This window comes from Paludisphaera mucosa, assembly GCF_029589435.1.
GTDB lineage: Bacteria > Planctomycetota > Planctomycetia > Isosphaerales > Isosphaeraceae > Paludisphaera > Paludisphaera mucosa.
In genome coordinates this window covers 631,674-688,021 of sequence record NZ_JARRAG010000002.1, presented here as the reverse complement: position 1 = coordinate 688,021, position 56,348 = coordinate 631,674, and the positions used below count along the sequence as shown (strand labels likewise).

The 56,348-nt window shown below is 70.2% G+C and carries 48 protein-coding genes and 1 pseudogene (2 of these 49 cut by a window edge); 25 read left to right on the top strand and 24 right to left on the bottom strand.

Going from position 1 to position 56,348, the window contains the following annotated elements; translation table 11 throughout:
* Positions 1-311, top strand: partial view of an SRPBCC family protein gene (locus PZE19_RS12370; protein WP_277860928.1) — the end only. The gene continues 511 nt to the left of window position 1, outside the view; the window shows 311 of its 822 coding nt (coding positions 512-822); its start codon lies off the left edge, out of view; it ends in the stop codon at positions 309-311.
* A gap of 253 nt (positions 312-564) precedes the next feature.
* Here PZE19_RS12370 and PZE19_RS12365 read toward each other — a convergent pair whose 3' ends face one another.
* Complete coding sequence (locus PZE19_RS12365; RefSeq protein ID WP_438269971.1) at positions 565-1,248, bottom strand: hypothetical protein; 684 nt, start codon at positions 1,246-1,248, stop codon at positions 565-567.
* 747 nt (positions 1,249-1,995) lie between these two features.
* Between PZE19_RS12365 and PZE19_RS12360 the strand changes: the two genes are divergently transcribed.
* The 4 genes from PZE19_RS12360 (at position 1,996) to mgtE (ending at position 6,780) form a co-directional block, all read left to right on the top strand.
* Complete coding sequence (locus PZE19_RS12360) at positions 1,996-3,369, top strand: dipeptidase (RefSeq protein WP_277860926.1); 1,374 nt, start codon at positions 1,996-1,998, stop codon at positions 3,367-3,369.
* Between the two features lie 145 nt (positions 3,370-3,514).
* On the top strand, positions 3,515-4,801 hold the full coding sequence (gene serS / locus PZE19_RS12355; protein WP_277860925.1) for a serine--tRNA ligase: 1,287 nt from the start codon (positions 3,515-3,517) through the stop codon (positions 4,799-4,801).
* Positions 4,802-4,861: 60 nt separating this feature from the next.
* Positions 4,862-5,347 carry a hypothetical protein gene (locus PZE19_RS12350; protein WP_277860924.1) on the top strand — a complete coding sequence of 162 codons (486 nt, stop codon included), beginning with the start codon at positions 4,862-4,864 and terminating at the stop codon, positions 5,345-5,347.
* A gap of 59 nt (positions 5,348-5,406) precedes the next feature.
* Positions 5,407-6,780: a magnesium transporter gene (mgtE, locus tag PZE19_RS12345; protein ID WP_277860923.1), complete on the top strand. Its 1,374-nt coding sequence runs from the start codon at positions 5,407-5,409 to the stop codon at positions 6,778-6,780.
* A gap of 100 nt (positions 6,781-6,880) precedes the next feature.
* Here the strand turns inward: mgtE and PZE19_RS12340 are convergent.
* The 3 genes and pseudogenes from PZE19_RS12340 to PZE19_RS12330 all read right to left on the bottom strand — a co-directional run.
* Positions 6,881-7,093 (bottom strand): annotated as a pseudogene (locus PZE19_RS12340) (hypothetical protein); the annotation flags it as partial.
* Positions 7,094-7,328: 235 nt separating this feature from the next.
* Positions 7,329-7,850: a hypothetical protein gene (locus PZE19_RS12335; RefSeq protein WP_277860921.1), complete on the bottom strand. Its 522-nt coding sequence runs from the start codon at positions 7,848-7,850 to the stop codon at positions 7,329-7,331.
* Between the two features lie 99 nt (positions 7,851-7,949).
* Positions 7,950-8,525: a hypothetical protein gene (locus PZE19_RS12330; protein ID WP_277860920.1), complete on the bottom strand. Its 576-nt coding sequence runs from the start codon at positions 8,523-8,525 to the stop codon at positions 7,950-7,952.
* Between the two features lie 292 nt (positions 8,526-8,817).
* Here PZE19_RS12330 and PZE19_RS12325 point away from each other — a divergent pair, with 292 nt between their 5' ends.
* Positions 8,818-9,756: a helix-turn-helix domain-containing protein gene (locus tag PZE19_RS12325; RefSeq protein ID WP_277860919.1), complete on the top strand. Its 939-nt coding sequence runs from the start codon at positions 8,818-8,820 to the stop codon at positions 9,754-9,756.
* Positions 9,757-10,598: 842 nt separating this feature from the next.
* Here the strand turns inward: PZE19_RS12325 and PZE19_RS12320 are convergent.
* Positions 10,599-11,747: a cellulase family glycosylhydrolase gene (locus PZE19_RS12320; protein WP_277860918.1), complete on the bottom strand. Its 1,149-nt coding sequence runs from the start codon at positions 11,745-11,747 to the stop codon at positions 10,599-10,601.
* 359 nt (positions 11,748-12,106) lie between these two features.
* Positions 12,107-12,817 carry a PEP-CTERM sorting domain-containing protein gene (locus PZE19_RS12315; protein ID WP_277860917.1) on the bottom strand — a complete coding sequence of 237 codons (711 nt, stop codon included), beginning with the start codon at positions 12,815-12,817 and terminating at the stop codon, positions 12,107-12,109.
* A gap of 478 nt (positions 12,818-13,295) precedes the next feature.
* On the opposite strand from PZE19_RS12315, the gene PZE19_RS12310 reads away from it, so the two are divergent.
* A complete protein-coding gene (locus PZE19_RS12310) occupies positions 13,296-14,303 on the top strand; it encodes a D-2-hydroxyacid dehydrogenase (RefSeq protein WP_277860916.1) in 1,008 nt (335 codons plus the stop codon).
* A gap of 101 nt (positions 14,304-14,404) precedes the next feature.
* A complete protein-coding gene (locus PZE19_RS12305) occupies positions 14,405-15,292 on the top strand; it encodes a DUF1559 family PulG-like putative transporter (protein WP_277860915.1) in 888 nt (295 codons plus the stop codon).
* On the opposite strand, the gene PZE19_RS12300 is transcribed toward PZE19_RS12305, so the two are convergent.
* Both PZE19_RS12300 and PZE19_RS12295 read right to left on the bottom strand, forming a co-directional pair.
* Positions 15,286-15,834 (bottom strand): hypothetical protein, encoded by a 549-nt coding sequence (locus PZE19_RS12300; RefSeq protein WP_277860914.1) that lies wholly within the window; start codon positions 15,832-15,834, stop codon positions 15,286-15,288. The two genes, PZE19_RS12305 and PZE19_RS12300, sit on opposite strands and share 7 nt — an antisense overlap.
* A gap of 1,562 nt (positions 15,835-17,396) precedes the next feature.
* Complete coding sequence (locus PZE19_RS12295) at positions 17,397-17,915, bottom strand: hypothetical protein (protein WP_277860913.1); 519 nt, start codon at positions 17,913-17,915, stop codon at positions 17,397-17,399.
* A 329-nt stretch (positions 17,916-18,244) separates the two neighbouring features.
* On the opposite strand from PZE19_RS12295, the gene PZE19_RS12290 reads away from it, so the two are divergent.
* The 5 genes from PZE19_RS12290 (at position 18,245) to PZE19_RS12270 (ending at position 23,008) form a co-directional block, all read left to right on the top strand.
* Positions 18,245-18,646, top strand: coding sequence for a BlaI/MecI/CopY family transcriptional regulator (locus PZE19_RS12290; protein WP_277860912.1), 402 nt, complete (start codon positions 18,245-18,247; stop codon positions 18,644-18,646).
* 239 nt (positions 18,647-18,885) lie between these two features.
* Positions 18,886-19,818, top strand: coding sequence for a hypothetical protein (locus PZE19_RS12285; RefSeq protein ID WP_277860911.1), 933 nt, complete (start codon positions 18,886-18,888; stop codon positions 19,816-19,818).
* Positions 19,819-19,973: 155 nt separating this feature from the next.
* On the top strand, positions 19,974-20,453 hold the full coding sequence (locus PZE19_RS12280) for a ferritin (RefSeq protein WP_277860910.1): 480 nt from the start codon (positions 19,974-19,976) through the stop codon (positions 20,451-20,453).
* A 425-nt stretch (positions 20,454-20,878) separates the two neighbouring features.
* Entirely contained in the window at positions 20,879-21,550 is a 672-nt protein-coding gene (locus tag PZE19_RS12275; RefSeq protein WP_277860909.1) for a Uma2 family endonuclease, read from the top strand.
* Positions 21,551-21,658: 108 nt separating this feature from the next.
* On the top strand, positions 21,659-23,008 hold the full coding sequence (locus PZE19_RS12270) for a hypothetical protein (RefSeq protein ID WP_277860908.1): 1,350 nt from the start codon (positions 21,659-21,661) through the stop codon (positions 23,006-23,008).
* A gap of 142 nt (positions 23,009-23,150) precedes the next feature.
* Here PZE19_RS12270 and PZE19_RS12265 read toward each other — a convergent pair whose 3' ends face one another.
* The 4 genes from PZE19_RS12265 to PZE19_RS12250 all read right to left on the bottom strand — a co-directional run bounded on the left by PZE19_RS12265 (position 23,151) and on the right by PZE19_RS12250 (position 27,582).
* Positions 23,151-24,410 carry a M48 family metallopeptidase gene (locus PZE19_RS12265; protein ID WP_277860907.1) on the bottom strand — a complete coding sequence of 420 codons (1,260 nt, stop codon included), beginning with the start codon at positions 24,408-24,410 and terminating at the stop codon, positions 23,151-23,153.
* 445 nt (positions 24,411-24,855) lie between these two features.
* On the bottom strand, positions 24,856-26,061 hold the full coding sequence (locus tag PZE19_RS12260; protein ID WP_277860906.1) for a class I SAM-dependent rRNA methyltransferase: 1,206 nt from the start codon (positions 26,059-26,061) through the stop codon (positions 24,856-24,858).
* On the bottom strand, positions 26,058-26,522 hold the full coding sequence (locus PZE19_RS12255; RefSeq protein ID WP_277860905.1) for a response regulator: 465 nt from the start codon (positions 26,520-26,522) through the stop codon (positions 26,058-26,060). Before PZE19_RS12255 ends, PZE19_RS12260 begins: the two co-directional genes overlap by 4 nt.
* Positions 26,523-26,889: 367 nt before the next feature.
* Positions 26,890-27,582: a PEP-CTERM sorting domain-containing protein gene (locus tag PZE19_RS12250; protein ID WP_277860904.1), complete on the bottom strand. Its 693-nt coding sequence runs from the start codon at positions 27,580-27,582 to the stop codon at positions 26,890-26,892.
* Positions 27,583-28,807: 1,225 nt separating this feature from the next.
* Here PZE19_RS12250 and PZE19_RS12245 point away from each other — a divergent pair.
* Positions 28,808-29,386 (top strand): RNA polymerase sigma factor, encoded by a 579-nt coding sequence (locus tag PZE19_RS12245; RefSeq protein WP_277860903.1) that lies wholly within the window; start codon positions 28,808-28,810, stop codon positions 29,384-29,386.
* Positions 29,387-29,448: 62 nt separating this feature from the next.
* Here the strand turns inward: PZE19_RS12245 and PZE19_RS12240 are convergent, their stop codons facing one another.
* Together PZE19_RS12240 and PZE19_RS12235 are read right to left on the bottom strand one after the other, a co-directional pair.
* On the bottom strand, positions 29,449-30,387 hold the full coding sequence (locus PZE19_RS12240; protein WP_277860902.1) for an alpha/beta hydrolase: 939 nt from the start codon (positions 30,385-30,387) through the stop codon (positions 29,449-29,451).
* A gap of 103 nt (positions 30,388-30,490) precedes the next feature.
* Positions 30,491-31,747: a hemolysin family protein gene (locus PZE19_RS12235; protein ID WP_277860901.1), complete on the bottom strand. Its 1,257-nt coding sequence runs from the start codon at positions 31,745-31,747 to the stop codon at positions 30,491-30,493.
* Positions 31,748-31,972: 225 nt separating this feature from the next.
* Here PZE19_RS12235 and PZE19_RS12230 point away from each other — a divergent pair, with 225 nt between their 5' ends.
* On the top strand, positions 31,973-32,527 hold the full coding sequence (locus tag PZE19_RS12230) for a DUF4177 domain-containing protein (protein ID WP_277860900.1): 555 nt from the start codon (positions 31,973-31,975) through the stop codon (positions 32,525-32,527).
* Positions 32,528-32,598: 71 nt separating this feature from the next.
* Here the strand turns inward: PZE19_RS12230 and PZE19_RS12225 are convergent, their stop codons facing one another.
* Together PZE19_RS12225 and PZE19_RS12220 are read right to left on the bottom strand one after the other, a co-directional pair.
* On the bottom strand, positions 32,599-33,123 hold the full coding sequence (locus PZE19_RS12225) for a hypothetical protein (RefSeq protein ID WP_277860899.1): 525 nt from the start codon (positions 33,121-33,123) through the stop codon (positions 32,599-32,601).
* Positions 33,124-33,245: 122 nt separating this feature from the next.
* Complete coding sequence (locus PZE19_RS12220) at positions 33,246-33,638, bottom strand: phage holin family protein (RefSeq protein WP_277860898.1); 393 nt, start codon at positions 33,636-33,638, stop codon at positions 33,246-33,248.
* A gap of 341 nt (positions 33,639-33,979) precedes the next feature.
* Here PZE19_RS12220 and PZE19_RS12215 point away from each other — a divergent pair, with 341 nt between their 5' ends.
* The 5 genes from PZE19_RS12215 to PZE19_RS12195 all read left to right on the top strand — a co-directional run bounded on the left by PZE19_RS12215 (position 33,980) and on the right by PZE19_RS12195 (position 38,305).
* Positions 33,980-35,515: a YifB family Mg chelatase-like AAA ATPase gene (locus PZE19_RS12215; protein ID WP_277860897.1), complete on the top strand. Its 1,536-nt coding sequence runs from the start codon at positions 33,980-33,982 to the stop codon at positions 35,513-35,515.
* 117 nt (positions 35,516-35,632) lie between these two features.
* On the top strand, positions 35,633-35,977 hold the full coding sequence (locus PZE19_RS12210; RefSeq protein WP_277860896.1) for a hypothetical protein: 345 nt from the start codon (positions 35,633-35,635) through the stop codon (positions 35,975-35,977).
* A gap of 166 nt (positions 35,978-36,143) precedes the next feature.
* Positions 36,144-36,599: a hypothetical protein gene (locus PZE19_RS12205; protein ID WP_277860895.1), complete on the top strand. Its 456-nt coding sequence runs from the start codon at positions 36,144-36,146 to the stop codon at positions 36,597-36,599.
* Between the two features lie 77 nt (positions 36,600-36,676).
* The gene (locus PZE19_RS12200) at positions 36,677-37,312 is read left to right on the top strand and encodes a thermonuclease family protein (protein ID WP_277860894.1); all 636 of its coding nucleotides are present in this window, start codon (positions 36,677-36,679) and stop codon (positions 37,310-37,312) included.
* 9 nt (positions 37,313-37,321) lie between these two features.
* Complete coding sequence (locus tag PZE19_RS12195; RefSeq protein WP_277860893.1) at positions 37,322-38,305, top strand: HEAT repeat domain-containing protein; 984 nt, start codon at positions 37,322-37,324, stop codon at positions 38,303-38,305.
* A gap of 51 nt (positions 38,306-38,356) precedes the next feature.
* Here PZE19_RS12195 and PZE19_RS12190 read toward each other — a convergent pair whose 3' ends face one another.
* The gene (locus tag PZE19_RS12190) at positions 38,357-39,532 is read right to left on the bottom strand and encodes a DUF4419 domain-containing protein (RefSeq protein ID WP_277860892.1); all 1,176 of its coding nucleotides are present in this window, start codon (positions 39,530-39,532) and stop codon (positions 38,357-38,359) included.
* Between the two features lie 219 nt (positions 39,533-39,751).
* Positions 39,752-41,032 (bottom strand): beta-ketoacyl-[acyl-carrier-protein] synthase family protein, encoded by a 1,281-nt coding sequence (locus PZE19_RS12185; protein ID WP_303652580.1) that lies wholly within the window; start codon positions 41,030-41,032, stop codon positions 39,752-39,754.
* Between the two features lie 584 nt (positions 41,033-41,616).
* Between PZE19_RS12185 and PZE19_RS12180 the strand changes: the two genes are divergently transcribed.
* The 3 genes from PZE19_RS12180 to PZE19_RS12170 all read left to right on the top strand — a co-directional run bounded on the left by PZE19_RS12180 (position 41,617) and on the right by PZE19_RS12170 (position 45,716).
* Positions 41,617-42,810 (top strand): pyridoxal phosphate-dependent aminotransferase, encoded by a 1,194-nt coding sequence (locus tag PZE19_RS12180; RefSeq protein ID WP_277860890.1) that lies wholly within the window; start codon positions 41,617-41,619, stop codon positions 42,808-42,810.
* Between the two features lie 218 nt (positions 42,811-43,028).
* The gene (locus tag PZE19_RS12175) at positions 43,029-44,321 is read left to right on the top strand and encodes a hypothetical protein (protein WP_277860889.1); all 1,293 of its coding nucleotides are present in this window, start codon (positions 43,029-43,031) and stop codon (positions 44,319-44,321) included.
* 531 nt (positions 44,322-44,852) lie between these two features.
* Positions 44,853-45,716 (top strand): hypothetical protein, encoded by an 864-nt coding sequence (locus PZE19_RS12170; protein WP_277860888.1) that lies wholly within the window; start codon positions 44,853-44,855, stop codon positions 45,714-45,716.
* Positions 45,717-45,780: 64 nt separating this feature from the next.
* On the opposite strand, the gene PZE19_RS12165 is transcribed toward PZE19_RS12170, so the two are convergent.
* The 5 genes from PZE19_RS12165 to PZE19_RS12145 all read right to left on the bottom strand — a co-directional run bounded on the left by PZE19_RS12165 (position 45,781) and on the right by PZE19_RS12145 (position 51,648).
* Positions 45,781-46,323, bottom strand: coding sequence for a hypothetical protein (locus tag PZE19_RS12165; protein ID WP_277860887.1), 543 nt, complete (start codon positions 46,321-46,323; stop codon positions 45,781-45,783).
* A 189-nt stretch (positions 46,324-46,512) separates the two neighbouring features.
* Entirely contained in the window at positions 46,513-46,995 is a 483-nt protein-coding gene (locus tag PZE19_RS12160) for a hypothetical protein (protein ID WP_277860886.1), read from the bottom strand.
* Positions 46,992-48,536, bottom strand: a complete 1,545-nt coding sequence (locus PZE19_RS12155) for a TolC family protein (protein ID WP_277860885.1) — start codon at positions 48,534-48,536, stop codon at positions 46,992-46,994. The genes PZE19_RS12160 and PZE19_RS12155 overlap by 4 nt, the downstream gene beginning before the upstream one ends.
* Before the next feature lie 183 nt (positions 48,537-48,719).
* Positions 48,720-50,174 carry a hypothetical protein gene (locus PZE19_RS12150; protein ID WP_277860884.1) on the bottom strand — a complete coding sequence of 485 codons (1,455 nt, stop codon included), beginning with the start codon at positions 50,172-50,174 and terminating at the stop codon, positions 48,720-48,722.
* A gap of 154 nt (positions 50,175-50,328) precedes the next feature.
* Positions 50,329-51,648, bottom strand: coding sequence for a glucuronate isomerase (locus PZE19_RS12145; protein WP_277860883.1), 1,320 nt, complete (start codon positions 51,646-51,648; stop codon positions 50,329-50,331).
* Positions 51,649-51,780: 132 nt separating this feature from the next.
* Here PZE19_RS12145 and PZE19_RS12140 point away from each other — a divergent pair, with 132 nt between their 5' ends.
* Positions 51,781-52,521: a phosphopantothenoylcysteine decarboxylase domain-containing protein gene (locus tag PZE19_RS12140; protein ID WP_277860882.1), complete on the top strand. Its 741-nt coding sequence runs from the start codon at positions 51,781-51,783 to the stop codon at positions 52,519-52,521.
* Positions 52,522-52,670: 149 nt separating this feature from the next.
* Positions 52,671-55,265: a sensor domain-containing protein gene (locus PZE19_RS12135; RefSeq protein WP_277860881.1), complete on the top strand. Its 2,595-nt coding sequence runs from the start codon at positions 52,671-52,673 to the stop codon at positions 55,263-55,265.
* 10 nt (positions 55,266-55,275) lie between these two features.
* Here PZE19_RS12135 and PZE19_RS12130 read toward each other — a convergent pair whose 3' ends face one another.
* On the bottom strand, positions 55,276-56,348 hold the 3' portion of the coding sequence (locus PZE19_RS12130; RefSeq protein WP_277860880.1) for an amino acid permease. It continues 1,567 nt past the right edge of the window; only the last 1,073 of its 2,640 coding nucleotides appear in the window; the start codon falls outside the window, past its right edge; the stop codon is at positions 55,276-55,278.

Here is a 56,348-nt window from a genome sequence, read left to right as displayed (position 1 = left end):
TCTCGGCGGTGGGAGCGGAAGGCCTGAGCGTCGGGCGGCATTGGACGGCGCCCGCAGGCGTCCCGGCGCTCAGCGGCGTGGCGGAGTACCTCACCCAGAGTCCGTACGACGCCCTGCTGCGGCTCGACGAGCCGGGGCCGGGCGTGGCCGCCCTGGGGGCCTTCAACTTCGGCGGCCAGAGCATGGTCGCGCTGAACTTCTACCATTACGGCGACCAGGCGGCCGAGACCGTCGCCCGCGAAAGGCCGCTCTGGCAGGCGTGGATCCAGGAACGCTTCCCGACGCCCCCGGAGCCGAGCCAGAGCGAATGACCGCTCGCGTCCGCGGCGGGATCGCAGCGTAAAGGCGGCGACCCGTCGGCCCCATCCCCAGGGGCGCGTTCCGGGTCGCGGCGCCCTCACCGACTGAGAGGCCGTTCCTCAAGGCCGTCGTTCGAGGACACAGCCTCTGTCTTGGCTCCGAACTCCGAAGACCCTCATCCGCGTCGCCTTCGAAACGCGGACGGGGCGGCCGCAAGGTGCGGCCGCCCCGTGGCGGGGGATCCCGGTCCTGGCTCCGCGGCGATCAGTCGTCGATGCCGAGGCGGTAGAGCAGTTCGTCGAACTGGTCGCGGTGCTCGTCGTCGGTCGAGTGCAGGTGCTCGGCCTCGGAGATGAACTTGAGCGTGTCGTCGCGCCGCAGGCCGTAGCCCTGGAGGATCTCCTCGAAGGGGTCGAGGTCGTGGGCGTAGACGAACAGCAGCTTGTGCTCGTCGAACTGGACCTCCATCGGCCCGCCGGGGTTGAGGGCGGCCAGGCCGGTGCAGCCGTCGTTCATCAGGAGCGACTCGTAGTCGTAGAGCGTGCTCTTGAGGATGACGGTGTCCATGTGCTCGCGGTAGAGGTCCGAGTGGGAGCCGGGCTCGGAGTCGTGGCTCGACTCCATCACCACGTCGACGACCTCGCCGAGCGGGTCGAGCAGGTCCATGAACACGTCGAACAGGCGATCGGCCGAGATCGACGCGGCCAGGACCGGCATGGTGTTGCCGGACTCGGGGTCGCAGTAGACGTCGCGGCGATAGCCCTCGCGGGGGATCACGTCGAGGCCGATCGACGGCCGGACGGCCTCGGTCAGCGCGAAGTTCCCGTAGCGGCCGACGCGCAGGTGGGCGTCGAGTTGTTCCTGGCTCAGGTCGTCGAAGCTCGTGCGGGGCATGCGGGTGGGATTATTGCGAAGAACGCGTTCCAGAAAGCGTTGAATGAAACTCATAGGAAAGGACCCCCCTCCTAAACGGCCTTGTACAAAGGGATTGTTTCGCTGAACGTCTTCGGCTGCCGCGCCAAGCGGTCTCGGGACGCGTCCCGAGCCAAACCATCCCAGGAATCCGCTTGACACCGCGCCCAAAGGGAGCCGAAACCCACCCCGGGGACGGTCGCCTTTCCATTGGCAACGCTTCACTCGCCGCTCTTCTCCACTATACCATGCGTGTCGCCCGCCCATCCCATGTTGCCGATCCTGCTGAAGTGCTTCCAAGGTTGCGATCGAATCACGCCGTCGATGCGTCACTTCCTCCCCGAACGGAACCCGCAGATCCTGGATTCGTTCGGCGGATGACGCTTGTTGCATTTCGGATGCCGGATTTTCCCCCGTCGACTCGGAAACCCTTGTCCCGGCACCCTCTGGCGAAAACTTGAGTCGAGTTTTGGAAAATATGGACCCTGTCGCGGGCAAGTCAACCGTACAAGAAACCGCGGTCCATTTTGTAATCCTTGCCGCGGGCCCGACAAGCCCCCGGCCGAGAAAGCGACGCCCGGGGTTTCCCGGCAACGTCGGCCCCCTCGCCGGCCTTGCGCAGGCCGGATAAGACGCCGGACCGGCGGCGGCGTGACCCGGTTTCGCGACGCCCGACGCGTCATGGCGTGCGTCGGCCGGCACGTGATATACTCGGGCCGTCTCGGGGGCCCGGCCGGCCCCGGAAGGGCGCCGCGGCGCGGGGAGTTGGCAGGGGGATCGTCCATGAGCCTGGAACGGATCGATGCATATCTCGAATCGCACGCGAAGGACTTCGAAGAGCAGCTCAAGACGCTGATCCGGATCCCCAGCGTCAGCGCCCAGCCCGACCACGACCCCGACACCCGCCGCGCCGCCGAGTTCATCCGCGACGACCTCGCCGCCATGGGCCTCGACGCCCGGATCATCCCCACCAAGCGGCACCCGATCGTCTACGCCGAGAGCCTGGGCGCGGCGGGCAAGCCGACGGTCCTCGTCTACGGCCACTACGACGTCCAGCCCCCCGAGCCCCTGGAGCCCTGGCTCTCGCCCCCGTTCGAGCCCACCGTCCGCGACGGCAACCTCTACGCCCGCGGCGCGACCGACGACAAGGGGCAGATGTTCACCCACCTGAAGGCCGTCGAGGCCTGGCTCAAGACGACCGGCGGCCTGCCGGTGAACGTCAAGATCCTGATCGAGGGCGAGGAGGAGATCGGCGGCGTCAACCTGGAGACCTACGTCGCCGAGAACGCCGAGGCGCTCGCCTGCGACTACGCCGTCATCTCCGACACCAGCCAGTTCGCCCCCGGCAAGCCGGCGATCACCTACGGGCTGAAGGGCCTGGCCTACTTCGAGATCCACGTCCAGGGCGCGAATCGCGACCTCCATTCGGGCACGTACGGCGGCGCCGTGGCGAACCCGCTCAACGCCCTGGCCTCGATCCTCGCCGGCCTGAAGGGCCCCGACGGACGCATCCTCGTCGATGGATTCTACGACGCCGTCCGCCCCCTGGAGGACTGGGAGCGCGAGGCCTTCGCCGAACTCCCCTTCTCGGAGGAGGAGTTCCGGGCCGACCTGGGCGTCGGCGAGGTCTTCGGCGAGGCCGGCTATTCGACCCTCGAACGCAAGGGGGCCCGGCCGACCTGCGACGTCCACGGCCTCTGGGGGGGCTATGCGGGCCCCGGTCCCAAGACGGTCCTCCCCTGCAAGGCGGGCGCGAAGTTCAGCTTCCGCCTGGTGCCCGACCAGGACCCGGCCGAGGTCGAGAAGCTGGTGCGCAAGCACATCGAGGCGAACACCCCGCCGGGGGTGACGGTCGAGTTCATCAGCCACCAGGGCTCGCCCGCCGTGCTGGTGGACGTCGACAGCCCCGGCTTCCGCGCGGCGGTGAAGGCCGTCGAGGCCAGCTTCGGCGTCGCGCCCCTGTTCATCCGCGAAGGGGGCTCGATCCCGGTCGTCGGCCTGCTCAAGCGGCACCTGAAGGTCGACACCCTGCTGCTGGGCTGGGGCCAGAACGACGACAACCTGCACGGCCCCAACGAGAAGTTCTCCCTGGCCGACTTCCACCGCGGGATCCGGGCGAGCGCCCACCTGCTCGACGAGCTGTCGCGGGCGACCTGACCCGGCGGCGTCGCGGGGCGGAAGCGGAAGCGGCCGAAGCCAGCGAAGACCCGAAGACGACCCCGGCCCCGCGACGCCCCCGCGCGGCGGCCCGGTCGTCCCCCGGCCGGGCGTCTCCGCCCGGGGCGCGATCAAGGAACCCGTCATGCTCGACCTGAAATACGTCATCGCCAACATCGACGCCGTCCGGGCCAACTGCCGGAACCGCAACGTCCCCTCCGACGTCCTGGAGGACCTGGACCGGATCGCCGACCTGGAGGGCGACCGCAAGCAGGTGCTCTCGGCCGTCGAGGACGTCCGCCGCCGCCAGAACGAGGTCGCCCAGTCGACCGGGAAGGAGAAGGACCCCGCGCGCCGGGCCGAGCTGATCGAGGCCGGCAAGCGGCTCAAGTCCGACGTCTCCGACAACGAGGAGCAGCTCCGCCGCCTCGACGACGAGATCAAGCAGCGGCTGCGGCGAATCCCCAACCTCACCCACCCCGACGCCCCCGTCAGCCTCAGCGAGGACGACAGCAAGGAGCTGCGGAAGGTCGGGACGCCCCGCACGTTCGATTTCCCCGTCAAGGACCACGTCGAGCTGGGCAAGTCCCTCGACCTGATCGACTTCGAGACCGGCGGCAAGGTCGCCGGCTCGGGCTTCTACTTCCTCAAGAACGACGCCGTCCTGCTCGACCTGGCGCTCCAGCAGTTCGCGCTGCGGAAGCTGATCGGCCGCGGCTTCACCCCGGTCGCCACCCCCGACCTGGCCCGCAACAGCATCCTCGAAGGCGTCGGCTTCACCCCCCGCGGCGAGGAGACCCAGGTCTACTCGATCGAGGACACCGACCTCAGCCTGGTCGGCACCGCCGAGATCACCCTGGGCGGCATGCTCGCCGACGAGCTGCTCGACGAGGCCGCGCTGCCGATCCGGTACGTCGGCCTCTCGCACTGCTTCCGCACCGAGGCCGGGGCCGCCGGCCGGGCCAGCCGCGGCCTGTACCGCGTCCACCAGTTCACCAAGGTCGAGATGTTCGCCTTCTCGACCCCCGAGCAGTCGGGCGCGATCCACGCCGAGATGCTGGCGATCGAGGAGGAGATCTTCGGCGAGCTGGGCATCCCCTACCTCGTCCTCGACATCGCCACCGGCGACCTGGGCGGCCCCGCCTATCGCAAGTTCGACCTGGAAGCCTGGATGCCCGGCCGCGGCGCGAACGGCGAGTACGGCGAGGTCACCAGCACCTCCGACTGCACCGACTACCAGTCGCGCCGGCTCAACATCCGCTACCGCCCCGCCGGCCAGAAGGGGACCCGGTTCGTCCACACCCTGAACGGCACCGCCGTCGCCGTCAGCCGGGCGATCATCGCCGTCCTCGAGAATTACCAGCGAGCCGACGGCCGAATCGACGTCCCCGCAGCCCTCAAGCCGTACATTGGCAAGGATGTGATCGGCTGAGCCCGTACGTCCCTTCGGCGAGCCACCATGCCATGCTTCCGATTCCGGCTCACGACGCTGATGATCGCCGTCGCGGTTGCCGCCCTGTGCTGCCTCTTCGGCGTGCGGCGTTGGCGCGCCGGGGTGGCGTACGAGGAGATCTACGGCCCGGACGGCTATCTATCGCGTAAGGTCGAATACCAAGCGGCGATTCTCGAGGGGATGACGGCTTATTTCGAGGGACGATTCGAGGATTCGGAGCGACGCTATCGCGACGCCCGTGCGCTATCCTCCCGTGTCTATCGCGTCATGACCTCCTACGACCACGTCGGTTACGACTCCAATGTCTCCCTGGGCCTGGCGGAGGCGCTCGCCGCGATGGGACGCTTCCCCGAGGCCGACGCCCTCTTCGCGAAGGCGATCGAGGAGGGCTCAGTCGAGTTCGGCCCCGCCCACCCCTTCCTGATGGGGGACCTGCCGGTGCGTCGCGCCGAGGCGATCTGGAAGGGGATGCAGGCCACCGATAACGTCGGGGCTCGGCCCGCCCCGCCCCATTCTTCCCGCTGACGAACGTTCACCAGCCCGATCGAGACACGACCGTCCCCATCAACCCGGAGGAGGGCGATATGCGAAACCCGCTGCTTGTGCCCGACCTCCGCGAGTTCCTCCAGGGGGGCGAGGAGGACGCGCTCCGGGAGTTCCTGGGCGACCAGCACCCCGGGCGCGTGGCCGAGCTGATCGAGGACCTGCCCGACGGCGAGGGCGACGCCGTCTTCCGCATCCTCGAGTCCCGCGAGCGCGCGGGGGTACTCAGCTACTTCGAGAACGACGAGCAGAATCGGCTCGTCGAGGCGATGCCCCCCAAGGAGGCCGCCGAGCTGCTCCGCGTGATGTCGCACGACGAGCGCGCGGCGCTGGTGAACCGGCTCGACGAGGACTTCGTCGACGAGGTCCTCCCCAACCTCGCCCAGGCCGAGCGCGAGGACATCCGCCGCCTGACCAGCTACGAGCCCGGCACGGCCGGCGCGGCGATGACCACCGACTACGTCACGCTCCCCGCCCACATCACCGTCCGCGAGGCCCTCGAACGCCTCCGCCACGAGGCCCCCGACCGCGAGACGATCTACTACTGCTACGTCGTCGACCACAACCGCCGGCTCATCGGCTTCGTCTCGCTCAAGCGGCTGATCCTCGCCCGCCGCTCCTCGTTCATCGAGGAGATCATGCAGCGCGACGTGATCTTCGCCAAGGTCGACGACGACCAGGAGCCCGTCGCCCAGACGATCGACAAGTACGACCTGCTCGCCCTGCCCATCGTCGACGCCGACGCCCGGCTCGTGGGGATCGTCACCCACGACGACGCCATGGACATCCTCCGCCGCGAGCAGACCGAGGACATTTTGAAATTCGGCGGCGTCGCCCCCGACCCCGAGGCCGACACCGTCCCCTACTGGCAGAGCCACGTCTTCACCACCGTCCGCCGCCGGATCAAGTGGCTGATGCTCCTGTTCCTGGCCGAGAACCTCACCACGCCCGTGCAGCAGCACTTCCAGTGGACCTACGGCGACCAGAAGATCCCCGCGCTCGCCCTGTTCATCTCGCTCCTGACCGGCACCGGCGGCAACGCCGGCAGCCAGACCGTCGGCACGGTGATCCGCGGCATGGCCCTGGGCGAGATCAAGCTCTCGCACACCCTCTTCGTCGTCCTCCGCGAGTGGCTGACCGGCCTCTGCCTGGGCCTGATGCTGGGCGCCGTCGCCCTCTTCTACATCCACTTCTGGCGCGCCCAGCCCTGGGGCGTCTCGGGCGTCGTCGCCATCGCCCTCTTCGGCGTCTGCATGTGGGCCAACGTCATCGGCTCCCTCGTCCCCCTCGCCGCCCGCCGCGTCGGCATCGACCCCGCCGTCGTCTCCGCCCCCTTCATCAGCACCCTCGTCGACGCCACCGGCATGGTCATCTACTTCACCATCGCCATCACCCTGCTGGGGCTGGTGAAGTAAGGCGACGCTCCGTCATCAACTCACGGCCGGCGAAGGTGGATACGCTCGACGAGCCGGGGTCCATGAGAGCTATACCCCGCTAAGATAGGAATTGGACGCTTCACTGGGGCAGGTCAGTCTGCGAGGGGGGCGAGGGCGTCGTCTGGCTGCACGACCCGGCGAGCCCTAGCAGTTGCTCGGAGGCCGCGGCCGTGTTGCTCGAGCCGTCGGTCAGATCGGCCAGCGACATCGCCAGGCCCAGGGATAAACGCCCCGTCGGCCCCCGCGGCGTCGCCGACGCTGACGCGTCGAACTGGTGATTGCCCCAGCGACCGCGCCACGCCGTCGTCGATCATTAGGCGTTTCAGGCGCGGGCCAGGTGATTTCGTTTACGAAGCTCGCCCGCGGGCTTCGTGGAGTCTCACCGAACTTAAACGGTAGCTCAGGTCGGTCGGTCGACGCAAAACACGAGACGGCCAGGTCGCCCGCAACGGGGAGGCCTGGCCGTATCGCGTTTTGCGGACCTAGCCTGTCGCCCAGGGGCTAGGTTTAGGCGACGCTCGCGACGCTCAGACCTTGGGCAGGGCCGGTCCAGTCGAGGCGACCGGAGCCATGGCATTCGGCTTCCCATACAACTGCGGCCGCTTGTTCCCGGGCACCTGCACGAAGACGCGTCGGTTTCGAGCCTTCGGCAAGAACCAAATCAACTCGTCTCCGTCATCGCCGTCGCCGTAGGCCCACCAGTGCCCGGTCTCGTCCTCGCCCTTGAACTCCAGCGTGCCGTGCTTGATGACCGGGTGGGCCCGCGATCCGGGAGGTGTCTCCGAAACCCAGGTTGCAACGACCTGGTAGCCGCCCTGCATGACGAACGACCCGGTGTTGAACCGGTTGTTGACGAAGTAGCCGATGTCGTCGAGAGGGGGCGCGACGACGCGCCGGATCCCGCTGTACTTCGGTTCGTCGTTGAGCGTCGGCCCGTCCGTGGTGAGAGCGGCCTCCTTGGCGTCTTCCTGCGCCAGAACCTGCATCGAACCGAGGCCGAAAGCGATCGCGAAAGCCAGCAAGGTGCCCGACCGAAACCACGTAATCATGGTGCCTCCAATTTGATTCGAGCGAATGAGTCCTGGGAAAGGCCGGGCGGGGCGTGATCCCACCCGGCACGGCGGATGGGTTTGTCCGTCCGCGAGGCTTTACTCCGCGTGGTCGCCCTCTTTCATGGGGGCGGCGATCGTCAGATCGACGAGCGCGCTCTCGCTCTCGCGACCGTCCTTGGTCGTCGCCGATAGCCCGATCTGGGACTTGGTTGGCGACAGGGCGTGAATGAGGAAGGCGAGCTTGCCATCCATGGTGATGGGCTTGGCGACGAAGTCCGGGTTGATCACGGGGTGACGCACGACGTCCACGCTGGAAACGTCGAGCTTCGTATTGATGACGACCGTGTCGTTCGGCTTCAGGATCAGCGGCCCCTTGATGTCCTCCGGGCCGCTGATCGTCGTGTACAGGTCGAAATCCTTGGCCTTGGTGACCTCCATCGCCACCTTCACATTGCCGGCTTCGGGCTTGGAGCCCGCACCGTCCTGTGCGGCGGAAACGGCGGCGAGCGCGAGGAGGCCGAGGCAGGCCCCTCCCAGTAGGGTGAACCGCATGGCTGCAACTCCATGGAAGATCGATAGGCGGACGTAGGACGCAGGTGCCGCGAAGGCACGAATGAGGACGGTTGAACGTGTTCGCGGCGGGGAAGGGCGAGCGGGCCATGTCGCCGACATGCCCTAAGGCACCGCGAATGGTCCGCTATCCGATTCGAGCGATGGACAGCGGGAGGACGGCGATACAAAATTAGATGGCTTCGAGCACTGCGGCCGTCCATGATGCAAAAGTACCAAGGAAGATCTGCAATTGCAAGTTTTATTTCCGAGTTCGCAGGGTTCCCGAGTGGGTGGGATCGCGCCATTCGATTCTGCCACGCCACTCTCGCAAGTTTTTGATCGAGCGAAATTCGCGACGCATACTAATTTGCTTAACTATTAAGCGGCGGCGATCCCGGAGGGATAAGAGAAGATGAACGGCGAGGACATCAAGGCTAGTAGACGGAACCTAGGTCTGACGCAAACGAAATTCGCGGGCCTCTTGTCCATCTCGCCCCGCACTCTCCACGTGCTTGAGAACAGCAAGGACGACATCGACGAAAAGTATAAACGGCTGGTCGACGAGGCCTTGGGCCACATGCCCGAGGATCTTTCGATCGCAAAGGGGTCGCTCGTCTATTCGGAACATACGTGCTGGCCCGAAGCCGCGTTTCAAGCGTTAGCCGGGGAAGGTCGACGCGTCCGTCGCGTCGACTGCGAAGCCACGATAACCCCGAACGCGAAACAACCCGACAAGTACGCAGATATCCTCTACGAAGTGCATTATCGCGGGATCGAGCTGGCTCCCGGGAAGTCCATCGTCGTCGACCACCTTGGTAATCCACATGGTCCCGATGGAAGACAGCGAATGGTCCTCGCCGGGAAGCCGAAGGGAGATCGATTCAAGGAGATGGATCCGGAAGACTTGGAATCTGGGACGGTGGTGTCGGCTTATCGGATCGGGGAGGGCGAACAAAACGTAACAATAGATGATATGTTGATTACATTGAAGTGCGATGGGGGCATTAATTGCGATCGCAAGGACGGAATCGGTTACCCTGTGTATACAGAAGTACTAATTGATGTGATGACTATTTCCGTTACATTCAAAGGGTGTCGTCCGGAAGGGAAAACGGAGGCTGCCGCGTCTCTGCTTCGCCGTTCTACTCCTCGGTTCGGTACCAAAGCTGTGGTCTCCGAATTAGAATGCGATCCGCTTCTAGAAGCTCGACGTTATCGGTTTGGGTTCCTCCGCCCTCGTGGCGGCCTCTACTACGGACTGGAATTTGAGAGCGTCCGGCCAGACTCGTCCATGACGAACAAGCCCGCATCATCGAGTCGAAAGAGTTCTTCAAGCCGATCGCGGCGATAAACCTTCCACGAGAACACGACGGCCTTGCAGGAGGCGCGTCGCACGAAGACCCCGGACGCCCCGCCCGAATCGCCCGAGTCCTGAGGCAAGTGCACGCCGAGTTCGCGAAACCCCTCGCCTCCGAGGAGAGACTGATGGCTTACGACAGCTACAACGCGAACGCGGCCGCTAGGGCGGTCGGTTACTAGAGTCCCTCGCAATTCGGCCGAGAATTCAAGCGGCTCTTCGGCGTAACTCCCAGCGGAGAGGCCGAGCAGACCCGTTCGCGTCTCGCCGCCGGTTGAAGTCCGTCGGATAGGCCAATCCCCCGAGCCTCCAGGAACACCGCTCATCGAGCCGCAATCAGTGCGATGGCGGAAAGGATGAGGAGCATCTCGAGAGGCGGCCGAACCAACGCTCGGGTATCCGGGCGATGAGTCTCCTCCCGATCCTGGATCCGAGAACCAGCGAGCCGCCCAGCAGGAGCCCCGCAGGAAATCGCCGAGGCCGAGGGCCGAACAGCAACCGTAGGCGAGGCTCTTCGCGAGGTGCATCAGCACCACCGGCACCGCCCGGTCGCGACGAAGGCTTGGGGGGTGAAGACCAGGCCGAGGAAGACCGCTGCCCCGAGCGGCTCGGCACTCCCGACGACGGCCGAGACCATCCCGACTCCAATCCCGAAGAAGGCGAGGAGCGGCTCGGGCACTCTACGCTTGCCGACGCCAGCATGCCGCAGTGGCCTGCCCCCCTCAGGCGAGTCCATGCGATATGTCGGAATCCAGTCTTTTAGGCGTGAGTCACGCCGACAGATTGCTGAGGCCGACGAAGGGGCGGAACACGGCAACCGCCGTCCTTGACGAACCCTAACGGCCGACGACCGTCGACTTCTTCTTCGCCCAGAATTCGAGGAACTCGGCGACGGGGGGCTCGGTCGGCCTGGCGCCGGCGCGGTGTTCGGCGGCAGTGTGGCCGAAGTAGTGGGCGATCCAGCCGTCGACGCGGGGGGAGGCGGCGTCGACGAACTTGTCGAAGTCGGCCACGGTGCAGCCCAGGGGGAAGGTCTCCTCGACGACCAGGGGCTTGCCCAGGTCGTAGACGGCCAGGGCGGTCATCTCCTTCTCGATCCGCCCGGGGGCGGGGTAGAAGTGGACGCTGACGAAGTCGAGGTGCTTGAGCACCTGGGGCGCGTAGAAGACCGGCTTCGCGCCCGGCCAGACGAGGGCCCAGGGGATGACGCCGACGGTGATCGGGGTCTCCTGGTCGTGGCGGCGGATGGCGTCGACGAGCGTCTTGACCCAGGCCTCGGCGATGTCCTTGAAGTCGCGGCCGGCGATCTTGTTGCTGATCCGCTGGACGAAGTGGAAGCCCCCCAGCTCGCCGCCGACCCAGGGGTGGTCGTTCGGCCCGGGGTCGCCCATGACCGGCTCGTTCATGAGGTCGTAGCAGAAGACGACCGAGTCCCCCGCGCAGGCCCCGGCGACGGCCTCCCAGAAGCGGGCCTGGGCCTTCCAGCGGTCGGCCTCGGCCAGGTCGTCGTACCACTTCGGGATCCGCTTCAGGCGGAAGCAGTTCAGGCCGGTCAGGTCCAGGTAGAGCCCATTCGCGCGGGCGAGCTTCAACAGGTCCTTCAGGCGGCCGACCTGCGCGGCGTCGGGCGCGTCGGGGCCGTCCATGAAGGTCTCGAACTGCAGGTGCCAGCGGACGACGTTCGCCCCCAGCCGCTTCATCTCCCGGCAGTCGTCCTCGACCTTCCGCCAGCCCTCGGGCGTGTCCCAGTCGTCCTCGGCCAGATGCTCGAACTTGCCGAGATAGTTGAACCCCCAGGGGACGAACACCCGCCCCGAGTCCGCCGCCACGAACCGCTCGCCGTCGTCGGAGACCCGGATCCGCGGCATCGCCGCCGGCTCCGGAGGCGTGGCGAGGGCCGCCGTCGTAGCCAGCATCGCGACCGTGAGGGTGGCGAGGATCGACGGCGACAGAGGCCAGCCCCGCGTCTCGACCTGATCCCGCATCGCCCGGACCCTCCCATGGTGCGATGAGCCGGCCGCCCGCGGTCGGACGACCGCCTGAGCCCGCGCCGGCGAGGGCTCGATCGTAATCGCCCCGCCGGCCGCCCGCCACCGTCGGCGGCCCACGTCATCCCCGAGATCCTGCAATCACGAAGATCGTGATCCGCCCGCCGGTCGAGGCCGTCCGCCGCGTTGGGATCGAACTCGCCGGCGCCTCGGCCCAAACTCGGCGGGCGCAGGCCGGTGCGCCGACATAGGGACTGGCTCCCTCCTCGGGGCAGGTCGATCGGCTGGAACGGCGATGAAAAACCCAACCCTCGCGGGTCGGGGATGGTTGCGCGTCGATTCCGCCGTTCCCGATTTCAGGAGGCGACCTGAGCCCGGCGACGCATCGTGAGGAGTCCGACGGCGCCGAGGCCGAGTCCGGAGAGGACGATCGACGAAGGCTCGGGAACGGCGACGCCACCGTCCTTGACGGCGCCGCTCGGGCCGGTCACGCCGGGAATGCCCTGGATGTGCGCGCCGACATGCGCGTTCGCGCTCCCCGTGTTGGTGAACTCGAAATCCGCAAAGGTCAGGCCGGTCCGGGAAATGTCGTAGACGACGACGTCCGTCCCCTTGAAACGATTGGCGCCGCCGTTGTTGCCCGCAGTGGAGAACGCCAGGTTGATATCGAAGCCGGAGCCCGCAGATCCGCCGCCGGTCAGACCCTGGGCGCCCTGGGTCGTCGCCTGGACCGTGGCGGTCTTCCCGCTGACGTGATCGATCGACAGGGAGGACGGGACGATCGTGCTGAGGACGTTGAACGCCACGTCGCTGATGAATTCGTCATTGACGTTCAAGTCGGCCGTCAACGTCAGCCTGACGGTGTCGGCGCCGTTGTCCGCAAACGTCGCCGTCAGCCAGGGGGGCGTACTGGTGGGCGTGCCCCCGTTGAAGACGGTGCCGAGGGTATAGGTGATCGAACCGGCCTCGGCGGAGGGCGCGACGAACATCGGGGCCAGCGCCAGAGCGGCGAGGCCCAGGGTCGTTCGGCAAATCATTTGTAGCATCGTCGATCGGATCGGAATCATCTTGCGACACCCCTGGACTGCAAATGATCACATGGTCATTTGTAGAAAAGAATCTGTTCGAGGGACCAGCCACCCGAGGCAAAGCCAGTCTTGTGGTCGCTGCATAGGGAGTCAACGGCTGATGAATCGCTTCCTCCGGCCTCGGTGCGTCCGGCATCATTCTGGGGCTTTCGGGCGACATCCCGTCCTGCCTGCTCCCGTCCGCGATCGGGGCGTTTACTTACGGCAACCTCATGCCGGTCGGCGAGCTCGCCGGTCGCAGGTTGCTCCGAGCGCCCCTGCGTTCGGGTTCGGCGCTCGTTTCGGTCCGTCGAGGAAGGCCCGAGTCGGGCCGGCGCCACGGCAAACCATCCCGCTTCGCCGCAGCGCGCCGCCCCGATGATACGATGTGCGACGGGCGCACGATCCCGGCGATCGACGACCGACCGACGGCGCGATTTCGACGCCGGCGTCATTCCCGAATTCGAGACTTCGCACCATGAAGATCGTCATCCACCCCGCCGTCGAGGCCGACCGCATGCACGCCTTCCGGGGGGCCGTGCCGGGGGCGGATTTCGTCAACGCGCAGGGCTCCGCGGAGGCCGAGGCGGCCATGCCGGGGGCGGATGCGTTCCTGGGGAAGATCACGCCGGGGATGCTGGCGAGGGCCGATCGGCTGCGTTGGGTGCAGGCGTTCACGGCGAGCCTGGAGCATTACCTGTTCCCCGCGCTGGCCGACCATCCTTGCGTCCTGACGAACACGCGGGGGCTGTTCGGCGACGTGATCGCCGACCAGGTGATGGGGTACGTCCTGAGCTTCGCGCGCAACCTGCACGTCTACGCCCGCCGGCAGGTCGAACGCCGGTATGAGCCCGAGGGGGGCTCCGCGGCGCGCGTCGATTTCGCCTCCGGGCCGGGGGTCGTCAACGCGATGGATCGGGCCACGATCTACCTGCCGCGCGCCACGATGGGGATCGTCGGCATGGGGGGGATCGGTTTGGAGGTCGCGCGGCGGGCCTCGGCGTTCGGCATGACGGTCCGGGGCGTCGACCGCCACCCGCGGCGGATCGACGTCCCCGCGTTCGTCGACCGGATCGATGGCGTCGACCGCCTCGACGACTTGCTCGGCTGGGCCGACTTCGTCGTCGTCGCCGCCCCCCACACGCCCGAGACCGCCGGCCTGATCGACGCCGGTCGGCTGGCGAGGCTGCGGCCGTCGAGTTATTTGATCAACGTCGGCCGGGGGGCGATCGTCGTCCTCGACGACCTCGTCGCGGCCCTGCGCGAGGGCCGGCTCGCGGGCGCGGCGCTCGACGTCTACGAGGTGGAGCCGCTCCCCCCCGAGCATCCCCTGTGGGATTTCCCGAACGCGATCCTGACGCCCCACACCGCGGGGTACTCGCCGATCGTCGCCGAGCGGCACAAGGCGCTGCTCGTGGACAACGTCGGCCGCTTCGCGCGGGGCGAGCCGCTGCGGAACGTGGTCGACAAGACCCTCTGGTTCTGAGCTTCGGACGGGCGTACGATGAAGAGGGCGGGGTGGGATCAGGGGATCGACATTTTTCGATCATCGCGATCCCGCGGGCCTCGATGCGAGGGAGGGACGCCATGCGACGGCGACGACGGGCGTTCACGTTGATCGAGCTGCTGGTCGTGATCGCGATCATCGGGGTCCTGATCGCGCTCCTGATGCCGGCGGTGCAGGCGGCGCGCGAGGCGGCGCGGCGGGCCCAGTGCCAGAACAACCTGCGGCAGATCGGCCTGGCGGCCACCAGCTACCAGACCGCGCGCAACGTCTTCCCCATGAGCGCGACGGCGGGCGCGGGGAGGGGCGTGAACCACTCGTGGCTGACGATGGTCCTGCCCGAGCTTGAGCAGCGGCCGCTGTTCAACGCCTACAACTTCCAGTGGGAGAACTACGCGGCGACGAACCGCACGGCGGTCGCCACGCAGGTCTCGACCTACTTCTGCCCGTCGAGCCCGCTGGCGACCGCGCCGGTGGCCAGCGAGCAGGTCCGCAAGGCCGACGGCACGTTCTACCCGGCCGGCTCGGCCTTCGCCCGCAACCACTACGCGGCCAACTGGGGCGGGAGCCAGGCGTCGCTCGGCGCCGACTTCACCACGACCAAGACGAACTACCGGGGCATGATGCTGACGGTCCGCATCGTCAGCCCGCGGGGGCCCACCTTCTGCATCCGCCCCCAGGACGTCCGCGACGGGCTGTCCAACACGATCCTCGCCGGCGAGAAGCGCGACGGCCAGGGCTGGGCCGTCGGCGGCTATGCAGGAAGCGAGTTCGACGTCGCCCCCGCGCCGCTCACGCCCGACGCGCCCGACATCCGCACGATCGTCACCGGCTCGTACCACCCGGGCCAGGTCAACTTCGTCTTCGGCGACGGGTCCGTCCACGCCCTGCGCGAGACCGTCGCCCGCAAGGTCTGGTACGGCCTGCTCACCCGCGACGGCCACGAGGCCGTCGGCGGCGACGCCTACTGAGGCCGGCCGAAGAACGACCTCGCGCCGCCGCGCCCGGCCTTCGCCTCGGCCGGGCCGCGGCCGTCCCAGCGGCATAGCCGGACCGCGAGGCGGCCGATCAGGCCGAAGACGGCCGCGACGACGATCAAAAGGCCGCCGGTCACCAGGGTCGCGAGCAGGCCGCCGAACACGTCGTCGATGTGAGTATAGTCGGAGCGCATCGCCCGGCCCGTCTGCACGGCCGCGCCGACGCCGCAGAACCCCGCCGCCACCTGGAGCAGGGGGAAGATTTGCAGCACGGCCACGACCCACCCGCCGTACACCACCGTCAGCACCGCCTCGCGGGCGTGGCGGCAGGCGCGGCGGCCGAGCCAGAGCACCACGAGGACGCCGAGCACCATCCCCAGCCGTCCGCCCTCCCGCGTCAGCATCGTCCCGAAGAAGCCCGGCACGATCAGGTTGCCCGCGCAGACGAGCATCCAGGCCCGCACCGGCGGCCGCCCGGCGGACCGCTCGCCGAGTTTGTCGATGAAGTCGGCCGCGAAATCGGGATCGTATACCATGACTGGATCGCTCGCCAGAACCCTGGATTCGACGCATGCGACGCCCCGATCCTACGGGCGGCGGCCTTGGCTTTGCAATGCCAAGTCAGTTTGGCGAGCCGACATTCCGAACCCGTCCCAGGAGGGCGCCTGCGAATCGAACGACGGCCTTCCCCCCTCGCGGGCATCCCCGTCGACACAACTCGTGGAGTTGGTCGTCTCGGCGGATGGGATCGCCTTCGAAGGGATGGACCTTCGCCTGCGCCCGGGCGATGCGCCGGTTCCTGCACAACCCGGGCGTCGACCTCTTCGAGTGGGAGGACCGGACGTACCTCTTCTAAGCCACCGGCGACCAGTCCACCTGGAGCGCAGCCCGCGTCCCGCAGTTCGACGGGTCGATGAGGGAGTTCTTCGAGGGCTGCTTCCCGGAGGTCGTACCGACCGACGATCTAGCCGAGTGCACGCCGGTGAGGGGGGCGGGCGTCCCGGCGAGATGTTGGCCGCGACCCGAGGCGACCGAGCGTGTTAAGTTCTTACATCGTTTAAAATAGCCGTTTGGCTGGGGGGCCGAGATCCATGGACACACCGGACCAACTCTCGGTGGAGCAATGGGCCGAGATCGATGCTAGGATCCTGGCATGCGATCCTCTCGGGGCCTATTGGCGGATACGAGAGTTGGCCGGAGTGGGACCGGAGGCGGCGGATGTTCGGCGAGTTGAGTGTTTGAGTCAGGCGGCCGCGAGGCTGTGGCTGGTCTTGGAAATCCAGCCGCCATGTGATTCTTGGGTCGCGGTCCAGCGGTGCGGCTGTCGTGGGGTGAAATGGGACATCGCTTGGGGGCCGCTACGCCATGAAACCGACTCGGGCGCGGAGACGAGACACGGCGGTCGCCCTCGCCGCGGCCGGCCTGATCGCGGCGGCGGGCTTGCTCACGGGCGCCTGGTGGTTCTGGCCGCGAGTGTATGACACGATCACTCGTGCCGAGCGCATCACCATCTACGAGGGCCTCCCCCATCCGTTGTACGAGGAGGAGTCGTTCCGGGAAGAGTCGCAGGCCAAGCCCACGCGATCGTTCTCCGGCTTCCCCTTCTACCGCCAACCCCTCGCCTTGAAGGCCGAGGACGTCGCGACGCTCCGCGGCCTGCTGGCGGGAGGGGACATCTATCGGCCTTACAGCGGCGAGAAGAGGTGCGGCGGCTTCCATCCGGACTTCGCCGTCGAGTGGTCGTCCGGGGGGGACGTCCACCGCGTCCTCATCTGCTTCGGGTGCTCCGAGGCGAGGTTCGACGGCCCCCGGGGAGACGTCGTCCTGTACGACCTCGCCTCGGACGGGCTCGGCCGCGAGCGGGCCGTCAAGTTGCGAGACCTACTCAAGGGCTACCGCAAAAACCGTCCGCCGCACGAACGGTTCGGCACGGGCCCCCTGGCCCTGGCGGGGGGGCCTGAGGCCGAGACGCCGACGGCCCTGGCGGGCCGCGCGTTTTTCTTTCCATTTCCGATGGAAGGCCCGCGACGCGCCTCCCCGCCATGGGAAAGGGAGGCGCGTCGACCTGGGCCGGTTTCGGGTCGCGGCTCGATCGGGGTCAGGGCTTGGGGGTTTCCGCGGCCTTCTCCTCGACCTTCTCGGCGGCCTTCTCGACCTTCTCGGCACCTTCCTTGACGGCGTCGGCGGCCTTGTCCTTGACGTCGGCGGCGGCGTCCTTGGTCTTGCCGGTCAGCTCGTTGAACTTGTCGACGGTGGCGTCCTTGACGTCCTTGAGCTTGTCGACGGTGGCGTCCTTGGCGTCCTTGAGCTTCTCGCCGGCCTTGTCGACGGAGTCGCCGACCTTCTCGGCCTTGTCGCTGACCTTCTCGCCGAGCTTCTCGACGGCCGCGCCGGTCTTCTCGATCCCGCTGGCGACGGCGCCGCCGACCTTCTCGAGCTTGGTCCCCTCGGCGGCCTTCTCCAGCTTCTGGCCGCCGCGCTCGATGGCGGAGCCGGCGTTGGAGATGCCCTGGCCGGTCTTGTCGACCGCGTTCTCGGCCTGCTCGCCGCTGCAACCCGAGACGAGGACCGCCATCGACAGCCCGACCGACGAGGCCAACCACACATGCCGCTTCATCTTGCTGTTCTCCTGATCGCCGACCCGCCTTCCGTCCTCGCCGGGCACCCGCGCCCCGCGTCGAGACGCGGCTCCTGACCGGACCGTCCCGCCGGGGTATTCGTCCCCCGGGCGTCCAAATTATCATACGCCTAATCGGCCCCGGGCGTGAGGACCCGCCGGGGCGGATTTTTCCCGGGGACATTGACGTTCTGAGACAGTTGTCTTAGGATGGCCTTCGTGAACGTCCGCGGTTGAATTCCCGCCCGGCGCCGACGTCTCGACGGTCGGGCCGTCCTCCCGCGCGGCCGGGCTCGACGTCCACCGCCCCAGCCCCGAGACGACCTGCGATGGCCAAACGCCCCCCCACGATCCCCGATTCCGAACTCGACGTCCTGAAGGTGCTCTGGGAACGCGGCCAGGCGACCGTCCGCGAATCCCTGGAGACCCTCAAGGCGGCCGGACGCCAGTGGTCCTACGCCACCGTCGCCACCCTCCTCGACCGGCTCGAGACCAAGGGCCTCGTCGAGAGCGACCGCAAGGAGCTGGCGTTCGTCTACCGCCCCACCATCAGCTCCCAGGAAGTCCGCCAGCGCCGCGTCAGCAGCCTGGTCGACAAGCTCTACGAGGGGGAGCCCGGGCTCCTCGTCCTGCACCTCCTCAAGTCGCACCCGCTCGACCCCGGCCAGGCCCTGGAGGTCCGCGAGGTCCTCGACCAGATGTCCGCCGGCAAGGCCCGCAAGAAGAGCTGACCCGCCCCGATCGCAAGATCTCGGACCTGCCGTCTAGCTTTCGCCGCCGCATTTCCGAATAATTTCAGCGTCGACCGCGACCCGTCGCGTCGGACCCTCTCGGTCGGCGTCGGCCCCGGATTTGCGTTGGGATGCGCAACGACGGGGCCCCGGCCTTTCGTGCACGTCGGGCATTCGCTCGATCCTCGTCTCTGGCCGTCGCGGCCCGTCCCGCCGCGCCTTGCGGAGCTGAACCGGGTATGTCGCGACCGAAACGCTGGTATGACGCCGACGCGGGCGACGCGCTGCGGGTGGTGCGGCAGTCGAGCCTCGACGACGCCTACTCCCTGCAGCGATGGCGGCACGCGCGGACGACCCCGAGCCTGGGCGAGTGCCTGCTCTACCCGCTGACCGACGGGCCCGGCCTGGGGCTGATGTTCCTCTTCCCGCCCGTCCTCTGGGTCCTCTCGCTGCCGGTCTTCGACTTCATCGCCGTGCTCCAGCCCCTGACCAAGAGCGACTGGGCGCTCGGGCTGTTCGTGGTGCCGGTCTTCATCCCGATGCTGGTCAGCTTCGCGATGGTCGTCGGCTACCTCTTCCTCTTCCTGGGACACGTCCTGGTCGCCAGCGCGATGGGCGAGAACGACCACCCGCGCTGGCCCGAATGGACCCCGGACGACGTGGCCGAGGGGATCGGCCGCTGGATCTGGGCGTTGCTGATGGGCGCCGCCGTGGCCGGGCCGCCGGCCTTCGCCTACTGGAGCTGGTACGGCGGGGTCGACGCGACCACCGGGGTCGTCATGGCCGCGCTGGTGGTCCTGGGGACCGGCTTCACGCAGATGGCGCTGGCCGCCTCGCTGATGCACGACACGATCCTCGCCGCCAACCCGGTCACGGTCGTCGTCGCCGTCCGGCGGATCGGCTGGGCGTATCTCCTGCCCACGGTCGTCGCCAGCGTGGCGACCCTGGGGGTCGCCCTGGGGGTGTACGGGCTCCTCTACCATGTCTCGCGGATGTGGGTCGAGGCCGTCGCGCTCTGGGGCTTCTGGCTCTACGCCCTCTACAGCGGCATGGTCGTCCTGCGGATGGTGGGCCTCACGTACCACGCCCACGCGATGGAGCTGTTCTGGTTCCGCCGCCGCCCCAAGTGGGCCACCGGCACCCGCGCGGGGCGGATCTACGCCAACTCCTGAGCCGGTCGCATTCGACTCGACTCGCCCGTTCGGGACGGTTCGGATAAGATGGTCGGCCTTGGACCACGACCGCTCGGCGGCCGCGCCGGGAGCCCGTGCGCCCCGCGTCGCCGACGCCCAGGACGCCGACGACGCCCGATGGAGGGGCCGTCCTCATGTTGATCAGCGAGAAGATCGAAGCCGAGTTCAACCGCCAGGTCGGCCACGAGCTGGGCAATTCCCACCAGTACCTGGCCATCGCCGCCTACTTCGAGAAGGAGGCCCTCTTCGGCCTGGCCAAGATCTATTCCAAGCAGGCCGACGAGGAGCGCGAACACGCGATGAAGTTCGTGAAGTTCCTCCTCGACGCCGGGGCCAGCCCGAAGATCCCCGCGATCGCCGAGCCCCGCAACACCTTCGGCTCGGCCGTCGACGCCGCCCAGCTCGCCTACGACTCCGAGGTCAAGACCACCGAGCAGATCTACGCCCTGGTCGACCTCGCCCTCGCCGAGCGGAACCACATCGCCCACAACTTCCTGCAGTGGTTCGTCTCGGAACAGCTCGAAGAGGTCTCCAGCGCCGACACCCGCCTCAACGTCATCCGCCGCGCCGGCCCCAGCGTCCTCATGGTCGAGGCCTACCTCGCCCACGAGTGAGCCCACCCCGCGGGACGGCCTTCTCACGGGCCGTCCCGCGATCGGCTTCGCTTCCGGCGACGAAGCCGATTCCCGGGTCGACGAAGCCAATCCAAAAATCGCCTTAAGCCGTTATCCGAAAACGATTTTTGTTCAATTATCAGCCCCCGGAGATTGGGTTCGCTCGTCGAAATTCGTGCATTTTTTTCGGCCTTTCCATCCTCTTTCCTCGTCTCGCCGCGCGGTCGATCGCAGGGCCCCCTATTCTGGACGATACACCCGTTTGCGCAAGATGAAGCGACGGCGAGAAAATTCCGACCTTGCGAGGGAGGCCGAGACCCTCGTTCTTCCCGTCCAGCCGGTCCGCGCTCTTCGCGCGTCCGACCGGTGGTAGGATGAGCGGAATGGACGCGTGGGCCGGATCACGTTTCCCCAGGGGCGATTCCATGGCGACGGCGATGCGGGCGGAGGCGGCCGGGGCGGCTACGGGCGGCGAGACGCGGATCCGGACGGCGGGCGTTTCGTGGGATTTCTACGCGCGATTCGTCGACGGCCTCCCCGAGCGGTCCGGGGTCCGCGCGGCCTACGACGGCGAGGACATGGAAATCATGGTCAAGGGCCCCCTTCACGAGGACTTCCGCGCGCTCCTCGGGCGCTTCGTGGAAGAGGTGGCGACCGAATCGGGGGTGGCCTTCCTGGGGCTTGGCGAGACGACGTGGAAGCGCCGGGACGTCGAGCGCGGGCTCGAATCGGACCAGTGCTACATCCTCGACGCCGGGAAGCTCGCGGCGGCCCGGACGGCGTTGCGGCGTCGCGAGAACGACGTCGCCGCCTATCCGAACCCGGACCTCGCGATCGAGATCGATTTGTCGCCTTCGCTCGTCGACCGCTCGGGCATCTACGCGGCCCTGCGCGTCCCCGAAGTCTGGCGGTTCGACGGCTCGACCGTCCGGATCGAACGCCTCACCGACGCCGGGGCCTACGAGCCGGCGGCCCGCAGCGCCTGGCTCCCCGTCGCCGCCGACGAGGTCCTCGCCTGGATCACCGCCGACGACGCGCCCGATCGCGGCGCCTGGGCCAGGAGGCTTCGCGCCTGGGCGGGCGGACGGGCGAGATAGCCTGTCTCGCGCCGCAGCGAGACTGGCACGGCCGAGCCCACCTTGATAATGAGGAGACCCGACCGACCGCCTTTCCAGGGCCGAGACCTCAAAGCGAGACCGATGGATATGGCTCGGACCCAGGACATAGCCCGGGATGCAAACGCGAGCGACCCGCAGCCGCGTGCTTCGCGTCGGGCCCGGTTCCGTTTCTCGCTGGGGACGGGCCTCGTCCTGGTCGTCGTCGCGGCCCTGGACATGGGGGCGGTCCGGCGGCTCGGCGAGCCGGAGATGACCGGCCCGCTCGACGGGGGAAGCTACCGGATCCCGCATGCGTATCTCGGCGCCCTGCCGCTGGCGGACGTCGCCCTAGTCGGCGTCGCGCTCGCGGCGACCCGACGGCGTCGCGGCGCACCCGCCGCCTCGACGGCCCTGGGGTTCTTCAGCCTGCATCTCGCCCTGCTCGGGGGGCTCGCGCTCGCCTGTTCGCCGGAAGCGGATCGCTTCTACAAGGCGATGGCCGAGGTCGCCGTCGACCGCGCGGCCGAGGGCTGGGCCGCCGTCCTGGGGCCGCCCGACGGCTCGGCGGCCTGGTTCGTCCTGGCCTGCTCGATCCTCGGGGTCGTCCTGTCGGGTCCGCCGATCCTCGTCGCATGGCTCGGGTCGCGGCTCGCCGTCCGCTACGCGAGGGTCGCGCCCCCGGCGCGGTTCCGGGCGACGGCCGCTTTGACCTCGCTCGGCTTCGCCGCGGCGGGGCTGGCGATCGGCGTCGCCCCCCATCCTTTCGAGGCCGAGGAGATCGAGGCGACGCTGGACGTTAGGGTGATCGACGCCGCCACCGGCGCGCCGATCGCGGGAGCGTCCGTCGGCGTGGTCGAGGTCTTCCCGCGGGAAGAGGAGGCGCGGCTGACGACGGCGACCACGGACGGCCAGGGCCATGCGAGGCTGACCGGCCGCTTCCTCGCCTGCGGCGAGGCCAACGCATTCGCCTCGTTCGGCGACTTCTCGCCCGGAGGCCGATGGCTGGAAGTCGCGGCGGCGGGTCGTCGGCCCGCGCGCGTCGCGCTGCCCGAGGTGGTCGGCTTCGCGATCCCGCTGGGGCGGACGATGAGCGGCGCGGTGGCGCTCGCCCCGGGGAAGGAAGAGCCCGATCGCTTCGAGAGTTTGGCCGGAGCCTACCAAGATCGGGACTCGTGGGGTTTCGCCCGCTCCCTCCAGGTCGAACCGGACGGCCGATTCGCCTCGTACACCTCCCACTGCACGGATTCGAGCCGGGTGTACGGCCGATTGAAACGCGTCGGCGACGCGATCGAGATGGTTCCGATCGCGGGTCCCGGGTTGGAACTCGAAATCTTCGCCGCGCTCCGCTACCGCGAGGCCCGGGTCGGCGGCGACGCGATCCTGATCGAGAGCGTCGACCCGGCCTTCGAATTGGAGGGATGGGAGGATCCGACGACGTTCGCCCGGATCGCCCCATAACGGCCGTCGCCGAAGGGGACGGATCCTGAAGGTTCGAAAGCTGGCCGTTCCGACGCCTTCCCCTCGCGGGGCTTGCAGGGGGGGAGACGGGGAGCCACGGACGCTTCGGCGAACGTCCAAGTGAAGCCGGACGGGTCGGGATTTACGAGAAGGTCCGGTGGAAGACCGAGGGCTCGACGAGGGTGGTCGAGGCGAAGAGGCGGTTGTGGAGCATCTGTTCGAAGATCTCCATGTCGCCGAGGAACGTGTTGGCGGGCTGGGCGTCGCCGGGGCCGTGGACGTGGTCGGGGTACGATTGCAGGAGGATCAGGCGGTCGGCCAGGGGAGGGTGCGCCGGGTCGTGGGGGCCGTCGTCGGCGAGCAGGCGCATCCGCATGGCCGAGCGGATCTCGGTCGGCAGGCGGAACCAGAAGGCGCGGAAGAAGGCGTACAGGTTGGCGTCGGCCGCGGCGGGGTCGTAGTACTCCAGGACCTCGCGGAAGAGGGGCTGGATGATCGCCGTCTTGACCAGGGCCGAGGCCGCCGCGCCGCCGCCGGCGACCAGCGCCGCGAAGCGGTCGGCGCGGGCTTCCTGGCCCCAGGCGACCGGCTGGATCAGCCACGACGCCTCGCGCAGGCAGTACCGCGCCCAGGCCCCCAGGGGGCCGCGGAGCAGGCCCAGCTCCTCGCGACGCTCGACGGCCCGCTCAAGTCCCTCGACGAACCTCGCCCGCCGCGCGGCGCGGGTGGCGTCGCCCCGGGCGAGGTGGGCCAGCTCATGAGCCAGGATCGCCCGCATCTCGGCCCGGGTGAGGATCCGCAGGAGCGGCAGGCCGATCAAGAGGGCCCGGGAGCGGTTCCAGGCGACGACCCCGCAGCAGGGGAGGTACGAGAGCCGCACCTGGCCCGGGGGCTTCACCCCCAGCCGTCGCGAGACGACGTCGATCGCTTCGAACAGCAGGGGGGCGTCGACCCGGGAGAGGACCGGGCCGAGGTCGGCGTCGGGGTTGTTGGTCTCGACGCGGAACCAGGCGCCTCCGAGGGCCTCGACGACGTCGCCCCAGCCGGCGATCTCGTCGCGGACCCAACCGACGAGGATCTTGATCGCGCCGCCGCAGGCCAGCAGCGTCGCGGCCATCGCGATCGTCCCAGTCCAGTAGACCTTCTCCAGCACCCACAGCACCACGGCCCGCCACCAGAGCTTGACCGTGCCGGCGGGGGCGAAGCTCGGCGCGGGGGCCTCGACCTCGCGTGCGGCCGACGAGGCCGGCGCGGGCTCCACGCGCTCGACCCGGAAGACGCCCCGGCAGATGGGGCAGGCGTACCGCGTGGAGTCGGACCAGTCGCCGTCGACGGGCTCCAGCGTCCCCGAACAGTCGGGGCAGAGCGGCGCCAGCGAGTGCCTCGTTCGAGTGCGCCCCATCCGCTCACCCCCGCCCCAGATCCTCCGGCCCGACCCAGGCCGCGCCCCGCGATTCCAGTATCTCCGAGCAGCTTCGGAGTGCAAGCGAAATCGGCGACGACCGCTCCTCGCCGCCCGCTCGCGGACGGCTTCCCTCGCGACGGGGAAGACGTCCCCCGAGGAAAACCCGCAAAGGGTCTCGGTAATCGTCGCCTTTGTACCATTCTTTCGACAAGGGATGCTACGCGACGAGATGATCGAAGTTCCGGGGGCCGCGGCCGATGCGAGGCGAAACGATGATTCGAAAATCGACGAGCGAAGCCAAACTTCGGAGCGGCGAATTCGACCAAAACGGCCTATGCGGCAAGAGCTTACATCGAAATAGACGGTCGACGGCGGGCGCGAGCGAACCCGAAGCGAACCCAGACCGGACCCGATTCGAAGCCGAATTCCGGCTGGGCCCCGGTCAGCCGCCGACTCGGGCGATGAAGCACTTGAGGTAGTCGGTCTCGGGGCAGGGGGCCGCGACGGGGTGGTCGGCCCCCTGGCCGCGCTGTTCGAGGATCTGGACGGGGCGGCGGGCCTGCTCGGCGACGTCGGCCAAAACGTCGCGGAAGGCGTTGCGGTCGACGAGGCCCGAGCAGGAGCAGGTGGCGAGGACGCCGTCGGCCGCCAGGACGCCGACCGCCGCGCGGTTGAGCCGGGCGTACGCGCCCAGGGCCGGGGCCAGGTCGCGGGCGTGGCCGGCGTACTTGGGGGGGTCGCAGATCACGACGTCGAACCGCTCGCCGGCGGCGCGCAGGCGTTCGAGGACCCTGGGGACGTCGCCCTGCTCGAAATCGACGTTCGCGATCGCGTTGATGCGGGCGTTGGCGCGGGCCGCGGCCAGCGCGGGGGCCGAGCTGTCGACGGCCAGCACGCTCGCGGCCCCGCCGTGTCTCGCCGCGTTGAGGGCGAAGCCGCCGGTGAAGCTGAAGAGGTCGAGGACCCGCTTGCCCTCGCAGTAGCGGGCGACGGCCCGGCGGTTGTCGCGCTGGTCGCAGTAGAAGCCGGTCTTCTGGCCTTGCAGGACGTCGACCTGGTAGGACAGGCCGTTCTCGACGACCGTGATCGCATCGGGGAGCGTGCCGACGATCCGGACGTCGCCGACGTCGAGCCCTTCCTCCTTCGCCACGGCGCGGTCGGGCCGGGCGAGGATCCCCTCGGCGGCGGTCAGCTCGCGGAGGGCGTCCAAAATGGCGTCCCGCCGGCGGAGCAGGGCCAGGCTGGAGAAGAGGACGACGAGCCAGCGGTCGTAGCGGTCGACGGTCAGGCCCGAGAGGGCGTCGCCCTCGCTGAAGACCAGGCGGTAGGCCGAGTTGCCGGCGTCGAGCTTGAGGACGTCGCGGCGGAGGCGGACGGCGGACTCCAGCCGCGCGGCCCAGAAGGGGGCGTCGAGCGGCGCGTCGTCCCAGCGGTAGAGCCGCACCCGGATGGCGCTCGCCGGGTTGTACAGCCCGCGCGCCACGAAGGCCCCCTCGTGGCTGACGACGACGACCTCGTCGCCGGGCTCGGGCGAGCCGTCGATGCGGCCGATCGACTGGGCGAAGACCCAGGGGTGGCCGGCGAACAGCGGCCGCGCCCGCTTCGGCTTGAGGACGACCTTCGCCGGGGCCGGCGAAGGCGCGGTCATGGGCCTTCGGTCGCCCGGCTGGCGGACTCGAACTCGGCGAGGTAGGCCAGCGTCCGTTCGAGCTGGTTCTCCAGGTGGCGGACCCGCAGGAGGCTGCGGATCCGGCAGAGCAGCTCGACCTTGTTGACCGGCTTCGTCAGGAAGTCGTCCGTCCCGGCCTGCACCCCGCGCTCGAAGTCGGCGGCCTCGTTGAGCGCCGTGACCATGAGGATGAGGAGGTCCTTGGTCTCGGGGTTGGAGCGGAGCTTGCGGCAGACCTCGAAGCCCGAGAGCCGGGGCATCATGACGTCGAGCAGGAGCAGGTCGGGCTTGAACTCGTCGACGACCTGGAGCGTCTCCTCGCCGTCGCGGGCCGTGCGCATGTCGCAGTCGACGTCGCTGAGGTACGCTTCCAGCAGCTCGACGTTCTGGGCGTTGTCGTCGGCGATCACGATTTTGGGGCGGGCTTTCTGATCTTCCAAGGCCGGACCTCGCAGAGATTCCCCAGACCGTCGCCGAGACCGCGCCGACTCGCACGAAACGAGCCCGGCGCGAGGAAGACGCCCCCTGGGAGATTCTATCGGTCGAGGGCCGTCCCGAAGGCGACCCTCGCCGACGCCGTCCCCCGGCGTCTCCGCTCCGATCCCGACCAGATCGGGGATTTTACCAGATCGGCCGGATTCCAGAAGGCGGAAACGCCGGCGCGACGGCGCAGCGGCCGGCCGGAAGAAAGGTCGGAGCAGGATCCGAAGGACCACGCCCGGGCCAAGAACGAACGGCGGCCGTCTCCATGAAGACGGCCGCCGTCGCGGGATGCGGGCCTGGATTCGCCTCAGGCCGACCGTTCGATCAGGCGGAGGCGGGGCGGAGACGCCGCCGGGCGGCGAGCAGGCCGATGAGGCCGATCCCCAGGAGGGCCATCGACCCCGGCTCGGGCACGCTGGTCGTCGAGAAGCCCTGGTTGGCGAAGGAGAAGACGGCGCCCTCGCTGCCGCCGAACACGGTGATGTCCTTGTGGACGACGATCGTCCGTTGCGGAGGCAGCAACAAGGTCGTGTCCACCGTCATGCCCGGCGTGAAGACGCTGAAGGGGACCTCGCTGATCACGTTGCCGACCGTGTCGTAGATCGTCTCGCCGATCGCCACGCGGCCGTCGCCGCCGAAGTTGGCGAAGCCGCTGAGCGACAGGTAGGCATCGCTGATGAGGCTGCCGTCGGTCGTCGTCACGATGTACGTGATGGCGTAGTCGACGATCGTATTCGCGGCGGCGAAGAACGCCCCGTTGAACGAGATGCCGGGCTCTCCGGGGACGCTCGTGAAGGCGTTCACCGTGACGCCGCCGGCCGCGGGAGGCGTGGCTATGGGCGACACCGAGTAGGTGAAGTCGGAGAACCTCAGGTTGGCGACGTCCGCGAAATTGCCGGCGACCTCGAGGGTCGCCAGGCTCGAAGGCAGGGGGATCAGGCCGGCCCGGGTCTCGAACGAGCCCAAGCCCAGCGCCAGCAGCCCTGCGGCCAGACCGAAAACGAAACGTCTCGTCATGTTGCCTCCTGGTTGCAAAATCCTGGATGAATCGAAAGGACCTCGAACTCCTCTGCGGATCGGGCGGAGACGCCGCTCGATCCCATCCGGGGGCGCTCGGCCTGGATCACGGCGCGCGGGGTCCCGGGAGAGGACTTGAATGACGAGGGGCCCGTTCGACGCGTCGCGTCGAAGGCGAGGTTCCGGGGCCGTCACGCTGCGAAGGCCCGGCGGAGACGTGTTTTTCGTTCTCTTCTCGAGGAGTCCTGCGCCGTGAGGACTCCAGGCGAGAGTCGACGCCCGACGCCCCGACGGCGTGTCCGCTTCGGGGTGGTTCCGCTCTGCCGACGCTCGCAAATCCGACCGCGCGAGCCCCGAACATGGCCTCCAGAGGCGTGCTGCGGCCGTCGCCGCCGGGGAGTTCGAGCGTGAACCCCTCCGGACGCCGCCGGTCCGTCAAGGAAAGATAAGAAACCCGGCCTCGCCACGAGCAAGCGACCTCGACCACTCCCGTCTCCGTCAACCTGCGTTCCGAAAAACGTGTCGAGGAACGGGCCGCCTGGTCGAGATGTACGCTTTTAGTCCATGGCCAGGCGAAATACAATTGAGATCGAGGTGTGGTGACATAAGTCAACGAAGCATCAATTGAGATGGGCGATGCATTGTCGATAATTCGCAACATCGGCCGCCGGGCGATGATTTTTTCCATCGACAGAGCCCGGCCTCGATCCCGGGCCGGCGCCTGGCCCCCGGCTTTCCGACCGTTCGGCGGGCGGCGACGGGGTGGGAGTCGGTCGGCCCCGGGGTCGCGGCGGAGGATGGGCGACCTGCCGTCATGTCTGTAGGGATCGACGACCTCGGGGGGCGGAGGCGCCCTTTCGGCGGGGGATGCCTGATCGCAGGCGGCTTCCTTCGGGAGAGGGTGATCGGGGCGTGCGGCGGGAATCCCGCTTGGGTCTGCAAGTCCCCGACCTGGAAGGGCGTCGGCCGCGTCACGGCCGACGAATCGCGCCGTTCGAGCTTCTGCGCCCGGTCGTATCCCGAGCGGGCCGCCGACGAGATCGAATCGGCTGGAACGGTTGTAGGCGTCGGAACCGGCAGACTCGCGGCCAAATCCGGCGTGCGGGCGGATTGCCGTCCTCGCGGCTTGTGCTACAATTGCAGCAATTCTGTATCGGCTTTGAGTTTGGGCGTGCGTCCCGTTCGACCCGTCGAGCGCCTGCTTCCCTCTTGAGGAGGCGTCCCCGTGCCCCTGAGCGATCTTGATCGTAAGCTCATCGACCGGTGCCTGGGGAAGGAGCCGGGCGCCTGGAACGACTTCGTGGATCGGTACCTGGGCCTGATCTACCACGTCATCCATCACGTCGCGCATTCGCGGAGCCGGCTGCTGAGCCCGGCCGACACGGAGGACATCGCCGCCGAGGTCCTGCTGGCGATCGTCGACGACGACTACGACGTCCTCCGACGCTACAAGGGCCTCAGCTCGCTCCCCACCTACCTGACGGTCATCGTCCGGCGGATCTGCGTCCGCGAGATCATCCGCCGCCAGCGCGAGGCCGAGCTGGGCCACTCCAACGCCCACCGCGAGACCGTCAGCGACCTCTCGGGCGAGGCCGAGGCCATCGCCACCGCCGAGGAGGTCGAGCGGATCCTCGACGAGCTTCCCGAGAAGGAGGCCGAGGTGGTCCGCCTGTACCACCTCAAGTACATGAACTACCGCCAGATCGGCAAGCAGCTCGGCATCTCCGAGAACTCGGTCGGCCCGATCCTGGCCAAGGCCCGCAAGCGGATGCGTCGCGCCGGCCAGTCGAACCGCGCGGGCTGAGCCCGCCCGCCACGGGCCTCGCCCGCGAAGGGCGGAGGCCGTGACGGTCTCGGCCCGGGGCGTCAGGGGGACTTCGGCTTCAGGTGCTCGTCGAACCAGTCGGCCAGGACGACGTTATCCTTGGCCATGTCGGGCCAGCCGTGGCTCGCGCCCTTCTTGACGACCAGCTTCGCCTCGACGCCCTTCTCCTTGAGCTTCTCGACGATCGACTCGGCCTGCTGGATCGGCACGAGCTGGTCGGCGTCGCCGTGGATGATGAGGGTCGGCGGGTCGTCGGCCGAGACGTGCGTGATCGGGCAGATCTGGCGGCCGATGGCGTCGCGCATCCCCTCGTCGGCGATCGGCCGGTAGACCTTGTCCTTGGGGTCCAGGGCGTTGAAGTCGAACGGGGCCTTGAAGCCCTGCAGGACGCCCCGGCCCAGGGCGTTCTCGCCCGGCTTGCCGTAGTTGAAGAAGTCGGTCGGCGGGAAGTAGCAGGCGACGGCCTGGACCCGGCTCGAATCGCGGTCGACCAGGTCCTTGGCGATGGGGTTCCCCAGCGCCCCGGCCGTCCCCAGCATCAGCGAGAGGTGGCCGCCGGCCGAGGCCCCGGTGACGCCCAGGCGGTTCGGGTCGACGTGGTAGTCGGCCGCGTGGAACCGGATGTACCGCACCGCGCGGTTGACGTCCTCGACGACCTCGGGGATCGTGAACTTGGGCTGGCTGCCGTGGACCACGGCGAAGACCGTGTAGCCCCGCTTGAGGAACTCGGCGATCGAGCCCGCGTTGATCGCCTCGTGGGCCGAGTACCAGCCGCCGCTCACCATCCAGACGATCCCCGCGCCGTTCGCGCCGGCCTTGGGCGTGAAGACGTCCATCGTCAGCGCCATGCCGTGCTTCCGGCCGTAGACGACGTCCTCGGTCCGGGTGTAATTCGGCGCCTCCTCGGCGACCGCCGCGGCCGGCGGCCCGGCGCAGATCCAGCACGAGGCGAGGGCCCAGGCGAGGTGCGGGCGATTCATCGGCGACTCTCTTTCGGCTCGGGTGACGGGGGGAGGGACCGCCGGGCAGTCTAGCAGGCGGTCGGGGCCTCGGGAAGTCGCCGGTCGGCCGGCTCGGGCGTCCTCAGAAGAGGAATTCGAGCGGGCGGACGAGGACGTGGTCGACGCGGTTGGCGTCCATGTCGACCACCTCGAACCGCAGGCCCAGGTCTTCGAAGCCCTCGCCGACGCGGGGGATGCGGCCGAGCTTGGTGACGACCAGGCCGCCCAGGGTGTCGAACTCGCCCGCCGGGGGCTGGGGGATCTGGAACAGGTCGACGAACTCGTCGACCGGGAACCGGCCGTCCAGCAGCCAGGAGCCGTCGGGACGCTGGACGGCGCGGGGGTCTTCCTCCTCGGCCTTCTCGGCCGTCGTGCCCAGCAGGGCGTCGCGGACGTCGGCCAGGGTGATGACGCCGACGACCGAGCCGTACTCGTCGAGCACGACGGCCGCGCCGCTGGACGACCGTCGCAGGACGTCCAGGATCTGGGGGCCGCGGGTCCCCTCGTAGATGAAGTCGGGCAGGGTGAGGAGCCCCTTGAAGCGGACCGGCTGGCCCTCGGCCCCGCGGGCGAGCAGGTCCTTCATCTGGACCATGCCCAGCAGGTTGTCGAGGGTCTCGTCGCAGACCGGCAGGCTGGCGTGCGGGCTGAGGGTGATCTTGCGGGCGATCTCCTCGGGGGAGTCGCGGACGTCGAGCCAGACGACCTTGTCGCGGGGCGTCATCAGGGCCCGCGCGCGGCGGTCGCAGAACCGGAAGACCCGCTTGAAGATGGCGTGCCGCGACGCGTCGAAGGCGCCCGACTCGGCCCCCTCGCGCATCAGCTCCTTGATCTTCTGCTCGGTCCCCGCCGGCCGCTCGGGCCCCCGCGCGCCCAGCCGCCGCGCCAGCGCGGAGCCGATTCGGCTCAGCCCTCCGGCGAGCGGGGCCGTCAGGCGGGCCGCCAGGCCCATGGCCCGGGCCAGCCGGGCGGCGAACCACTCAGGCCGGCCCGCCGCGAGGGCCCGCGGGACGGCGTCGGCCAGGACCGCCGCCGCCGCGATCGCCAGGGCCGCCGCCAGCGTCGGCAGCCGCCCCAGCCGCCGTCGCCGCCCAGGGCCGCCCGCCGCCGCGCCGGCGAGCGTCAGGGCCGTCGCCGCGGCCAGCCGGGCGGCCGCCGCGAGGCCCTCGGGATCCCTGGCCAGTTCCAGGGCCGCCTTCGCGCCCCGGTCCCCCTGCGCGGCCTGGTCGCGCAGCCGCGGCATGTGGGACGACGCCAGGGCGGCCTCGAGGAGCGAGAACAGGCCGGCCGCCGCGAGCAGGGCCACGATCCCCAAAACGAGCGCCACGATCGATGTCATTCGGCGATCCAGGTCGGTTCGGGAGCGGTCCATCCGTCCGGCCGGCGCGCCTCCGGCGGCCCCCGGCGTCGCCCCTCATCTTACCAGAACCGAGGCTCCCGTCGCTGCCGATCGTCGATCCATCCAGAAGGGTCGAACTCCCTTATGGAACCGCCCCCCGGCGCGCGTTACGTTGGGCGCGTGGCGGACATGGACCGGGCTCGCAACGCCGGGAGAGTCGAGACGATGCTCCAGATCACCTGCCCAACGTGCGGAGAACGTGGCAAGATCCCGCCCAACCTGGTCGGCGCGCGGATCAAGTGCAAGAAGTGCGGGACGGCCTTCCAGGTGCCCGCCGCGGCCAAGGTCCCCGCGACGGCCGGCGCGGCGGCGACGTCTTCGTCCGCCGCGTCATCGTCGTCCGCCGCGTCCTCGTCGGCCCAGGCGTTCGACGGGATCGCCGTCGAGGGCCTGGACGCCTCGGCCTGGACGCTCGCCCCCGATCACGCGCCCGTCGGCCAGGCCGCCGCCGCCGCCGAGCAGCACGAGCCATCGACCGCGTCCGAGCCGGCCCTCGCTTCGGATCCGACGTCGGAGGCGCACTCCGGCACGGCCCGCGAGTACAAGATCCTGACCTCGCGCGACAAGTTCTTCGAAGGCAAGTTCGACCTGACCCGCCTGGAAGAGGCGCTGAACCACTACGCGCACAAGGGCTGGGTCGCCAAGTCCATGTGCCTCCCCCACATCAAGAACTTCCAGGGGGCCATGCAGGAGGAGCTCGTCGTCCTGCTGGAGCGGTAGGGGCGCAGGGCGGATCCTCCGGTCCCCTCGGGCGGCCGCGCCGGCGCGCCCTGGGGATCGGCGGGGACGTCTCAGCGGCGCTTCGCCTTGGCCTTCTTCGCGGCGGGCTTGGGCTCTTCCGCCGACGGCTCGGGATGCTGGATCTCTTCAGGCATCACCGACATGGCGGCGCCGGCCACCGCGCCGACGGCGGCGCCGGGGGCCATCTCGGCCAGGACGTCGCCCGTCGTGGGGGCCTTCTTGCGGCGGGACTTGAGCGCCTGCGCCTCGTCCTGGGCGATCGACTGCGCAGCGGCCTTCACCGCGCCCACGACCGCGCCGGCGGCCATGGTGTCGATCACCTCGCCCGCGCGGCTCGCCAACCCCTTCGACTTCGGCGCCGAGGAGCCGCCCTTGCGGGCCGGTTTCGAGGCGGCGCCGGAAGGCTTCCGCTTCGCGACCGTCGACGCCTTGCCGTCGGCCTTGGGCTTGAGCTTGGATTCGGCCGGCTTGGTCTTGGTCTTGGTCTCGCCCTTGAGCTTGGGCGCGGGCTTGGCTTTCGCCTTGTCGGCCTTCGCCGAGCCGTTGGTCGAGGGTCGGGTCTTCGAGGTCGGCATCGTGACGTCTCCGGGGCCGTCGCCCCCGCTGGAAAGTGCTGGGTAGGCCAGGGCGCGAAGATGCGCCCCGAGCCGGGACCGGACCTGCGCGATCGCCTGCCGGATCTCGGTCGGCGATGCGGTTATTTCTTCCCCAGGGCCCATTCGAGGTCCTCCTTCAGCGTCGCGATCGTCTCGCGCGGGACGAGGTCGATCCCGCCCAGCCGCTTGACTCCCGAGGCCGCGAGGCCCGCGCCGGCGGCCCCGAGCAGCCCGCCGACGAGGCCGTAGCAGCCCCAGAGCGGCAGCCGGGTCGACCGCTGCAGGCCGTGGACCAGGGCGAGCGCGGCGAACAGCCCGCCCGTCGCGGCGAGCCCCGCCCCCGCGCCGATCGAGGTCAGCGCCGGGGCGACCGCGCCGGCGGCCTGCCGGAACTCGCTCTTGATCAGCGCCGCATGCAGCTCGACGAGCTGGCCCGCGTCGTGTGCGATCGGCTCGATCCGCTCGACCAGCGGGTTGGTCTCGTCATGCGCCAAGGCCGTCTCCTCCTCGAATACGGGCTGTCGTAAGACGGGATACGCAAGCGGCGTGCCACCGGCGGAAAGCCCTCACGAGTCGCGTCATGTCGATGTGAAAACGACTTCGCGCGACGAGGCGTGCGGCCGCCGGTCGGCGGCGAGGCGACGACGGCGCGACCGCCTCCGACGTCGTGTGGGGGCCGCCGCGAGCGACGCGATCCCGGCCCGTTTCCGCCCGGCGGCGGGCGGCGCCCGTTCGAAAAGGCCGATTCATGGACGTATAGTAGGGATGAGCCCGTGCGCCGCGGTCCGGGCGATCGACGCATCCGCGGCCCGGCCCCGGGACGGTCGCTGACCCCATGCTCGCCAAGCTCTTTTCTTACACCTTGATCGGGATCGACGCCGCCTCGGTGGAGGTGGAGGTCGACGCGGCCTTCTCGTCGATGCCCAAGACGGTGCTCGTCGGCCTCGCCGAGATCGCCGTCAAGGAGAGCACCTACCGCGTCGAGCGGGCGCTCGTCAACTCGGGCTACCAGCGGCCGACCGACCGGATCGTGATCAACCTGGCCCCGGCCGATCTCCGAAAAGACGCCGGCGGCTTCGACCTGCCGATCGCGCTGGGGATCCTGGCGGCGAGCGGGCAGGTGGCGCTCGAGCGGCCCGGGGACTTCGCGGTGGTCGGCGAGCTGGCGCTGACGGGCGAGACGCGGCCGATCAAGGGGGTGCTCTCGATGGCCCTGCAGGCCGCCGCCGAGGGCCGCGACGGCGTGCTCGTGCCGCGCGCCAACGCCGCCGAGGCGGCCGTCGTGGCGGGGATCGACGTCTACCCGGTCGGCAGCCTCGCCGAGGCCGTCGGCTTCCTCTCGGGCCAGCTCGACATGGACCCGGAGGCGGTCGACCTGGACGACGTCTTCTCGCGATGCGCCCACTCCGACGAGGACTTCGTCGACGTCAAGGGCCAGGACTACGCCAAGCGCGCCATGCTGATCGCCGCCTCGGGCAACCATAACTGTCTCATGATCGGCCCCCCCGGCACGGGCAAGACGCTGCTCGCCAAGCGGCTGCCGACCATCTTGCCCCCCCTGACGCCCGCCGAGAGCCTGGAGACGACCCGGATCTACAGCGCCATGGGGAGGCTCGCGCCCGGCCAGGCGCTGATGGCCGTCCGCCCCTTCTGCACGCCCCACCACTCGGTCAGCGACGCCGGCCTGGTCGGCGGCGGCAACCCGCCCCAGCCGGGGCAGATCTCGATGGCCCACAAGGGCGTGCTGTTCCTCGACGAGATGCCGGAGTTCAACCGCAAGACGCTGGAGGTCCTCCGCCAGCCGCTCGAAGAGGGCCGCGTCACCATCAGCCGGGCGATGAACTCGGCCACGTTCCCCGCCGACTTCATCCTGATCGCCGCCATGAACCCGTGCCCCTGCGGGTATCGCAGCGACCCGCGGCGGTCTTGCTCGTGCTCGCCGCCGCAGGTGGAGAAGTACCTGGGCCGGATCTCCGGCCCGCTGCTCGACCGCATCGACCTGCACGTCGAGGTGCCGGCGGTGCCGTTCACGCAGCTCGCCGAGATGCCGCCGGGCGCGACGTCGGCCCAGATCCGCGAGCAGGTTTTGGAAGCCCGCGCCCGCCAGGCGAAGCGGTTCGGCGACGAGACGACCCTGGTCAACGGCCGGATGACTCCGAGGCAGCTCCGCAAGCACTGCAAGCTGAAGCCCGAGGCGATGGGCATCCTCAAGGCCGCGATGGAGGAGATGGGCCTCTCCGCCCGCGCCCACGACAAGATCCTGCGGGTCTCGCGGACGATCGCCGACCTGGAGTCCTCCGCCGACATCCAGCCCCAGCACATCGCCGAGGCCGTCGGCTACCGCTCGCTCGACCGCAGCGTCTGGATGTGAGCGGATCCCGACCGGCCCCTTGCACGGGGGCGCGGGCTGCGCCATCCTCAGCCGTGGATGGTCCGGGTTCGACCGCCCGACGGCAGCCGGTCCGGACCGTGGGGAAGGGGGGCTCTCATGCCTCGCGAGGTCCTGCCCGGCGAGTTCTACGTCTTCGATCGCGGCGCGCCGAACTTCGAGATCGGGGCGCGCATCTCGCGGAACCAGGCGCTCTTCCGGGTCCGGTCCGGGGGGGACGTCTACACGCCGGCGAACTCCGACGCCTCGTCGCTCGCCAAGGACGTCCACCCCGGCAAGGCCTTCTGGGAGGGCGCGCACCAGCCTCGCCCGGGGGACTGGGACGCGGACGAGCTCGGCAACCGGCGTTTCCCGCACTACCACCCCGGCGGCGACCACGACGCGTACGGCCACGTCTTCTACGGCGAGCGCGGCTACCGCGCGGGCGAGGCCCGGCGCGGCTGAATCGCGGCGTCGTCCAATCCGTGCATCCAATCGAATCTCATATTTCGATATCTCCGGTTTTCGTGGCGCGGGCTCGTCACGCGCCGCGGCGCGGGCTCGTAGGAAGTCTCGTCGTGGATGGTTGGGAATGATCGGCTTCCGGCCGTCGAGAGGAGCGAGGCGAACCATGCGTATGGATCCCGACGACATCAAGAACTACCCCAAGTTCCGCTACTACGTGAGCACCAACATCCCCCAGGTGCGCGGCATGCCGTTCATCATCAACGCCCTGAAGAAGTTCTCCGGGAACGCTTCCGAGCAGACGATCAAGGACGGCCTCCTGTGGAACAAGGGGCCGACGATCGAGCTGGTCCCCGGCCTGGTCTGCGGGGGGGTGAAGGCGTCGGGGTGTTACACGACCGGCACGGACGTCATCCAGATCAAGCAGGAGCGGGTCGACGAGTTCGAGGCCGACAAGGGCCTGAAGCACACGGCCTCGGGCCGCCTCGTCTACTTCGTGGGCCTGACCTTGCTCCACGAGTACTGCCACTGGGCCAACAACGGCACCGGGTCGCCCGACCAGACGCACGCGAAGTTCGAGCAGACGCTGTACGGCAAGGTCATCGACGCCTCCGACAACTGATCGGCGGGCCGTCGGGTCGCGACAATTGCTTGTCAATCCCCCGCGCATGGGTTAGCTTCGCTCGGGGGGCTCGCTCGATGTGGCATGACGTTCCGAGGCCGTCCCGGCGCCGCGCCGCGTCGTTCCGGCGGCGGTGGTCGTTCCGGCTCAGGCTGCTCCTGGTCCTGGCGGCGATCGCGTTCCTCGCCTACCGCGAGTGGCACGCGCCGGCCCCCGCGCCGAGGGGAGGGGCCGCGGCCCGCCGCGCCCACGTCCGGGTGCCGGTCGACCCGCAGGCCGTCTGGGTCGACGACGGCGACACGATCCGGATCAAGTGGCCCGACGCGGCCCCCGAACGCGTCCGGATGCTGGGGATCGACGCCCCCGAGGTCGCCAACCGGCGATTCCCCGAACACAAGGAGCAGTCGCACGGCGAGGAGGCCCGGGCCTTCGCCCGCCGCACCATCCTCGGGGCCCAGCGTCTGGAGCTGCTCCGCGCGGCGCGTCCCGACCGCTACGGCCGGACGCTCGGCTACCTGTTCGTCGACGGCGCGAACTACTCGGTGCTGGCCGTCGAGAACCACATGGCCGAGTCGACCGTCGCCCGCTTCGGCGACAACGGGCTGCCCGAGGAGGCCGCCCGCGTCGAGGCCGCCGCCCGCCGCGCCGGGCCGCCGCCGTTCGAGTCGCCGCGCGAGTTCCGCGACCGCGTGACGGGCCGCAAGGCGGGGTGAGGCAGGCCGATGGCGAAGCGGTCCACGTTCGACGACAAGCTGGCGGCCATGCGGCGGCTGCGCCACCAGCCGGGCCCCGAGCCCGGCGACGCCGCCGCGGTGCGCAAGGCGATCGGCGACCGCTCGAACTTCGTCGTCGCCGCGGCCGCCGAGGTCGCCGGGGCCTGGCGGCTCGGCGAGGTCGCGACCGACCTGGAGGCCGCCTTCGACCGCTTCCTCGTCGATCCCGTGAAGGACGACAAGCTCTGCCGCGGCAAGCTTGCGGTCGTCCAGGCGCTCGAGAAGCTGGAGCACCCCCGGCACGAGGTCTTCGAGAAGGCCGCGCGGCACGTCCAGATGGAGCCCGCCTTCGGCCCGCCGTTCCAGGTCGACACGGCGCCGCCGCTCCGCGCCGCGGGGCTGATCGGCCTGACCCGGGTCGACGCGCCGGGCCTGACGGCGACGCTCGTCGACGCCCTGCTCGACCCCGAGCGCGACGTCCGCTCGGCCGCCGCGAGCTGCCTGGGCGCGATCGGCTCGGACGCGGCGGCCCTGGCGCTGCGGCTCAAGTGCCGGCTCGGCGACAAGGAGCCCGACGTCCTGTCCGAGGCCCTCCGCGCCTTCCTGACGATCGCCCCCGACGCCCACATGGCGTTCGTCCGCGAGTTCCTCGACGCCCGCGACGAGGCCCGCTGCGAGGCCGCCGCGCTGGCGATGGGCCACGCCCGGCTGCCGCAGGCCCTCGGCCCGCTCCTCGAACGCTTCCACTCCGCGGCGTCCCCGTCCGTCCGCGAGACGATCCTGCTGGCCGTCGCCATGCTCCGCGCCTCGGCCGCGATCGACGCCCTCCTCGACCTCGCCGCCGACGAGTCCGAGTCGACAGCCCGGGCGGCCCTGAACGCCCTCAAGATCCACAAGCACGACCCGAGGCTCGTCGAGCGGATCGCAGGGGCCGTCTCCCGGTCGGGGAATCCTGCCGGCCGCGAGTGGTTCGAGCGGGAGTTTCGGCCCTGACGCGGCGAACTCGAGGCTCCGCCGAGCGACCTGGCCCCGCCGCCCCCGGGCTCATCCCGCATCGGCCTCGCGTACGGCCCAGCCGATTTCCGGCCGCAAGGCGAGCGTCCCGGGGTCCTGAGCCACGCCGACGAAGCCGCCCAGGAATTCCATGTCGAAGGCTCGCCCGTGGTGATCCCATCGGAAGGGGGCCCTCGACAGGCCGCTCGGCAGGCTCGGGATGGTCGGCCCCGAAGCGAAGGCCCTGGGGGACGGATCGGCGGGGTGGATCATCCGCTCGGCGCGCCCGCCGTCGTCGGCGAAGAAGCCCGCGATCGGGGCCTCGGCCCGGCCGGTGTGGAAGTCCTTCAGATAGGGGAAGAAGGCCGTGATCCAGCCCGTGATCACCGGCCCGCCGCTCTGGTCGTCGAGCTTGTACAGCGATCGCCAGAACGGCGGATCGAGGTCCCCCCGCGAGGCCCGGACGAATTGCTCCAGGATCGGCTTCAGCACCCCGAGCCACCGTCCCAGGCCGAACTCGGCGAACGCCTCCGCCCGCCCGCCCAGGGCTTCCCAATCTTCGGGAGTCCCCTCCAGCGTGATCGTCGGGATGCCGCACATCGAGTTGAAGGCGTAATCGAAGTACGACTGGACGGCGTCCAGCAGCACGACCTCGGCGGCGGCCCGCTCGGCCTCTCCGGTCGTCGAGAAAGCGGGCAGGAAGGCGTCGGCCTTCGGGCCGACGTGCTCCCGCACCTGGCTGGAAAATTCGGCGAACGCCTCGGGCCAGGGGTTTTCGGGGGAACCTTTGAGAAAGTCGTCCCGGCGCACGGCGATCCGCACTCGGCCCGCGTGCCGGACGATCCGGGGCCGCAACTCGTCGGCGTGGGCGTTGACGTGGTTCGCCACCGCCTGGATGAGCATCAACCAGACGGCGTCGGGCGAGAGGATCAGCGGTCGGTGGTCCACGAAGGCCAGGTGGACGGCGGCCGCGACCGGGTGGAACCCCACGCCGGCCACGAGGCGGCCGTGGTAGCGGGTGCAGGCCTCGACGGGCCGCGATCGAGGGGCCTCGGGCAGGACCAGCGAGAGTCCTTGCTTCGCCAGCTCCTCGGCCATCTCGAGATCGGACTCCGAGAGGCCCGTCGAGAGCAAGGCCTCGACGGCCTGCTTGTACGGGACTTCGGGCAGCGGGGTCGTCGCCCGGACGACCTCCGAGACGGGGAACGTCGGCGAGACGGCTTTCATGGACCCCTCCGGCGAACGAGAGGCGCGGCGATTCGCGGCGTACGCAGAGTCCATCCTACCGGCCGATCGTCGCGGCGGGCCATGGCCCGCCCGCGCCCGACGAGCGGCGCCGGCCGGGCCGTCGAGAGGGACGCGGCCTGCGCCGGCTCGCGCAGGGAGGTGCTTCTCGATCCCCGCGCGTCCGGGAGGCCGCGGCCCGGACGTCCGAGCCCGGTCGGCTCAGACCCGTTCCAGGACCAGGCTGGCGTTCTGGCCGCCGAAGCCGAAGCTGTTGGACATGGCGGCGCGGAGGGGCATCTCGCGGGCCGTGTTGGGGACGTAGTCGAGGTCGCAGTCGGGGTCGGGGGTGGCGAGGTTGATCGTGGGTGGGACGACGCCGCGCTCGAGCGCCATGGCGGTGGCGGCGGCCTCGACGGCGCCCGAGGCGCCGATCAGGTGGCCGATCATCGACTTCTGGCTGCTCATGGGGATCGACGGGGCGCGGTGGCCGAAGACCCGCTTGACGGCGACGGTCTCCATCAGGTCGTTCAGCCGGGTGCTGGTGCCGTGGGCGTTGATGTAGTCGACCGAGCCGGGGTCCATCCGGGCCTCGCGGAGGGCCGAGGTCATCGAGAGCGCCGCGCCCTTGCCCTCGGGCTCGGGGCGGGTGATGCCGAAGGCGTCGAACGACGAGCCGTAGCCGGTGACCTCGGCGTAGATCCGCGCCCCGCGGCGGCGGGCGCGGCGGTAGCTCTCCAGGAAGAGCACGGCGGCCCCCTCGCCGAGGACGAAGCCGTCGCGGTCGGCGTCGAACGGCCGGGAGACCTCCGAGGGGGGCCGGATCGAGGCGCTGACGGCCTTCATGGCCGAGTAGGCCACGAGGAGCTGGGGGTCGAGCCGGCTGTCGCAGCCGCCGGCGAGCATGACGTCGGCGTCGCCGCGGGCGATCAGGCGGAAGGCGTCGCCCACGGCCTGGGTGCCGGCGGCGCAGGCGGTCACGATCGTGTTGTTGGGGCCCATCGCGTGGTGCAGGATCGAGATGTGCGCCGCGGCCATGTTCGGCAGGTGCTGCAGCAGCCAGAGCGGGAAGATGGACTCGGCCCGCGACTGCGCGAAGCGGGCCATGTCGAACTTGCCGTCGGCGTCGAGGCTGTAGCGGATGGGCTCGACCAGCTCGCCGACGTCGACCGGGGTGATCCCGGTCCCCATGCAGACGCCGAACCGGGTCGGGTCGAGCCTGGCCTCCTCGATCCCCGAGTCCTCGACGGCCATCGCCGCCGCGCCGACCGCGAACCGCATGGCGCGGCTCATCAGCTTGCCGTTCTTCTTGTGCTCGCCCAGGTACGGCGTGACGTCGAAGTTCTTGACCTCGCCGGCGATCTTGATCGGCAGGCCCGTCGTGTCGAAACTCTCGATGTAGCTGACGCCCGAGCGGCCCTCGGCGATCGCCTCGCCGAAGGCGCGCGAGCCGATGCCGTTGGGCGCGACCACGCCAATACCTGTGATCACCACGCGGTGCATTGTTCCCACCCTCACCCGGTGCCCGACGAACTTGCAGTGTGGGATTCCCGCCCCGATCGTCCCGACTCCCTCAGCTCCACTGGCGGCGATCCGCTTCGCCGCGAGGCCCGTCGGTCGCGGCCGACTCTCGATCTCCCGCCCGATCCCGATGCAGAGCGATCCGACCCGAGGCCCGGAGTCGCGTTCGCACAGGCCGCCCCGAATCCCGGCATGCATCACCCCGTCCACGAGGCACCCGGCGGCACGGTTTGCCTTGCTAAATCAGTTTAACACGCCCGGATCGACTTAGCAAACCACGCTCACAAGCTGGGGGGAATAAGGGCGACTAGGCAAAGCGTCCCCCGGATTTTTTCCGCCGGGCTCGGCGGCTCGCGAGGAGGCCGTGCCGGGCGGGGCGACGAGAGAACTTGCCCATGAACCCCGAGCACGGCATAGTCATCTGAACGTATCGGACGGTTCGCGGCGGGGCGGACAGGGGAAGGGGGCCGACTCCGGGCCGGGGGCGCGCGTCGCCCCGCCTGGGCCGATCGCGCGAGCCGACGCGGTGCGACCGATTCTCTCATGCAAACTTGAAAGGTCTGAGAATGCCTCTCTCTCTGGCGGAACGGGCGGGCCTGATCGAGCCCTCGGCGACCCTGGCGATGGGCGCCGAGGCGCGGAAGCTGAAGGCCCAGGGGCTCGAGATCCTGGACTTCGCGCTGGGCGAGCCCGACTTCGACACGCCGGCCAACATCCAGGACGCGGCCGTCCGCGCCATGCGCGAGGGCAAGACGCACTACACGCCCCCCGCCGGCGTCCCCGAGCTGCGCGAGGCCGTCGCGAAGGTCTACACCGACCAGCACGGGGTCAAGACCGACCCGGCGCAGGTGGTGGTGTCGAACGGGGCCAAGCAGGCCATCCACAACGCCCTGATGGCGGTCTGCGGGCCGGGCGACGAGGTCGTCATCCCCGCGCCCTACTGGGTCAGCTATTCCGACCTGGTCAAGCTCACCGGCGCGAAGCCGGTGGTCGTGCCCGCCCCCGAATCGGCCGGCTTCAAGATGACGCCCGAGCAGTTCCTGGGGGCCGTCACGCCCCGGACCAAGCTGCTGATGATCAACAGCCCGTCCAACCCGACCGGGGTCGTCTACGAGCGCTCCGAGCTGGCCGCCCTGGCCGACGCCGTGCTCACGACCGACGTCGGCGTGCTGTCCGACGAGATCTACGAGCAATTGACCTACGGCGACGCGAAGCCCACCTGCTTCGCCGGCCTCCGTCCCGAGCTGCCGGCGCGGACGATCACGATCTCGGGCGTCAGCAAGACCTACGCCATGACCGGGTGGCGGATCGGCTGGAGCGTGGCCCCGGCGGCGGTCTCGAAGTTCATCGGCGACCTCCAGAGCCAGGAGACGAGCAACCCCGGCTCGGTCAGCCAGTACGCGGCGCTCGAGGCGATCACCGGCCCGCAGGACTCGGTGGCCGCGATGAAGGTGCAGTTCGCCAGGCGTCGGCGGTACGTGCTGGACCGCGTCGAGAAGCTCCCCGGCGTGACCTGCCTGCCGCCCGGGGGGGCCTTCTACGCGTTCATGAACGTGGCGTCGCACTTCGGCCGGACTCTGGGGGGCAAGGAGGTCGTCGACTCGACCTCGTTCTGCCTCGCGGCCCTGAGCCGGGCGAACGTCGCCCTGGTGATGGGCTCGGCGTTCGGGGCCGAGGGCTACGCGCGGATGTCGTTCGCGACCGATTTGGCGACCCTGGAGAAGGGGTTCGACGCCCTGGAGCGATTCCTCGCAAGTTGAGCGGGCCGGACGGCCGATGAACAGGGAAGCGGAGGGTTGCGGAATCGCCGATTGAGGGGCCTCACACTCCCGGATCGCCCTTGTACCGGGTCCGGACCTGGGTTAAGTTGCGGCCCCCTCGCGACGTCACCTCTTCTCGAAAGTCCGCGCCGGTTCCCTGTTCGCCCCGGGCCGACCGATTCGTCGATCGCCCGGGCAGTCGAGGAAAGACGGACCCCATGAAGGCCAAGGCCGCGTCCCGCATGCTGCTCGCGCTCTCGGCCTGCCTGGCGGCCGCCGGCTGCCGCACCGCCGGCGTCTCGCCCTCGCAGCGGCCGTCGGCCCCGGTGGTCACGCCCGAGCCCAAGCTCTCGTTCCACCTCGACGAGTTCGTCCGCGAGCACAACCAGAACGCGAACCGGATCCAGACCGTCCGGGCCAACCCGTCGATCGCCGTCACGATGGCCGCCCCCGACGGCGGCCGGGGCCAGAGCGGGTCGGTCTACGGCCGCCTGGCGGTGGTCCGGCCCCACGACTTCAAGCTCACCCTGGAGAGCCGGGCGGCGGGGGTGAACCTCGCCGACATGGGCTCGAATCAGGACGAGTTCTGGTTCTGGGTCAAGAACGACGACAAGTACGTCTTCCGCTGCGCCTACGAGGACCTGCCGAAGAGCGAGCTTTCGGCCACGTACCAGCCCGACTGGATCGTCTCCGCCCTGGGCCTGCGGCCGATCACCCGGGACGAGGCGGCCGCGGTGCGGATCCTGCCCGGCGTCAAGCCCGGCACGACCCTGCTGCGGCTCCCCCCCCTCAAGGGCGAAGGGTCGGCCGGCCCCCGCGAGATGGTCGTCGACGAGGCGACCAACCGCATGCTCGAGTACCGCGTCTTCGACCGCGACGGCAAGACCCTGCTCGGCGAGGCCAAGATCAAGCACTACGCCGACGTCGCGCTGAAGTCGACCGTCGCGACCGACGCCGACGCCCCCCCGCCGCCGGCGACCTGCCACATCCCCGACAAGCTCGTGCTGGAGTGGAAGGTCGAGCGCCTGACGCTCGACATCTCGATGTCCAGCCCGCCGAAGATCAACCAGGAGATCCCCGAGGCCCAGCGCACCGTGCTGTTCGTCCTGCCCGAGTTCAGCGGCGCCACGACGATGAACCTGGCCGAGATGAGTCGCACCCGCCCCCGGGGCGAGACGGGCGGCGACACGACCGTCCGCGAGACCCTCCCCGCGCCCGAGCCGTCGATCTCGCGTCGCGGCACGGCCGGCAACGGAGTCAGCCTGGGCCCGCCGGTGGAGATCCAGGGGGCCCGGCTGCAGTCGGCCGACGACCCCGAGCCCGCGCCCCGGCCTCGCGCCGGAGCCCGCCCGGCCTCGCGACGATCCGCGCCCCGGGCCACGCCCGCCCCCCTGGTCCTCCCCGTCTTCAACGAGGTCGTCGGGGCCGCCCCGCCGCGGCTGCCGCAGTCCCCCTTCCAGCAGACCGCCAGCGCCGCCGACCTGATCGAGTCCCCGACGATCGAGCGCTGACGCCCGACCCGCGATTGGGTTGGAATTGGGTCCGTGCGCCCCGGACGACTAACGGACCCATCGGACGCTAAATGCTGCTTTCGCAGGGTTTACGTCTCAAATTCGGCCCAATTTCTTGGCTTCGCTCGTCGATTTCCGCAGCATTTTTTCGATCTCCGGGTCGTTCATGCGGGTTTGTAGGGGGTCGTCGGCCATCTAGAAAGGATGGGACGCGATCGTCGATCGAGGACGACGTTTTCCCGGATTTCGATCCTCACGAGGTAAGCTCTTTCAACGAGGTCGTCGGGGCCGCCCCGCCGCGGCTGCCGCAGTCCCCTTCCAGTGGACCGCCAGCGTCGCCGACCTCATCGAGGACCCCGACGATCGAGCGCCGACGCCGCCCGGCGTGGGGTCGATTTCCTCCGTCTTTCTCGAAGAAGGCGGCCCCCGGTCGGGAATTCCGGATATCATCGTGTTCGCGCCCAGCCCGTCGAAGGCTCGACGGACGGTCCATGACGATGACCGAGACGCTTCGCCGTCGGAGAGCCGTCCATGCCATCTCTGCCCCCCTTGATGTGCCTGCTGGCCTTCGGGACCAGCATGGCCTTCGCCCAGTCCGAACCCGTCTCGGCCGGCGAAGGGCTGACGCTGTCGTGGGCCGACGAGATCCTGACCGTCCGGGGCCGCGACCTCCCCGGGGGCGCGGTGAAGATCTGGTACCTGGAGGCGTTCTGCCGACCCGGCTCGACCGACCGCGACTGGGACCGGACGGTCATCCCGCACGCCACAAAGCTCGTCGAGGCCGACGCGGACGGCCGGCGGATCCGCCTGCGGAGCACCCTGGAGGACGGCGTGGTCGTCGATCACGACGTCCGCGCGGGCCGCGACGAGGTCGATTTCCGCCTGGTCGCCGCCAACCCTACGACTCGCGCGTCCCAGGCCCACTGGGCCCAGCCCTGCGTGCGGGTCGACGCCTTCACCGGGGTGGAGCCGGTCCAGAAGTCCGAGGAATACCTACCCAAGTGCTTCGTCTTCCTGGACGGCCGCCCGACGCGCCTGCCCACGACGCCCTGGGCCGAGAAGGCGAAGTACACCCCCGGCCAGGTCTGGCGTCCCGCCCACGTCGACAGGGCCGACGTCAATCCTCGCCCGCTGAGCGAGCTGACGCCGTCCAACGGCCTGATCGGCTGCTTCTCCGCTGATGAGAAGCAGATCCTCGCGACGGCCTGGGAGCCCTATCAGGAGCTGTTCCAGGGCATCATCTGCTGCCTCCACTCCGACCTGCGCATCGGCGGCCTCGCCCCGGGCGAGCGCAAGTCGATCCGTGGGAAGCTCTACCTGACCGGCCCGGACGTCGCGGCGCTGGTAAAGCGGTACGAGGCCGACTTCCCCGAGCACCGCCGGCAGGATCGCTAAGCACGCGGACGTGGTTGATCTGAAGATTTGGTCGGCCCGATCTTTCAAACGCGATGAGCGAAGCTCATCGCCCTGCTTCGCGTCCTCGCAGCCCGACCGAAGCCAGCCAGGGCTCCGTAATCTTCGCCCGCACGAAGGCCGCCCCGCAGGACGCGCACCAGCCGTCGAGACCCGTCATCTCCGCGAGCCGCGAGCCCGGTTTTCGTACGGAGATGACCGCCCTTCGCCCGCATTTCGCGCACACCCCCGGACGGACCCGCCACCAGACGTCCCGGATCGGTCCAAGGCCGGCCGGCACCAGGAACAGCGGCAGGAAGGAGCACGATGAGAAGCCGCCCGTGAGCAGGTAGCAGGCCGGCTCCTGGGCGAGGAGGGCGACGCACAGGAGCCCGGCGAAGCCGAGCGCGCTGAGGGTGAGATACCAGTCCTGGACCGGGCCGGGGCGATCAAGTATCGCGATCAGGATGGCGAGCAAGGGCATGGGGACCGCCGCGACCGCCATCGCGGCGACCACGCAACCGACATCGCGCCGGGGGCCGAAGGCATCCGCCTCGGCCATCAACCGTACCCCGGCGAGGTCGATGGCGGCCCAGAGGACGACGATCATCAACTGCCGGAGCGTCGGCTTCAGGCCGCGCGGTCGGGGCGTGGCGATCGGCACAGGTTCTCCCCGCGTGGTCGGGTCCATCACAGGAGCATGCTACCGAAGGCCGCTCGCGCCCGGCCACCCAGATCATCAGAACGACTCAGTCCACGTGCTTAGAATGTGACGCCCTTCCGGGCGAGGTCCTCCGCGTCACATCGCCATCGACGGCCGTTGCGAGGAGCCGCCGCGGAGGCTCGGGGGGATGCGGAAGGGGTAGGAGCCGACGGGCGGGCGGCGCATCGGTTTCATGCTGGGGGCGTTCGAGGAGCGGTCGAGGAGGCCGCCCGAGCCCATGCCGGGCGATCCGCCGCCGCCGATCGGCCGCAGGCTCGTGAGGCCGTTGGGGGCGCCGAGGGTCGAGCCGCCGCCCGCCATGCCGCCCATGAGGCTCGACGAGGAGGGGGACGAGACGGGCGTCCGCGGGCCGGAAGGCATGACGCCCAGGCCGCCGCCCGGCCCGCCCCGGAATGGGACGAACGCGCCGCCGCCCGAGGGGAGGTAGCCGCCCTCGACCCCCTGCGCCTGCGCGGAGGCCGCGGGCCAGGCCAGGAACGCCAGCAGCGCCGCCGCGGCGAGCCGAGCCCAACGCCGGCGCAGGTGACGGGCCGTGAACAGCAGCATGGCGACGATCATGGCGCGGGCTCCCGGAACGGGCTGGTCGACGTCGGGGGAGGGGAGTCCGCCTCCGGGGCGGGGGCGGGGGCGGGGGTCGGCGAGGCCGATTCGAGCAGCTCGGGGCTCGGGGGCTGCTCGTTGAGCCGCGATCCCACGGCGCGTTCGAGGCGGGCCAGGCTGCGGCCCAGCTCGGCCTCGACCTGGGCGATCTGCAGCTCGACCTGCAGCCGCTCGCGCCAGGAGGTCAGGAGCGTCAGGTAGTCGACGCCCGGCTTGTCGGCCTGGTACTCGGACCGGGTCAGCTCGAAGACCCGCCGGGCCGACGGCAGATTCACCCGGCGCAGGAGCCCGAGCACGTTCTGCTGGGTCTTCGCCGAGACGAGCGCGTCCCTCACCTCGCGGTGCGCCTGGTCGCGCTCGGCCTCGTAGAGCTGGGCGTCGGCGTTGGCGCGGGCGACCGCCTCGTGGACGCCGGCCCGCAGCTTCTTGTGGTAGATCGGCACGTTGAAGCCGACGAAGAGGCCGACGTTGGGCATCCCCATCGCGGTGGCGGGCGTGACGGCGTTGGTGCGCTCCATGTCCTGGTAGATGGCGCCCAGGGTGACGTCGGGGTAGTACTTCTTGCGGGCCAGCTCGACGACCTTGCCGTCGCGGGCCACGGCGGCCAGGCGGCCCTGCAACTCGGGCCGACCGGCGGTCGCGAGCTGCACCAGCCGGTCGAGCTGCTCGGGGATCGTCTCGACGAACGGCTCGGTCCCGGCCTCCAGGGGCGTCTCGGGGTCGGCGTGCAGCAGCCTCGCCAGCTCGCTGCGGGCCTCGGCCAGGGCGCGGTTGGCGGCCTCGATCTCGCGGTCGACGTCGGCGACGGCCACCTCGGCGCGGAGGACGTCGGCCTGGGAGGCGGTGGCCGTCTTGTAGCGGACCTCGGCGATCTCGAGGAAGTCTTCCGAGAGCTTGCGGTTCGCCTTCAGCAGGGCGAGCGCCCGCTCGTTGAAGCGGACGTCGTGATAGGCCGCCTTCACCCCGGCGACGACGTCGAGCTGCACGGCGGCCAGCTCGAAGAGGGCGACCCGCACGTCCTCGGCGGCGGCCTCGCCGCGGAGCTTGAGCGTCCCGCACCAGGGGAACTGCTGGGCCAGCAGGGCCGAGTAGGGCATATAGCCCATGAGCGAATACTGGGGGGCGACCGAGGGGATCGGGAAGATCGAGTTCGACGCCACCGGGTCGTCGAGCGACGTGACCTGCGGCAGCCGATGCTTGAGCGCCATCACGTTGAACTTGGCCGCGCGGACCGTCGGGTTGTGCTCCAGGGCCGACCGGATCCAGGCGTCCAGCGTCCCCGAAGCGGCCCTCGGCGCGATCGCGACGGCCTCGGGGGCCGGCTCCGGTTCCGTCGTCGAGGCCGGGACGACGTCCCGGTCCGCCCGGGCCTTGCGCGAGGCGTGGGCCAGGTCGCGGGCGCGGTCGTTGGAATGCTCGACCGTCATGCATCCGGGCACGGCGAGGAACGCCAGCAGGGCCGCGGCCCGTGTTCGCGGGCGTATCCTCGCTCTCCTCATGGATCCGCCGCCCCCGGCGTTCGGGACCGCCCGCTCCCCGGCGCGTCCGTGCGCCGGCTCATCTCTCCTTATCGGTCGCGAGGGGGCCGTCGCTTGGGGCGGAAGTCCCGGAAACGCGAAGGCGACGGCGTCCGGGGGGGACGCCGTCGCCTTCGGGGGGATTCGGGGACGGCCGTCGGGCCGTCACTCCATGCGGCTGGGGGCGGCGTCGCGGCCCCCCTGGAATTCGCGGGAGCGGGCCTCGGAGATGCCGCGGAGCAGGCCGTTGTTGAGGCGGCGGAGGAGCGTCGAGCGGTACTCGGTCGGGACGTCGCGGTCGATCCACGAGCGGGCCTCGTCGGGCATCCGGCGGAGGCCGAACGACTCGGCGATGGCGCCCATGGCGACGAACCGCTCGGCGTCGGACGGGTAGAGCACCAGGCTGGCGCGGGCGTCGTCGAACCGGCCGGTGGAGATGAGGCTGTCGATCAGGATGCCGGCGAGGACGCCGCGGAGGCCGCGCTGCTGGACCGAGGCGACGGCCTCGGCGGCGAGGTTGTAGCTGCGGGTGGCGTCGTCGTCGCGGCTCTTGCGGGCCTGGAACTCGGCGACCAGGACCAGGGCCCGGGCGCGGGCCTCGGCGTTCTTGATCCGGTTGGCCAGGTCGGTGGCCCGCTCGTACTGGCCGGACTCGCCGGCGGCGGTGGCGAGCCGCTCCATCGCCCGGTTCCGCCAGATCGGCCGCTCGATCCGCTGGGCGGTGTCGGCCCCCTCCTCCAAAATGTCGTCGGCCTGGCCGGAGTAGGCGGCGCGCTGCTCGTCGCTGACCTTCTCGTCGCGGGCGGTCGAGGAGGCGTATTCCAGGGCGATGATCGCGCTGCCGACGGCCATGTTCTCGACGGCGCGGTCGAGGTACTCGCTGCGGTAGGTCGGGTTGCGGGTCTGCTGGGCCATGAAGGCCGACCGCCGCCATTCGAGCCGGGCGAGCCGGATGGCGACGTCGGCCGCCATCCGCGGCTGGAGCTTCTCGTCCTCGGCCTCGTCGGGGAAGAGGCGGACCTGGGGCTTGCCCTCGCGCAGCAGGGCGTCGGAGAGCAGGCCGGCGGTGGTGACGATGGAGATGATGAGCTGGTCGTGGATGAGCTGGTTCGGCTCCTCGGTCGCGGCCGTGGCGGCCTCTTCGATCGCCCGGTGGGCGACCGTGAGCTGGTTGCTGAGGATCGAGCCCCGGGCGATCTGGAGCAGGATCCGGCCCCGTTCGCCGGGCTCGGAGATCGCCTTGGCCCGGTCGATCATCTCGGGGGTGATGCGCAGGCTGCCGGCGGGTCCGCCGGGGCCGCCGGCGTCCATCATCAGGTACGGGGCGATGGAGGGGTCGTTGGGGAAGTGGGTGTTCACCCCGGGCCCCAGGGGCGCGGTCGTGCCCGTGAAATCGGGCGGGGGGCCGCCCGGCGGCCGTCCCTCCAGGCCGCGGCCCGCCGGGTCCTGGCCGGGCAGGGGGGCGTTCTCGACCGCCGACGACCGGCCCGTCCCCGTCCCGACGCCGCTCCCCGACGAGAGGCCGGGGTCGTTCTGGGCCCTCGCGGGCTGGAAGGCTCCGACCGCCAGCGTGGCGAGCAGGAGCGCCGGATATCGGGTCACCGGGTGTGCGGGCCGCATGGGGTCGATCCTCAAGTTCGATCGGCGTGGAGGCCGACGAGAACGGTCGTCTCGTACGCCGAAATCGTCCGGCGGATTGTCGACGCGGTCGGCGCGCGGCCGACGTCCTCAAGGATGCCCTCGGATCCCGCCCCGGTCAAATCGCCGCGCGTCATCACCGGGCCCGATGCGGGAAGACGCGTCGCGGATTGTCGACCAGGATGAGTTTAGCGACCTCGAGCGCCCGGTCGGGCGACCATCTCTGGCCGACGATCCCCTGTTCGGCGAGCGTCTCGGCCAGGATCCGCCGGTACATGTCGAACTTGGGCAGGATGAATTCGAGCTTGTAGGCGTCGGAGTAGTAGCCCAGGAGCTTCACCTTGGGCACCGCCTGCAACCGCGCCGCCAGGTCGGCCGCGATGAACGCCGGGACGTTCGAGTACCACCAGTGGCCCATCGGCAGGACGTTCGGGAAGATCCAGGAATAGGCGACCAGCTCGGCGCCGGCGTCGGGCGAGAGCGTCGAGACCGGGAACGTCACCCCGGCGAAGTGGTTGAACAACTCGCGGTATCCGTACAGGCTGACCCGGCGGTCGAACAGGTCGCGGCCGCCGGCGACGCCCGCCGGGTAGACGTTGCGGATCGGGCCGATCATGAGGTCGAACGGCAGCCGGAACTCGGCGCAGCATTCGGCCAGCATCCAGAAGACCGTCGCGCGGATCTCGGCGTGCTCGTCGGGCCGGAGGTCGAGCCCCCGGATCGCCCGCCGGACCGGCGTGACCGCCCGCCGGGGCGTCGCGCGCCGGGGCTCGAAATCGGGCGGCAGGCTGATCGCGCAGGCGCGGGCGCCCCGGGCGACGAACCGTTCGAACAGCTTGACGACCGCCTCGCGGAGCCCGGCCCCGTCGCCGACGTCGACGCCGGTCGCCGCCTTCAGCCGCTCGACCGTCCGGGGCTCGTGGAGCTTCAGCACCAGGTCGTCGGTCCGCAGGCAGGGGACGTAGCGGTCGACGTCCCAGCCTTCGAGCGGGTCGTCGAACTCGTTGGTCAGGAAGACGGCCTCCAGGTTGCTTCGCTCCCAGACCTGCTCGTCCCAGGCCGCGCCGGCGGCCTCGCCGTCGCGCAGGGCGGCGTCGTAGAGGCCGCCCACGGTCTCCGGGCCGATGCGGTCGTGGGGGAACGCGTGGAAGGTCCGGGCGATCTCGATCAGCCAGGAATGCTGGACGGTGTTGTCGATCGCCGCCAGGTGGCGGGCCAGGTTCTCGGACCGGGCGCGGGGGGCCAGCTCGGGGGCGACGGCCTCGGCGGGCATCCCGGAGGAATGGGCCAGCTCGGTGTAATAATGGTATCCTAGGACCTCGTCGAGGTTCCGGGCCGCCGGCCGGCGGGGGTCGATGTGCGAGTGCGGGTCGAAGATCGGCCAGCGGCGCATCTCCTCGAACAGGTCGCGCACGGCGGGGTCGGCGGGTCGGCGGGCGGGGCTGTCGGCGGTCATGGCGGCCTGCTCGGGCGAGGTTGGTGCGGTCGGGAGGCGCGAGGCGACGTCCGCCCGGCTTCGGTTGATTTCCGGCGAGCGTAGCCCAGGCCGGACGGGGCGTGCAAGGGGCGCGAGAGGAGCCGGGTCGTCATGAAGGTGGTCGTGACCGGCGGCGGGACGTCCGCCCCCATCGACGACGTGCGCGTGATCACGAACGTGTCGACGGGCCGGACCGCCGCCGCGATCGCCGAGGCCTGCCTGGACCGCGGCGACGAGGTCTGGCACGTCCACGCCCCGCACGCCGAGCCGCCCATCCTGCGGTCCGCCCGCTGCGACCTCGACGCCGACCCCCGCGCCGAGGGCGAGCGGCTCGAACGGCTGCGGCGCCGCTGGCGGGAGGCCCGCGGCCGGCTCCACCTGCGGCCCCTGCCGGTCGGGACGGTCGCCGAGTACGCCGAGGCGCTCCGCGCCGTCCTGACGGCCGGGCCGATCGACGTCGCCTTTTTGCCGATGGCGGTCTCGGACTACGAGCCGGAGCCCCGCGTCGGCAAGATCAGCTCGAAGCTCGACGGCCTGACGATCCCGCTGCGGCGGACGCCGAAGGTGATCCGGTCGGTGCGCGACTGGGCGCCGTCGGCCTACCTCGTCGGCTTCAAGCTCCAGTCGGGCGTGGCGACCGACGAGCTGATCCGCCAGGCCCGCGACGCCTGCCTGATCAACCGCGCCGACCTGACCGTCGCCAACGACCTGCGCGACGTCCGGGCGGGCCGCCACACCTTCCACCTCGTCCGCCCCGGCCGCCCGACCGAGACCCTGGAGCCCGGCCCCGACCTCGCCGCCCGCCTCGTCGACCGGGTGCGCACCTGGGCGGGGGACCCGGATCGCCCCTGAAGGTGCGAAATTCCCGCAGGCCCCCGGCCCCGGCGGGCGGCGACCTAGATTCTAGAGTGGAGGGCCGCCGCGTGCGGGCCTCCGGACGTCGCGCGGGCCGCGCGGACGGCGGCCCGGCCCGGATCCTCGATGGCTGAGGAGGCACGATCATGAAGGGGCGACGCGACTTCGGGCGTCCGAGGGACGCGCGGGCGGGGCGCGATCTCGTCGACGAGCCGAGGGCGGCCCTCCGCCTCCTCACGCGCGTCGAGGTCCAGCCCGCCGTCGCCGCGACGGCCCCGGCGGCCTGCGTTTGCGGCGCCTCGCCGCGGCGGGTGGACTTCCCCCGCGCGATCCTCGAGAACTCCCGGGCGATCGTCTACATCAAGGACGTCGAGGGCCGCTACCTCTTCGTCAACTCCCGGTTCGAGTCGATCTCCGGCCTCCGGCCCGATGACGTCCTGGGGAAGACCGACCACGAGCTCTGGGACGCGGCGACGGCCGACGCCTTCCGCGCCAACGACCTGCTCGCGACGGCGGGCGGGGGGGCGTCGGAGATCGAGGAGCTGCTGCGGGTGCCGGGCTCGGACCGGCCCCGGGCCTTCGTCTCGGTGAAGGAGCCGCTGCTCGACGCGACGGGCCGCGTCTACGCGATCTGCGGGATCTCGACCGACATCACCGAGCGGAAGCGGATCGAGGAGTCGACGCGGCTCGACGAGCTGCGCTATCGATCGCTGGTCGACGCCACGGCGGCGATGGTCTGGAGCACGCCGGCCTCGGGCGAGTTCGAATACGAGCAGCCGGGCTGGAGCGCGTTCACGGGCCAGACGTTCGACGAGCTGAAGGGCTGGGGCTGGCTCGACGCCGTCCACCCCGAGGACCGGGCGGAGACCGTCCGCGTCTGGTCGGCCGTCATCCGCACCCGCGAGACGCACCTGTTCGAGCACCGCGTCCGCCGCCGCGACGGCCAGTATCGCGACACGTACGCCCGGGCGGTGCCGATCCTCGCCCCCGACGGCTCGTTCCGCGAATGGATGGGCCTGCATATCGACGTCACCGACCGCAAGGCCGCCGAGAAGCTCCTGCGCGAGAGCCAGCAGCGCCACGCCGTCGCGATGGCCGCCTCGGGGACCGGGACGTACCGCCTGGATTTCGAGAGCGGGACCATGGAGTGGGACGACCAGATGCGGAAGCTCCTGGGCGCCTCTCGGGACGTGCCCCCCAGCATCGAAGAGACCTTGCGGCGGATCCACCCCGACGACCGGCAGGGCGTCAGGGAGATCATCGAGGCCAGCCGGACCGAGGGCCTCAACGCCCCCATGGAGTTCCGGGTCGTCCTGCCCGACGGCGGCCTGCGCTGGCTCCACGGCCACGGCCGCCCGTTCGGCAAGTTCGGGGTCGCCCCGTCGTACGTGGTCGGCGGCTGCTACGACATCACCAAGCTCAAGCTCGCCGAGGAACGGCTCTCCCACCGCGCCAACCACGACGTGTTGACCGGGATGCCCAACCGCAACCTGCTGCACGCCGTGATGGAGTCGTTCGTCTCGGAGAAGTCGACGTGCCCCCGGTTCGCGTTCCTGCTGCTGGACCTGGACCGGTTCAAGGAGATCAACGACGCCTTCGGCCACGACCACGGCGACGCCGTCCTGCAGGAGCTGAACCCGCGGCTGAACGACGCCGTCACGCGGTCCGACCTGATCGCCCGGCTGGGGGGCGACGAGTTCGGGATCCTGGTGGGGGGGGCGGGCCGGGCCGAGGCGGTGGCGACGGCCCAGGCGATCCTCGCCAGCCTGCAGCGGCCGATCCCGGTCAAGGGCCAGATGCTCGAGGTCGGCGCCAGCGTCGGCATCGCGCTGTACCCCGACCACGGCCGCGACGTGGCGGCGCTCCTGCGGGTCGCCGACATCGCCATGTACTCGGCCAAGCGCGCCCGCTCCGGCTGGACGGTGTACCAGGCGGAGCTGGACCGCGGCAGCCCCCGCCGGCTGAACATGGTCGGCGAGCTGAGGCAGGCCGTCGAGGAGGACCAACTCCTCCTGCATTACCAGCCGAAGGTCGACCTGAGGTCGATGCGCGACGCCGGCGCCGAGGCCCTGGTCCGCTGGCGGCACCCCCGCGACGGCATGCTGCCCCCCGGCGCGTTCATCCCGCTGGCCGAGGAGACCGGCCTGATCCGGCCCCTGAGCCGCTGGGTCCTCGACCGGGCGCTGAGCGACGGCCGCGACCTGGCCGCCGCCGGGGCGAGCCCGGGGGTCGCGGTGAACCTCGCCCCGGACATCCTCCTGGAGCCGAACCTCGTCGCCGACGTCGTCGAGCTGCTGCGGGCGTACGCGACGTCCCCCCGCCGCCTGACGATCGAGGTCACCGAGGGCGCCATCATGAAGAGCCCGGCGCGGGCGAAGGCGGTCCTGCACGCCCTCCACGAGCTGGGCGTGCGGATCTCGATCGACGACTTCGGGACCGGGTACTCGTCGCTGGCCTACCTGAAGGAGCTGCCGGTCGACGAGGTGAAGGTCGACCGGTCGTTCGTCAAGGACATGGCCGTCAACCCGCGGGACGCCTGCATCGTCCGCTCGGTCATCGACCTGGGCCACAACCTGGGGCTCCGCGTCGTCGCCGAGGGGGTCGAGGACGAGGCCGCCCTGAACCTCCTGCGGACCTGGGGGTGCGACGTGGCCCAGGGCTTCCACCTGAGCCCCCCGCTCGCGACCGAGGGCTGGCTGCGACGGTGCCGCGGCGAGGCCGACGCGTTCGAGGAGCCCTGAGCCCGACGGATCAGGCCCCCCCGACGGCCGCGGCGGGGGCGGGGGCCGGGATCGACTTGGGGGCGAAGCCCAGGATGACGCGGCAGGGGGCGTTCTCCAGGACGTAGCGGGTGTTGGAGGCGAACGCCGAGGTGTCGCCGCGGCGATAGACGCCCCTCAGGCTCATGAAGATCGCGTCGGCCTTCCCCTCGACGGCCTCGTGGACGATCTCCGGGCCGGCCTCGCCGTGGGCCAGCTTGAACGCCACCCGGCGGCCCAGCTCGCGAGCCCGCTCGGCGCCGCGCTCGACGATCCGGCGGCCCTCGACCTCCGCTTCCACGCCCGTCTCGGCCTCGGCGACGTGCAGCAGCGTCACCTCGACCGCCGGGTCGAGGAAGCTCATGACCGTGTCCAAAAAGTCGGAGCTGAGCGGGCTGCCGTCGTACGCCAGCAGCAGCCGCTCGACCCCGTGCCAGCCCCGCCTCAGGTCGGCCAGCAGCTGCGCCGCGCCGGCCGCCGCCGCCCCCGGCTTGGGGATCTGGCTGCCGCCGGCGATGTCCAGCCGGACGTCCCGGTCCGGTCCCAGGACCCGGATCGACAGCGGGTCGGGCCTGGGCCCGCAGATGTTCAGCCAGTACAGCGCGACCTGGTCGAGCTGGTCCTCGGGGTTGAACTTGTTCGACATGCCCATGATCAGCTCCTGCGCGCCGATCGTCCGCGCCGTCTGCGCCAGGGCGTACAGGGGCTCGTTGGTGGGCACGATCAGCGGCTTGACCGACTTGCCGGCCGACTCGGCCAGGTTCACGACGGCCGTCAGGAGCTGGCGGTCGTAGTCGGTGATCGTCGCCTCGAAGTCGGCGCTCCCCTTGGGCAGGACGTTGGCCGTCATCACGACGACGTCGGTCGTCTCGGGGTCGGTCTCGTCCAGGCACTTCTGGAGCATGCCCAGGTTGTGCGGCGAGCGGATCGCCACCAGCTTGCGGTAGGGGCGGGTCAGGCCGAGGCTCGCGACCGAGACCTTGTCGGCCTCCTGCTGGTTGAACTGCTCGAGGTGCTCGTGGCCCCCCGAGCCTTCGCGGCGGCGGCGGAGGTGGTCGCTGACCT

Coding starts and splice junctions, on each gene's coding strand:
- PZE19_RS12365 (WP_438269971.1), bottom strand. CDS start 1,248: ATGAGTTTCATTCAACGCTTTCTGGAACGCGTTCTTCGCAATAATCCC.
- PZE19_RS12360 (WP_277860926.1), top strand. CDS start 1,996: ATGAGCCTGGAACGGATCGATGCATATCTCGAATCGCACGCGAAGGAC.
- serS (WP_277860925.1), top strand. CDS start 3,515: ATGCTCGACCTGAAATACGTCATCGCCAACATCGACGCCGTCCGGGCC.
- PZE19_RS12350 (WP_277860924.1), top strand. CDS start 4,862: ATGATCGCCGTCGCGGTTGCCGCCCTGTGCTGCCTCTTCGGCGTGCGG.
- mgtE (WP_277860923.1), top strand. CDS start 5,407: ATGCGAAACCCGCTGCTTGTGCCCGACCTCCGCGAGTTCCTCCAGGGG.
- PZE19_RS12335 (WP_277860921.1), bottom strand. CDS start 7,850: ATGATTACGTGGTTTCGGTCGGGCACCTTGCTGGCTTTCGCGATCGCT.
- PZE19_RS12330 (WP_277860920.1), bottom strand. CDS start 8,525: ATGTCGGCGACATGGCCCGCTCGCCCTTCCCCGCCGCGAACACGTTCA.
- PZE19_RS12325 (WP_277860919.1), top strand. CDS start 8,818: ATGAACGGCGAGGACATCAAGGCTAGTAGACGGAACCTAGGTCTGACG.
- PZE19_RS12320 (WP_277860918.1), bottom strand. CDS start 11,747: ATGCGGGATCAGGTCGAGACGCGGGGCTGGCCTCTGTCGCCGTCGATC.
- PZE19_RS12315 (WP_277860917.1), bottom strand. CDS start 12,817: ATGATTCCGATCCGATCGACGATGCTACAAATGATTTGCCGAACGACC.
- PZE19_RS12310 (WP_277860916.1), top strand. CDS start 13,296: ATGAAGATCGTCATCCACCCCGCCGTCGAGGCCGACCGCATGCACGCC.
- PZE19_RS12305 (WP_277860915.1), top strand. CDS start 14,405: ATGCGACGGCGACGACGGGCGTTCACGTTGATCGAGCTGCTGGTCGTG.
- PZE19_RS12300 (WP_277860914.1), bottom strand. CDS start 15,834: ATGGTATACGATCCCGATTTCGCGGCCGACTTCATCGACAAACTCGGC.
- PZE19_RS12295 (WP_277860913.1), bottom strand. CDS start 17,915: ATGAAGCGGCATGTGTGGTTGGCCTCGTCGGTCGGGCTGTCGATGGCG.
- PZE19_RS12290 (WP_277860912.1), top strand. CDS start 18,245: ATGGCCAAACGCCCCCCCACGATCCCCGATTCCGAACTCGACGTCCTG.
- PZE19_RS12285 (WP_277860911.1), top strand. CDS start 18,886: ATGTCGCGACCGAAACGCTGGTATGACGCCGACGCGGGCGACGCGCTG.
- PZE19_RS12280 (WP_277860910.1), top strand. CDS start 19,974: ATGTTGATCAGCGAGAAGATCGAAGCCGAGTTCAACCGCCAGGTCGGC.
- PZE19_RS12275 (WP_277860909.1), top strand. CDS start 20,879: ATGGCGACGGCGATGCGGGCGGAGGCGGCCGGGGCGGCTACGGGCGGC.
- PZE19_RS12270 (WP_277860908.1), top strand. CDS start 21,659: ATGGCTCGGACCCAGGACATAGCCCGGGATGCAAACGCGAGCGACCCG.
- PZE19_RS12265 (WP_277860907.1), bottom strand. CDS start 24,410: ATGGGGCGCACTCGAACGAGGCACTCGCTGGCGCCGCTCTGCCCCGAC.
- PZE19_RS12260 (WP_277860906.1), bottom strand. CDS start 26,061: ATGACCGCGCCTTCGCCGGCCCCGGCGAAGGTCGTCCTCAAGCCGAAG.
- PZE19_RS12250 (WP_277860904.1), bottom strand. CDS start 27,582: ATGACGAGACGTTTCGTTTTCGGTCTGGCCGCAGGGCTGCTGGCGCTG.
- PZE19_RS12240 (WP_277860902.1), bottom strand. CDS start 30,387: ATGAATCGCCCGCACCTCGCCTGGGCCCTCGCCTCGTGCTGGATCTGC.
- PZE19_RS12235 (WP_277860901.1), bottom strand. CDS start 31,747: ATGACATCGATCGTGGCGCTCGTTTTGGGGATCGTGGCCCTGCTCGCG.
- PZE19_RS12230 (WP_277860900.1), top strand. CDS start 31,973: ATGCTCCAGATCACCTGCCCAACGTGCGGAGAACGTGGCAAGATCCCG.
- PZE19_RS12225 (WP_277860899.1), bottom strand. CDS start 33,123: ATGCCGACCTCGAAGACCCGACCCTCGACCAACGGCTCGGCGAAGGCC.
- PZE19_RS12215 (WP_277860897.1), top strand. CDS start 33,980: ATGCTCGCCAAGCTCTTTTCTTACACCTTGATCGGGATCGACGCCGCC.
- PZE19_RS12210 (WP_277860896.1), top strand. CDS start 35,633: ATGCCTCGCGAGGTCCTGCCCGGCGAGTTCTACGTCTTCGATCGCGGC.
- PZE19_RS12205 (WP_277860895.1), top strand. CDS start 36,144: ATGCGTATGGATCCCGACGACATCAAGAACTACCCCAAGTTCCGCTAC.
- PZE19_RS12200 (WP_277860894.1), top strand. CDS start 36,677: ATGTGGCATGACGTTCCGAGGCCGTCCCGGCGCCGCGCCGCGTCGTTC.
- PZE19_RS12195 (WP_277860893.1), top strand. CDS start 37,322: ATGGCGAAGCGGTCCACGTTCGACGACAAGCTGGCGGCCATGCGGCGG.
- PZE19_RS12190 (WP_277860892.1), bottom strand. CDS start 39,532: ATGAAAGCCGTCTCGCCGACGTTCCCCGTCTCGGAGGTCGTCCGGGCG.
- PZE19_RS12185 (WP_303652580.1), bottom strand. CDS start 41,032: ATGCACCGCGTGGTGATCACAGGTATTGGCGTGGTCGCGCCCAACGGC.
- PZE19_RS12180 (WP_277860890.1), top strand. CDS start 41,617: ATGCCTCTCTCTCTGGCGGAACGGGCGGGCCTGATCGAGCCCTCGGCG.
- PZE19_RS12175 (WP_277860889.1), top strand. CDS start 43,029: ATGAAGGCCAAGGCCGCGTCCCGCATGCTGCTCGCGCTCTCGGCCTGC.
- PZE19_RS12170 (WP_277860888.1), top strand. CDS start 44,853: ATGCCATCTCTGCCCCCCTTGATGTGCCTGCTGGCCTTCGGGACCAGC.
- PZE19_RS12165 (WP_277860887.1), bottom strand. CDS start 46,323: ATGATCGTCGTCCTCTGGGCCGCCATCGACCTCGCCGGGGTACGGTTG.
- PZE19_RS12160 (WP_277860886.1), bottom strand. CDS start 46,995: ATGATCGTCGCCATGCTGCTGTTCACGGCCCGTCACCTGCGCCGGCGT.
- PZE19_RS12155 (WP_277860885.1), bottom strand. CDS start 48,536: ATGAGGAGAGCGAGGATACGCCCGCGAACACGGGCCGCGGCCCTGCTG.
- PZE19_RS12150 (WP_277860884.1), bottom strand. CDS start 50,174: ATGCGGCCCGCACACCCGGTGACCCGATATCCGGCGCTCCTGCTCGCC.
- PZE19_RS12145 (WP_277860883.1), bottom strand. CDS start 51,648: ATGACCGCCGACAGCCCCGCCCGCCGACCCGCCGACCCCGCCGTGCGC.
- PZE19_RS12140 (WP_277860882.1), top strand. CDS start 51,781: ATGAAGGTGGTCGTGACCGGCGGCGGGACGTCCGCCCCCATCGACGAC.
- PZE19_RS12135 (WP_277860881.1), top strand. CDS start 52,671: ATGAAGGGGCGACGCGACTTCGGGCGTCCGAGGGACGCGCGGGCGGGG.